Origin of the sequence: Streptomyces sp. NPDC004667, assembly GCF_040609475.1 — a bacterium.
Taxonomy (GTDB): Bacteria; Actinomycetota; Actinomycetes; order Streptomycetales; family Streptomycetaceae; genus Streptomyces.
Map to the genome: position 1 here is coordinate 53916 of NZ_JBEXKC010000021.1, position 56410 is coordinate 110325.

Genomic DNA, 56410 nt, shown 5'->3' on the forward strand with positions numbered 1-56410 from the left:
ACCGCACCGCGATCATCACCACCCACGCCAAGAAGATCACCGACACCAAGAACGGCTTCCTGCCCAAGGAACGCATCCTCGGCCTGCTGCGGACCCGCAACGCCGTCATCGCCGCCTACGGCCGCATGCTCGCCAACGAGCCCGGCTCCATCGTCGAGGCGTCCATCCAGACCGCGCACGCCCTGTCCACCCACGCGATCACCACCCAGATCGACAGCTTCACCGCCGTCGACGACATCCTCAACGAGCTCGGCGACGAGTCCGGCGCCGGCCACCTCGGCGAACAGCGCTACAACAGCGCCACCTTCTACCGCTACTCCACCCTCAACATCACCAAGCTCATCGGCAACCTCGACGGCGACCACGCCACCGCCCGCGACGTCATCGAGGCCTTCCTCCACGCCGCCACCGCACACCGCAACGTCGGCAAGGTCTCCGGAACCGCCCCCCACACCCTGCCCCACCTCCTGTACGCCGCCGTGCGCACCGACCGGCCCGTCAACCTCGCCGGCGCGTTCGAGGAGCCCGTACCCGCCACCGCCACCGGCGGGTACCTCACCGCCAGCCTCACCCGCCTCGACGCCCACGCCGGCGCCCACCACCGCTTCCTCGGCACCAACCGCATCGCCGGCCACACCCACGTCACCCTCGCCGACCAGGACCTCACCCACCTCGGCGACCGCGCCGACAGCTTCGACGAGTTCGTGACCACCACCCTCGCCACCATCGACAAGGCCCGCGGATGAACCCCGGCCTCCTCCTCCACCTGTCCGGCCCCCTCCAGGCCTGGGGCGCACCCGCACAAGCCAACGTCCGCCCCACCTACCGCACCCCCACCCGCTCCGCACTCACCGGCATGATCGCCTGCTGCGCCGGACGGGAACGCGACGCCGACAACACCGACCTCACCCAGCTCTCCTACACCATCCGCATCGACCGCCCCGGCAGCATCCTCACCGACTTCCACACCACCGGCGCCAACCACGACCCCTACTTCGGTCTCACCACCGCCGACGGCGGAACCCGCGACGCCCCGATCATCTCCACCCGCTACTACCTCACCGACGCCGCGTTCACCCTCGCCGTCACCGGCCCCACCTACACCCTCGACACCGCCGAACAAGCCCTCGCCAACCCCGTCTGGGCCCCCTACCTCGGCCGCCGCTCCTGCCCCCCGGACACCCCCCTGCTGCTCACCCGCAGTCAGAACGTCCTCGACGACCTCGACCACATCCCCCTCCACCGCCCCACCCACACCACCGGCCCCGTCACCTACCTCTACGACCGCCCCCCGACCCCCGACACCCCGAGCACCGGCCAGCACCACGACCAGCCCGTACCCGGCCGCCACCAGACCTGGACCAGCCGCCCCGTCTGGGAACAGCAGCGCACCATCCCCGCCCCCAGCGCCGGTCTCGGCACCAGATGGCTGAACGCCGTCGCCGACCACCTCAACATCCCGACCACCGCGGCAAAGGACCCCCAGTGACCACCACGACCACGCGGATCACCCTCGCCCGGATCGGCCTCAACCCCACGTCCCGCGAAGTCCACCGCGACCTCGCCAACCCGGCCGAGATGCACCGCACCACCATGAACCTCATCGACCGCGAAGACGGCAACCCCACCGCCCGCCGCGACGCGAGCCTCCTTCACCGCATCGACCACACCCCGGCCGGCGCGCACCTCCTCGTCCAGGCCGCCGTACCCATCTACCTCGACCGGCTCCCCGACGGCTACGCCCTCACCGCCGAACAGCGCGACGCCACCCCCGTCCTCGACTGGATCACCGAAGGCCGCACCGTCCGCTACCGCATCAACGCCAACCCCTCCACCTGCGTCCGAGACCCCGAAGCCCTCCAGCGCGAAGCCGACCGCCGCGCCGAGTCCGCCGTCAAGGCCGGCAAGTCCTACGCCGAAGCCACCCGCATCCGCGAAGCCTTCCTGGCCCTCGCCGCCGGCAACGCCACCAAGCGCCGCGGGGTGAACCTCCCCGCCACCCCCGAGAACATCACCGCCTGGTGGACCCGCACCGCCACCGCCAACGGCCTCCGCCCCGAACTCGTCATCGACACCCCCCTCGCCCGCATCAACGCCACCACCACCGGCAAGCCGACCGTCACCCTCCGCGCCACCGCCTTCGAAGGCATCGCCACCATCACCAACCCCGACGCCACTCGCGTGGCCGTCACCAACGGCATCGGCAAGGGCCAGGCGTACGGACTCGGCCTCCTCTCCCTCGCACCCCACCACAAGTAAAGAACTTGCAAAGCCCCCAGAAAGCGCCAGGTCACGAAGTGTCCGCTCCGCCCGCGCGGAGCTGAACCGTTGCCGGTATCTCCGGTGACGACCTGTCCTGAGTCCGCTCCGCCCGCGCGGAGCTGAACCGTCGCGCGCGTAGTACCCGCCCAGGTTCAGGTCGTCCGCTCCGCCCGCGCGGAGCTGAACCGCCGGCGTGGGAGGGGCTGCGCCTGGACGTGCAGTCCGCTCCGCCCGCGCGGAGCTGAACCGGCCACTGCAAGACGCGTTTCCGACCCGAGCAGGTCCGCTCCGCCCGCGCGGAGCTGAACCGATCCGCGACATGGGCCACACCGCGCCCGCCGAGTCCGCTCCGTCCGCGCGGAGCTGAACCGTTCCTGGCCAGGAAGTCTCCCAGCACGTAGGAGTCCGCTCCGCCCGCGCGGAGCTGAACCGGAGTGCCCGACCTTCGCGACGCGCTCTTTGAAGTCCGCTCCGCCCGCGCGGAGCTGCGCCGCCGTGCATCGAGGTGCCGTGCCCCACAGGTTGGTCCGCTCGGCCCACGCCGAGCCGTACAAGCCCAGAGCGGGCGAGTACACCACGCCACCGTTCTCGCCCCGCCGACGCGGAGCCGCGCTGCGCGGTACGGTGGCGTCCACCGCTTGCGCAGCGGCCCGCTCTGCCCGCGCAGAGCTGCACCATGGCGCGCTGCGATGCAGGTCTTACTTGCCCCGGACGCTCCGCCCACGCGGAGCTGCACCGTCGGAGACAGTGGCGGATACGGTGTGCGGCGCCTCTGCTCCGCCTGCGCGGAGCTGCACCGCGAGACGAGATGTGGCTGGCCACCCGGGCACTGCTCGTTCCGCCCGCGCGGAACTGCACCGAGGGACACGGTGGCGGATACGGTGTGCGGTGCTCCTGCTCTGCCTGCGCGGAGCCGCACCGGCACCCCCAGTGTGTCTGCCCCGCCTACGCCGGGCTGGACCGATCTGCTGCCGCCGGAGGGTGGTCAGGTTCAGGCACGCTCCGCCCACGCAGAGCTGGACCGCACCACAACGGCGTCATCAACCGCAACGGGGCACCCGCTCCACCCACGTGGAGCTGCACCATACGCCTAGAGCTACACCGGGCACTGCTTGTGGCCCGCTCTGCCCACGCAGAGCTGGACCGTACCTGTACGAGTTCCCGCTGTGCCCGAAAGGCCTGCTCCGCCTACGCGGAGCTGCACCGCAGAACGGCGTCTCCTTGAAGAGGTCGCCATAGACCGCTCCGCCCACGCGGAGCTGCGCCGACGGGGTACGTCGACGGCTGATGTCCGCCGGCTTCCGCTCTGCCCGCGCAGAGCTGCACCGTCGGGGGTGGCCGGCCAGATGACCCCGCCACGACCTGCTCCGCCTACGCGGAGCCCCCGCCATGTACTGAGTGATGATGAGGAGGAGTTCGGTGATGCGTCTCCATCCCCTGCTGTGGGGAAAGGACCGGGGCCTCAAGCGTCCGTACCCGGTCGGCTGCCACGCCGTGGACACGGCCGTGATGATGGAGGTGCTGTGGGAGCGGTACCTCACCGGCCGGCAGCGCGGGATGCTCGCCACCGGCTGGGGCCTGACCGAGTCGGAGACGCGACTGCTGCTGGTCTGGCTCGGGTTCCTCCACGACCTCGCGAAGATCAGCCCCGTCTTCCAGCGTCAGGCACCCCACGCGGACCTGCTGTCCGGCACCGACGGGTTTCCGACCAGCGGCGAGCCGACGCCGTACCACGACCACGGGGTGCACATGGCGCTCCCCGAGATGCTGCACCGCGTGTACGGGCTGCCGCTCGACGGCCGGCCTGCCCGGCTCGTCGCCGAGCAGCTGGGGCAGATCCTCGGCGGCCACCACGGCCGCTACGGTGAACCGCTCAGCCACCAGGACGGCTCCCTCACGTGTCCGATCGTCGCGGCCCCGGGGCTCGGCGCGGAACGCTGGGACGAGCAGCGCGAGGCGATGGTCCGCCTTGTGGGCGAGCTGTTCGGTGTGCCGGTGTGGCCGGCCCGCAGGGCGGCTGCGCCGATCGCCGCGGTGACCACCGGGCTCGTCTCGCTCGCGGACTGGCTGGCGTCCCAGATTTGGTGGCTGAAGGCCCGGCAGCGGCAGCACCGCAAGTCCCGCTGGACGGAAGGGGACTATGCGGCGCACCTTTCGATGGCGCGCCGGGCCGGGGCCCGGGTCCTGGCCCGTGCGCAGCTGATCCCGCCGTCGTGGAGGCAGGCCCGGACGTTCGGGGCGATGTTCCCGGACCTGGCCGGGGTCGAGCCGTACCCGTTGCAGGCCAGCATCGAGCAAGAGTTCCCGGCCCTGGTGGACGGGCCCGGGATGCTTCTGGTGACCGCCGCCCCGGGCGACGGGAAGACGGAGATCGCCCTGTTCGCCGAGCGGGTCCTCGGCCGGGCCGCGCAGACGAGCGGGCTGGCGATGCTCCTGCCGACGATGGCGACGACCGACGCCATGCACCGCCGCCTCGTACGGCACGCCGGACACAACTGCCGGGGCAAGACGCCCGTCGCCCGGCTCCACGCCCTGGCCTGGCTCGACGCCGAGTACACCCCGGAAGACCTGACCCCCAGCCTCGACCACCCCGCCCTGGTTGCCGACTGGCTCCGCGGCCCCCACCGCGGCCTTCTCACCGGCATCGCCGTCGGCACCTGGGACCAGGCCGTGCGTGCCGTGCTGCCCCACAAGTACATGACGATGCGCTGGCTCGGCCTGTCCGGGAAGACCGTGATCATCGACGAGGCCCACGCCTACGACGCCCACGGCCACCAGCTGACCGTCACGCTCCTGGAATGGCTCGGCCACCTCGGCGTTCCCGTCGTCGTCCTGTCCGCGACCCTGACCAGCACGATCGCGTCCAGCCTCCTCAACGCGTACCGGCGCGGCGCCGGACACGACGAACTCGACACCCTCACCCCCACCTACCCGGGCTGGACGTACACCGACCACGCGACCGGCACCACCACGACCCGTGGCCCGTTCCCCTCGCCGCGCGCCCATCGCCTCGACGTCCGCACCCATAGCTACACCCCCAGCCATCCCTCCGCCGGTTCCCCCGAGCGGACCCGCCACCTCCTGGACATCCTCCAGCCCCTCCACACCAACCCCGACACCCCCGGGGCCGCGCTGATTGTCTGCAACACCGTCGCCGACGCCCACGCCACCGAAACCGCGCTGAACGACGAGTACAAGGACACCGCCACCCTCGTACGGATCCTTCACGCTCGCATGCCCGTCCACCAACGCCACGGCGTCACCCGCCGCCTCGAACGCTGGACCGGCCCCACCCGCCCCGCCCGCCAGCACCACGACGGCACCTGGACCCCCGCAACCGGCAAACGCCCCGACCGGCCCCTGATCGTCATCACCACCCAAGTCGCCGAGCAATCCCTCGACGTCGACTTCGATCTCGTCATCAGCGACCTCGCCCCCCTCGCCCTCCTCGCCCAACGCGCCGGCCGCGGCCACCGCCACCGCCGGCCCCGCCCCCCGTACGCCACCCACCCCACTCTCCACGTCCTGACCCCCATCACCAGGAAGGGCGAGCCCACCGTCCCCCAGCACTGGGGCTCCGTCTACGACCCCAGCCTCCTACGCCGCACCCACGAGCACCTCGCCACCCTTACCGGCGCCGTCGCCATCCCCGAAGAACTCCAACACCACGTCGACGCCGTCTACAGCGACACCTACACCGCCCTCGACGACACCCGCCGCCAAGCCGACGAGAACGCCAAGCAAGCCCTCGCCGACCTCGTCGCCATCCGCCAGCACCGCACCAGCACCAACCTCCACCCGCTCACGAACTCCACCTACGGCAGCGAACTCCTCACCACCCGCCTCGGCGACCCCAGCATCCGTGTCCTCCCCGTCTGGACCGACACCAACGGCACTCACTGGCTCCACCCCACCCACCGCACGCCACGCACCCGCGTCCCACAACGGATCAAGCCCACCGACCGGCAGACAATCCGTCGACTCATGCGCCGCACCATCCCCATCAACCAGCGGTGGATCTCCACAGGCCAACCCGGCACCCTCACCCCCGACCCCGCCACCAGCATCCCGACGGGCTGGACCAAGACCCCAGCCCTCCGCGACACCGCTCTCTTGCCCCATCACCCCACCGCCAGCGCCTACACCAACAACAGCAGGACCACCTACCTCGACAGACGCACCGGACTCACCCGGGACTGACCAGCCATCAACCCGCCCCCGGCACAGTCAGCTCACCCGCGAGCCCACCCCAAGCAGTGCAAAGGATTTGCAAAGCCCTCAGGAAGTCCCAGATCGCGAAGGGTCCGCTCCGCCCGCGCGGAGCTGCACCGTCTCCACGTTCCTCCGGCGTCCTCTGCGGTCCGTCCGCTCCGCCCGCGCGGAGCTGCACCGCGGTTTGGGAGCGGACCAGGGACCTGGGCCAGGTCCGCTCCGCCCGCGCGGAGCTGCACCGGCAAGACCGCTGACCCCGACGGAACCGAGGAGGTCCGCTCCGCCCGCGCGGAGCTGCACCGCCAGGAGGGCCGAGTGATGGGCCTGTTCGGGCGTCCGCTCCGCCCGCGCGGAGCTGCACCGGCCGGGTTCACGCCCTGGAAGAGTCCAGGGCGCGGGCCCGGGCCGAGAAGGCTGGCCTCGCCCACCTCCCGCGCCAGGCCACGGCAGCCGCGCCCCAGCTCCTGGGCCGCACCGCCTGAACAGCACGGCCCAGGTTCCGCGCTGGCGGGTAGGCACGCGGCCAGCCGTACAAGCGCGTCAGGTGGTTGTCGGAGTTCGCGGGAAGGCCCGTGCCCGGCGCGGACCTCCCCGCGGGTATCTCAGTCCTCTTCGATACCGGCGTGGCCGAGTCGCGTCACCCTCACCCGGTCCCACTCGAGCAACCGCTCGACGCCGACCGATCCACTGCGTCGCACGCTGCCGGGATCCCTGTACGCCTCGTCCCGCCCGGCCTCGCCCGGGCGCCGACCGCCTGTCCGCCCTGCCCGCTCCTGCCAGCCCCATTAATGCGGGCCGGGGCCCGCGCTACCAGGATCCCCAGTACGTGAGGCCGCTCATCGGGACGACAGGCGTTCAGCTGCTGGACGTCGTGGACGAAGTGCTGCACAGCGGCCTCGCGACCCGTTCAGCAGTAGAGAGGCTCAGCGAGCTCCTCGACGACGCCGGGTCGGCTTACCGGGTCAACGAGGAGCAGGACGCGTTGGAGATACGGGTCGCCCCGGTCGTCCGTGACGCGGTACGCCAGACCCTCCATCAAAGCGGTGGAGTCCGCAGCCCACGCCGTCGTACAGCCGAACAACGCGAAGGCCACCCTCGGAACGATGCTGGGCGAGCTCAGGCAGGCGCGGCACAAATTCACCACCGCGATCCCCAGCCCTGCCGACGACTCGATCGCCCCGGTCGAGGTAATGATGCGGGCGCTCTGGGAGGGCCAGACCTCCCGCCACGGAGCCCAGAGCGGAACCATGCCGGAATCGCTTGAGGCCGCACGGGCCGGAGTCCACCTGTCCTCCGCCCTCGTCCAGTGGTTCGTATCCGGGGCGGTCGTCCGCAACCCCTAACAGGGATCCGGGCACACAATGCCTGGCCGGTCGACTGCTTTGTCTGGCACAGGCACCCCGTCGTGACGACCGAGCCGGTCTCGCGTTGTTCTGGGCATGGACGACGAGTTGCTGGATGTGCTCCTGGACGGGGTCACCGAGCCGCGCCTGAAGTTGATCAGTGAGGACGAAGCGAGGGCCTTGATGGTCCTCCTCGGAGTACTCGACGATGCCGAGCAGCCCGAGGAGGTACGTCATGCCGCCGGGGAGATGCGCTTTCGCATCGGGTCCCGCCTGGCCGTACCCGTGTAGGAGAGGTCTCCTTCGCCGTACCGAAAAGGACGGGATCGTAGGGCGGCGCCGAGGCAGCCCGCGGCGAGGCCCAGGAGCGCATCGTGGTCAGTCTGTGATCAGGGGGCCAGTGGCGTCGTCAATGACGGTGACCCTGGCCCTGCCCCGCTTCCGGCAGCGAGCTCTACTCGAAGGCGGATGGACCTTCGCTGGCGGCGCGGGCATCACGACCTATTTCATCGGCGCTCGCGGAGGCCGATCTCCTCGGGGGTGAGCGGGTCGTCGGGCCGGCGGATACGTACGGGCTTGGGCCGCAGCGGCAGGCCGTCGTGGGCCGCGGCTTCCTCGGCTTCCGCGAGGGCCCGGTACAGCGAGGCGACCGACGGGGACCTGCCCACGTTCTTCCCGGTCTTGATGGTCAGCTTCTTCGCGATCTCGGGGACGGGGACGCCCTTGTCCTTGAGCGCGACGGAGAAGGTGAGCATGTCGTCGTCGATGACCTTCGGGCGTCCGCCGTGGTTGCCCTTGGACGCGGCGATGACCTGGCCTTCGAGGGTCTTCTCCCGGATGTAGTTGCGCTCGATCTGCCCGGCGACGGCGAGGATGGCGAAGAACATGGCGCCCATGCCGTTGGGGTCGTAGATGCCGGTGAGGGGGCCGGTGAGGAGTTCGGGCCGCGAAGACGTGGAAGACGAGCCTGCCGCCGGACGTGGTGGAACTGGATTTTCCCGAGACTGGGTTCCGGGCCGCGTGGTGAGGAGCATGATGACCATATGCCTCTCACGAGCCACGCAGAGTTACCCGATCCTGAAGTCGCCCGCCAGGAGATCAGGGATGCATTTTCGGAGCTGGGCCCGGTCCTTGCGAAGCAGGCACGCGCCCATGCCGAGGCCGTACGCCGGTTCCTGGAGCGAAGAGAGCTCCGGGGTACCGAGGGGCGTGAGGAAGCGCTGCGCCTCCTCATGGACATCGCCGATCAGACCACCGGGTCCAGGTCGTCCTGGCAGCTGAGGGTGGGTCTCGCCCTCAGAGGGTCCTTTGACACTGTCACTGGCTCCGTCGGTATCTATGAAGCAATCAATCCGGTTGGTGGCGAGGTGTACACGCTGCGCCACTACATGGAGGGGGGACCGGCGTCCCGGCATCAGCAACAGGTATGGACCAACAAAATGAGGGCGCTCCTCGCCGACCTTCACCCACGGCTCATCACCCTGGCGAACAGCCTGGCGAGATCCTTTCCAGCGCCCCTGCTCCCGGTGCGGCATCCGCCCAAGTTCGCCCGCCTCCAGGAGGGCGCATTCGTGGAGGAAGTTACCGAGAAACTCGCCGCATGCATCGACGAGGGGCTCCGCCTTTACGCATCGGCTCGAAGGAGTGGCTGGCCAGGCCCACAACGAGAGAAGGGGCCCAATGGTCGATGGGATCTTGTGTTCGACGGGCGCTTCCCGACCGTACTGAGCTCCTTTCAGCAGTATGAGGTTTTTGGGGGCTACACCGATGCTATAGAGGGGTTCGAGAACATCGGCGCGCTGGAATTCCAAGAGGGCGGCTTGTGGGATCCGCAGGCATTCCCGGAGGATCGAGCGATCGCCGACAGGATCGTTCGACGGGTCTACTGCGGCTATGCCGCGATCGCGGTCAACTACCTTGCGGAGGTGCAGGAACTCATGCCCAGGTACTTGGGGCTGTCCGAGCAGGGGAAACGACGCGATGGGGTGACCATCTACGGCAATGTCGGCGCGCTCAACAGCGAAGTGAACAACAGCAACCTGTCCGTGGCCGACACGATCAACAGCATCGGCAGGACCATCGAGGCCGTCGCCGACCACGGGCACGCGGATATCGCAGCCGCCATCCGCGCCCTGACCGAGGCCGTCCAACAAGCCTCGGAGCTCGCCGAGGACCAGCGCGCCGCACTCCTCGACAGTGTCGCCGACGTTGCCGACGCGGCGGTCGCTCCGGACGAACCCCGCAGGCTCAACCGTGCCAGAAACGCCATGGCTGCGATCACCGCCGCCGCCGGGACGTCATCCCAACTCGCTCAGGCCGTCGACGCCTGGCACCAGATCGGCGGCCATCTCTTTTGAGTAACCGGCGGCGCCGCCCTGTGGCAGGAGTTCCTGGAGATCACCGATGTAGCCGCCCTGGAGGCCGATCCTTAGGCCGCCGCGGACGCGTACACGTTCACCGCGTTCCATACCGCGCAGCAGGCCATCGGCGAGTACCAGGACACCGCCCTGGCGCCCACGCCGGGGTCGGCCCGCGTCGAGGTCGGCGGCTAAGACGTGGCGGCGGGCTCCGCTTCATCGCCTGCGTCCCGCAGGGCGTCTTCCAGGTCGTCCAGGGTGGTCTCGGCGGGGGTGCCGATGGCCTGTAGGGCGAGGATGCTGGTTCCGCAGTAGGAGGTCAGGGCGAGCAGGAGGTCGAGGAAGCGGGCCTGGTCCTGCGCGAGGGTGCGCCCCATCACCTCCACGCCCTGGCCGTGGAGCATGCCCCGGATCGTCTCGGTCATGAGCTTGTGCACCTCGTCGTCGCCGGCCTGCTCCAGGCCGTCGAGGAACTCCTCAAGCGTCTTCTCTCCCCGTGAGGCGACCTCCGCGCTGAGGCCGAGCGCTGCTGATGGGGATCTTTGAAAACGGCTCTGACCGGAGTTCCGTGAATCTCATGGTCGGGTGAGGATGCGTGTGCGGAGGAGGGCGAAGGAGGCCCGCCCGTACATGGCTCTTTTGAGGGTTTTCACGCGGTTGACGTGGCCTTCGACGACGCCTGAGTTCCAGTGCAGGGTTAATCCGGCGGTGACGGCGTCGAGGTCGCCGCGGAGGAAGCCGGCGAAGCCGCTGACGGGCTTGGGTCCGTCCTGCTCGGCCTGGCGGATCCATTCGGTCAGCAGGAAGCCGCGCCGGTTGCGGAGAAGTTCGGCGAAGGCTCTGGCCAGGTCACAGGCTCGGGCGATGTCCGGGCAGGCGAGCCGGACGTCCAGCAGCCGGCGGGCGAGGTCGGGTGGGAGGGTGTCCTGCGGTCGCATGATCCAGCCGGTGATCTTGCGGGGGCTGGGGATGTCGGCTCGGACGGGTTCGGCGTTGCCGGCGCGGAGGGCGGCGAGGTGTTTGCGGACGACCTGGCGGCTTCCTTGGTAGCCGCGTTCGCGGATCTCCAGGAAGAGGCGGTTGCCGCTGACCTGGCCGAGGCTTTCGGTGAAGCGGGTGTTCAAGTACGGCTTGAAGGGTTCCAGCACTCCGGCGGGACGGCGCTCGTTGGCGGAGGCCAGGAGCTGGTCGAGGTCGGTGTCGCGGAACCGTCGGACGGTCTTGCGGTCGAGGTGGAGCCGACGGGCGATGGCGCTGATGGTCCAGCCCGCCGCGACGAGTTTGTGGACGTCGGCGTGGCGGTGGCGGGTCCGTTCGATGATCTGGGTCCTCGGCAGTTCGTGCAGCGGGAGCTGCATCAGCGGAGGCGCTTCGGATATGCGGGCGGTCTCCTCATCGGCGCGTTTACGCAGGCAGACGCGGTGCTGGTGGCAGGTCTTCTCCACTGCGGCAGCGAGGTTCTGCAGCAGGTGCCAACGGTCGGCTACTTCCACCGCACCCGGGGCGGCTTCCTTGATGGCCCGGGTGTAGGCCGTGGCCCGGTCCCGGCAGATGATCTCGGCGCCGGGGTGCTCTCGCAGCCAGGCGGCGAATGTCTCCGAGGTGCGGTCGGGCAGGACGTCCACCACGCGGCCAGCTTCGACGTCGACCAGGAGGGTTCCGTAGGTGCGGCCCTTGCGGAAGGCGAACTCGTCAACGCCCAAGACCCTCGGGGCTCGTTCCGGCACCGGAGGAGGGTCCAGGAGCTCCAGCAGACGCGTGCGTCCGCCGACGAGATGCATGCGGCGGCACAGCCGCTCGCCGGCCCGGCCGCCGAGCTCGACCGCTACCTGCCGCAGCCAGCCCTTCAGCCCGAGGCTGGAGCGGCGGTATCGCTCGCTCAGCCCACTGACCTGCTCGACGAACGTCCGTCGGCGGCACCTGGGCCGGTCGCAGAAGAATCGACGGACCCGCAGTCTGACCAGCAGCTCCTTCCCAGCCAGGGGCCGCTCGGCAAGGGTCCGTTCATAGGAGGAGTGGACCCTCCGCGCTCTGGCACGGCACCCCGGGCATCGGGGCGGCGGGCCGCATGCGGCCGCCACCACGACCAAGACCTCCGCGGTGAACTCCACCGCTTCCAGGCGAACATCGATGTCCGGGAACAGCACATCATCCAGCGAGCAGACCCCCATCAGCCAGACATGCCCAGCCGAAACGTTCCCGCACGCAGGCCCTGACCTGGGAAATCACGGAACTCCGGTCAGAGCCTGAAAACGGCCGCTGCCGCTCTTCGCCTCACTCTGTTGTTGGTTGAACAGTGTGAGGAGGGTGGGGATCGGCGAGCATGCGTGGGCCCCGCCGACCGTCAGGTCGGCGGGGCCCGGTGATCGTGAACCTCAGCTCGTGGTCAATTGATCAGATCGCACTTCGAACTCGACGCGTCCGTCGAGTGATTCGAGTCCCCAAGGCGCGACAGAGATCGTAAGTGTGTCTGTGGCGGTGTTCAGGATGTCGCAGAGGATGCCGACCTCGACGGGATAGGCGGAGTCGGGGGTCAGGTCCTCGCCGGTGAAGATGGGCCACTTGTCGACGAAGGCCCATTGCTGCTGGTGGGCGTCGGTGAAGCGGATTTCGACCAGGCCGGGCTGGGGTTCGTCATCGACCCATCGGACCGCTTTGCAACGAAGGAAAACCATGGGCAGAGCCTGCCATCACGGCCTGTGGTCGGCAGCTGGATTTCCGGACTGCCGACCCATCGGTCTGGCTGTCATGGAGCCCTGCGGAGTGGGACGGCATCGGGAAGGCCGGTCGGCATCGACGGTCGGGCGGCTTCCGGTGTCGCCAGGAGAGCGACGATGGTGACGGGCTGCTGGCAGTGCGGGCAGTTGCGGGTGGCGGTGGGTTCGAGCGGGTCCCTTTCGGGTCCCTGTCGCGAGGCTCGTGCCGCAGACTTGGCCGGTGGGAGATCAGCGAGGGGCGGGGTGGCAGCTGGAGCCGGCCGTGATGCTCCTCCGAGCCGACGGGCCCGGTCGTCATCCCTGGCTTGGTCCCGTTGGCGTTCGGCGTCCTTGCGGCAGGCGGGGGAACAGTAGATTTGGCGGACTGTCCTGAGCGAATCGAAGGTGCCGTCGCAGACGGGGCAGATGCGTGTCTCGCGGGCTTCCTTGCTGGTGCGGGAGGTGATGCGGCACTCCTCCGAGCAGTAGATCCGTCGGAGGGCGGCGGTCGATCCGGGCCCGAGGCCGCACCGCCTCGGCGGTCGGCTGCGCGTCCTGGTCGTCGACGGCGATGCCCAGGCGCCAGCGGGCACCACTGGTGGCGGCCGCCACGGCGGCGAGGGCCTGCGCCAGTTCCGGAACACGAGCGCGCCGCCGGGTAGCTGCCCGCCGCACGACTCAGCCCCGGTCGGACCCGTTGGGTCTAATGGGTCCGACCGGGTCTGATCTGCGCTTCCGTCAGGCGAGGCCAGCGGAGGCGTTGTCGTCCCAGCCATCGTCGCGCTGCATGTAGCCGAGCATCGAGCGGGAGTGGCGGGCCCAGCCGCCCTGGTCGGCGATGGCGATGCCGTCCTTGCCCTTGCGGCGGCCGACGGAGGCCAGGCCGATGCGCAGGGAGTGCCCGGTCCAGGCGATCGGCACCCCGGCCCGGGTGGAGATCCGCTTGATGGCGCGGGTGACGGAGTCGGGGACCATGCCGCCGGTGACGTGGCCCCACTGGTCGATACCGACGAACGCTGGCGTCGACGGGTCGACCCACCGAGGGCCGTGCTCGGCGACCAGACGGGTGCGGTACGCGGTGTACGCGCGCACCGGGCAGATCTCGACCTCGTCGGCGTAGCGGATCTTCGCGTTGCGCACCGAGTGCTTGGTCTTGCCGGTGAGCACGGCGACGACCAGGCCGCGCGGGTGCAGGGTGACGTCGCCGGTCAGCAGTCCGGCCGGGTCCTGGGAGCGGCTGGCGTAGTGGAAGCCGGTGAGGGTGAGCGCCTTGTCCCGGTCGCCCGCGAGGGTGTCGGGGCAGGCGCGGGCGATGGCCCGCAGGCCGTCGATGTCGCCGCCGACGGCCTGTCCGCGGCCGCGCCGCTCCCCGGCCTGCAGGAGCTTGACCGCCAGGCCCTCCAGCGCGGCGCGGGCCTCGGCCTGGTCGTCACCGGAGACCGTCACGCCGCGCTGGCGCAGCCCGACGACGGCGGCCGCCAGGTGGGTGCCGGCGGAGCTCGGGGCGTACCCCTTCCCGTTCTGCTGGCCTTCGCGCAGCATCCAGGTCACGAACGCGACCAGGGCGCCGCGCGAACCCTCCGATTCGGGCAGGCGGCTCACGGCGCAGAACCGCTTCCACACCCGCCAGCTCTTGGTGTAGGTATCGAGGGTGTTGTCCGGGGTGATTTCGGCGGCCACCGCGTCGGCCAGGTCCTCGGCCTCGGCCAGGCGGCGGGCAGCATCGACGCCGTGGCGTTCGGCCCACCGCTCGATGAGCGCCAGTCGTTCGGCCGGGGCTGGGGTCGGGAGTTCGATCTCGGTGGTCACCCGACCTCCCCGTTGAACCCGTAGTCCTCGGGGTCCTCGTAGTGCGGCTCGTCCTCGGGCTCCCACGAGTCTTCGCATGAACTGCACCATGGCGAGGCGCCCACGCCCGAGATGTCGATCTGTCGCCCGCAGCCCTCACAGGGTGCGACCTTCTGGATGATGCGTGAGCAGGCGAAGCAGAAGTAGACGGGCTCCGCTTCGCTGCGTACCCGAACGTCGGTACCGAGCGCCTGCTGGTCGCACTGGGGGCAGACGTTGGCATCCGACGGCCTGTCGTGCATGTCCCATGACCCGGGGACCCAGCGGTCGAGCAGGACATCGAGGGCGAAGACGCCGGAGCAGAATCGGCAGGTGGAAAAGACTCCCTCGTCGGCCGGCAGGGTTGGAGGATCCTCATCCAGGACCAGTGTCACCTTCTCGCAGGCGGGGCACTCGACGGTGACATTCTCAACGCGCTCGTCGCGCAGCTCGCCGCCGATCCGGTTCATCCGCTTCTCCACGTAGGAGTTGATGTTGCCCAGCCCCTCGCGGAGAGTCCCGAGACTGCGCTTCGTCTCGTGTTGCTCCTCGGGTCCGAGGTAGGGCATCAGCTGGGTATCGGCGAAGCGGATGAGGAAGTCGAGCACCTCGCCGGCACGCGCCTCGACCGCAAGGGCGTTCTGGGTGAGGCCGAAGTGCTGGAGTTTGTTGCGGTCTTCGGTCAGCTTCTTGAGGGCCTTCACCTCCTTGTCGGAGATGGGGACGCCGACGATGTTCCGAAGCCGGGTGACCGCCTGGTCGGGCGTGACGCTCTTGAGCGTGGCTTCGTCCAGCTCCTTGCGGGTGGCGTCGCCGGGGTTGGTGAAGACGAGGGTCCAGTGTTCGGCGAGCAGGCGGGCCTTGAACAGGAGCTCGACCGCGGCCTGAAGGTGGAGGACGGCGTACTTCACCTCCCGGGGCGTCACCTCGGACTCGGTCTCGTCCAGGTGCTCGACGACGCTGGCCAGGTAGTCGAGCCCGTTGCGGACCGGTGGGAAGTCGAGCTGCGGCGGGGCCGAGGTCCGCGGCCGGGCCGCCGTCCGTTCCATCCGCAGGTCCTGGACGCCCCAGACCGCCGTCGCGGCCACGCGCAACAGCTCGGCATCGTTCATCAGTGCGGTTCCCCCTCCAATTCAACCGACGTCCGTTTCACCCTTGTTGTCGCGTCGGATAAGGGGAGGTTATCCGACGCGACCCCGTCCGCCGCTACCGTTTCGCCATGACCACGACGCCCCGCCCGCGCTTCTCCGTCCGCACCGGCCTCGCTGCGGCGAACCACGACGGACCGTTCGAGGGAGTGCCCGAGCACCTTCTTGAATCGCTGCAGTTCTGGGTGCGCGACGAACTGACCTATACCGGCTCTCCGGATGTGGGCGCGGCACAGACCGTCTGCCTACGACTGCGTATCCGCCCGACCCCCGTCCACAGCAACTTCCGGGTGGTGCCGCCCAACTACATCGCTCCGCTGGCGGCCTCGACCGATACCCAACTGCTGGACGTTGTCGACGCACTCCTGGCCGTTCGAGTCGAGACCGAGGACGTCAACCCCGCGTCCATGGCCATACTCAGTCGCATGCTGGACGACGCCGGTTCCGCCTACCGGGTCACGGAGGCATTCGACGGGCTGGAGGAGCGGGTCACCCCGGCGGTGCGCGACGCCGTCCGGCACACCATCGCCGATGCAGCGGCTGCCCCTGGCGCAGGTTCTGCCGCCGACCACCTCGCAGCTGCATGGCAGGCGGCCTACGGGCGCAGCCCGGATCCAGTACGTGCGTACAGCGAGTCCATCAAGGCGGTGGAGTCCGCGGCGCACGCCGTCATCCAGCCGAACAACGCGAAGGCCACCCTCGGCACGATGCTGGGGGAGTTCAAGCAGGCGCGGCACAAGTTCACCACCGCGCTCCCCAGCCCGGCCGGCGACCCGGTCGCCCCGGTGGAGGCGATGATGCGCGCGCTGTGGGAGGGGCAGACCTCGCGGCACGGAGCCCAGAACGGCACCGTGCCCGAGCCCCTGGAAGCGGCCCGGGCCGGGGTACACCTGGCCGCCGCCCTGGTGCAGTGGTTCGTCTCGGGAGCAGTGATCCGCACACCCTGATCGCCTGACGGTGTTCCGTGAGACCACCATGTGCCGAGGAGGCCGTCCTTGAAGCGCCACCTACGGCCCCGGACTGTTTCAGGAGGGTGCTTCAGGTATCCCGGCATTTGCAACGCCTCATGAAACATGGGTGCCGCAGGTGGGCTGCCAGGCGGAGAGGTGTTCCAGGAGCGACCACGAAGGACGGAAGCTGACCGCGACCCAGGTGGCCGCCCGACAGCCCTGAAGAGCGACGCCCGGCGGCTGCAGCCGCCGGGCGTGGTGGGGCAGCAGCGTGCCGGTTTCAGCAGGAGCAGCCCCACTGCGGGGTGGGTGCGGTCTGGGGGGGGTCGGGAGGCCATGCCGGTGGGTGCGGCGGGCGGATGCACGGTGGTGCCGGCCTTGATGGTCTCGATCACCTTGATGTCGCGGATCTCCTCCGGGTCGACCGTCAGCGGGTTCGCGCTGAGGATGACCAGGTCCGCGACCTTGCCAACCTCGATACTGCCCTTGCGGTCCTGCTCGCCGTACTGGTGGGCGGCGTTGATGGTGATCGCGCGAACCGCCTCCAGGGCGGAGACCCGCTGGTCGGGGCCAAGGACGTGGCCGCTGCGGGTGCGGCGGGTCACCTGGCTGGACAGCACGGCGATCGCGTTCGGCAGCGCCACCGGCGCATCGTGGTGCGAGGTGTAGCGCAAGCCCCTGTCGATTGCCCACCGGGCAGGGGAGATGCTCTCCGCCCGCTGCTCGCCGAGGACGGTCTCGCGGTACCAGTCGCCCCAGTAGTAGGTGTGCATCGAGAAGAAGGACGGCAGGACTCCCAGCCGAGCAAACGCGTCGACCTGCTCCTCGCGGGCGGTCTGCGCGTGGATCGCCACGGTCGGCCGCCGGCCCGGCCCCGCGGCCTCGACCCCCTTGAGGAACTGGTCGATCGCCGCGTCGCCGTTGACGTGCGCCAGAACCTGCCAGCCCCGCTCGACCGCCGTACCGATCTGCTTGGCCACCACCGCGTCATCCGGCACCGCCGGGTACCCGCAGTAGTCCTCGGGCTTTCCGGGCGGCGGCGTCAGATACGGCTCGGTGAGCCACGCGGTGCGCCCCTGCGGCGAGCCGTCCAGGACCAGCTTCACGCCGGCCGCGCGGACACCGTCCACGTACTCGTCGCTCACCCCGATCGGGTCGTCGAGCGGGGACGAGGTCGCCTCGTCGGCCTTCACGTACGCGACCACGTCGACCGGGAGCGGCACGGCGGCGGCCGTGTCCCGCAGCGCCTTGAGGTTGGCGAGGGTGGTGCCGCCCTCCTGCACGGTGGTGAAGCCGAAGCTCGCCGCCGTGGCCGCGCCCGTCGCGAACAGCATCAGCAGCACCCGCTGCGGCAGCCCCACGAACGCCAGGTCCGAGGCCGGGGTGAACGCCTTCTCCTCCAGCACGCCGTCGGGTTCGCCGTACGAGGGCGGGACGGCGAGTTCCCGCCGCCGAATCACCCCTCCCTCAGGGTCGGGTGTGGCGGCCGAGTAGCGAAGCCGCTTCAGGCCGAGGCTGTTGACGGCGCCGAGGTGGAAGGACTGGTGGATGGCGAGCACCGGGCGGTCCGTGGACACCTCGTCGAGGTCGTCGCGGGTGGGGTGCCGGCCCTCGGCGAGCATCGCGTCGTCGTACCCGAAGCCGATGATCCAATCGGAGTCCGCACCCACCGGGCCCGCAGCCCAGGAGCGCAGCTTGTCCTTCAGAGAGGCCAGATCGGTGACGTCGCCGTCCGGGTCGGCAAGCAGGTTGGCGATAACGGCCTGCAAGCCGATGCCTCCGAGGTGTCCGTGCGCGTCGATGAACCCGGGCAGCAGGGCGCTCCCCCCGAGGTCCCGCACGACGGTTCGCGGGCCACGCCAGCCTTCCAGCACCTCCCGCTCGGGGCCGACGAAGGCGATGGTGCCGTCCTTGACGGCCACCGCTTCGCCCCGTTCGTCGCCATGCTCAGCGAGCCTGACGATGTCGCCGCCATGGAGGATGAGGTCGGCCTGCTCGGCCATGCTGCTCCCCGTTCGGTAGAAAGATGGTGAAACCGGCCCAGAGCCTAGAAGCAACGTGGGCAAACCATGCCGAGAACGGTCAGACTTCACCGGAACGGGGCAGCGCGGGTCCGAGAGACGGCCAGCGGAGGCTGCCCCGAATCTGGCCGCTCCCGCTACCCTGCGGGTCACCTCGATGCGTAGAGATGGACGGGCGCGGCTACAGGTGGGCCACGTGCTCGCGGACGGGGTCGGCGAGCTCGGCGTAGAAGTCGACGCGGTCCTGGGCCTGGAGGACCTGAGCGCAGACGGTGAGCAGGCCGGTGCGGGCCTCGGGCCGGTCCAGGACGGGGGCCAACTGGGCCCGGATGCGGGCGGCCGTCTCGGGGGTCAGCAGGGCGTAGACGTACAGGGTGGCCGCGTCGTATCCGTACGGGGCGCGGCCCCATCCTTCCCAGTCCAGGATGTGCGGGCCGCGGGTGATGTTGCCGTAGTGGAGGTCGCCGTGGGCGGTGCTCCAGGTGACTTCGTCGACCTGGTGGCCGGTGAACTGGGGGATGACGCGGCGCAGGTACTCCTCGCGTACGGCCTCGCGGTCCGCCGGAGGTGGCACGTCGGCGAGGGCGTCCAGGGCCGCCGTCATCTCCTTCCACCAGGTCTCGGGCAGGCCCGGGTCCGCGTCGAGGACGGGGCGCGGGGAGACCGTCGGGTCGGGGGCGAGGGCGTACAGCTCGGCCCGGTAGGCGTAGCCGTCGGTGGTCCAGTCCTGGATGCGGAACAGGTCGGGGCGCGGCACCGAGGCGGGGAGGGCGCGGGAGGTGGATGGGCCGTTCCACAGCGTGCCGCCCTCGGTGCCAGCCTCGGCGCAGACCACGCGCAGCCAGTGCGGGCCAGCGGCCGCCGAGAGGGTGCGGCCCCGGTACCCCCACACCCGGCGGCCGGTGGCGCGCAGGCCGAACTGGTCGGCAGCGTGCTGCTGGGCGGCCAGCATCCGGTCGACGGTGGCGGGGGCGGGGGCGTCGAACATGGCGGTCCTACCTGTGGGAGACGGCGGCCGCGTCCTTGGATACCAGCTCGGTGGCGAGCGCCGCGACCTGTTGAGGCCGGAGCGCTCGGCCAGATCACCGGAGGTGAGGCGGGCGCCGGAGGCAGTGGGCGGCCACAGCCATCTTTGCAAGGACGGGGACGGGCGAAGGCCTGGTCAAGGGGGCGTCTCCTGGAGGGGATGCTGTCCTCAGAGCGGGACCGGTGGGAGGTGGGCGACCGTACGCGAAGCCTGATCCCGCGCGCGGAAGCCGAAGCTGACGAGAATGACGCTCTCTCCGGCGCCGAGGGGCGTCCGGCCGTGCGGCGTGAGCGCTCCATCGAACACGACGCAGTCTCCTGGTGCGAGATCGCATTCGCGGTAGCCGTCGGCGTCGATGAAGACGGTGCAGCTCACAGCGGGGGCCGCGGCGAGGCGTTCGTGCTTGAGGCACAGGATCAGGTTGGCCTCCCCGAAGCCGAATTCGTCAACGTGGAAGTCGAGGAACTGCCCCTCCTCCAGGTAGGCGATGTAGACGCCGTTGTGAGGGTGCTCGACCTCCAGTCCGGTGGACCGCTCTACGACGGCGGCGAGATCGACTTGTCCCGCGAATCGGTTCGCCGCCTCGCCGACGGCCGCGTTCCACTTGCCGTTGTGCAGGTAGCCGTCAGCGGCCAGGGACTTCTCGGCCTCCTCCGCCATGCCGGCGAGCAGTTCGGCGGGGAACGACTGGTCACGCAGGTGGCGGGGTGGTACCCGCTCGTGCGCGGTGAGGTCGCGTACGGCGTCCCGGAGAGCGGGAAACCCTTCCTCCCACCCGGCCGACGTCCGGGCCGTGGTGCGGGACTGGAGCCAGGAAGTCCATTGCCTGCTCCACCGTGGCGGTCCTTTCCCGCCGTCCGCTGATGCGGGTGTGCCAGCGCTCGCGCGGCTCATCAGCAGTTCCACGCGGTCGACCGCGGCCTGGGTGGATTCGATCAGCCCGGCATCGCCCTTGGCGGTCCGCAGTCGCAGGGCTTCCTGTAGGTGGGCGCGGGCCGGGACGAGGCTGCCCTGCTCCATGAGGTGCTTGCCGAGGTGCTGGAGGGCGAAGTCGACAAGTTCCGGGTGCCGGCCTCGGGCGCCGTCCAAGGCACTGCGGTAGAGCACGTCAGCGTTCTCCGCCTCACCGGCGTAGCGGTACGCGTCGGCGAGGTTGAGTTCGGTGGCGATGACGGCCTGGGTGTTGCCGCTGGAGGTGGCCAGGTCGAGCGCTCGGCGCAGGTACACGCGTGCGTCGGGGTAATCACCCAGGCTTAGCAGGCCGATGCCGGTCCACCGGGCCAGGACGCGTGCCCGTGCGGCATCCGTGCCTTCGGGAAGCGCCTGGAGTTCTTCGCGGAGGTTCTGCACGGCGGTGGTCAACTGGTCGTGGTCGGTGGGGACCATGCGCAAGTCCTCACCGTGTGTGATGAGGTGCTGGAGCACTCGTCTCTCCCTCGTTCGGTTCCCGGTCTGGTCGCTGAGGCTAGAGCTGGTCGGTCTGGTTGCGCAGGTCGGCCAGCAGTTCCCTGCCGTGCACGGTGAAGTGCTCCCCCAGGAGTTCGAGCCGGCCCATGAGGTAGCGGACGGCCGGCATGCCCTCGTCGTAGGCAGCCTGGAAGTGCGCGCGCTCGCCCGCGGTCAGGTCGTCGCGGTCGAGTTCGGTCCGGCGGAACCGCAGGAGCTGGTTGTAGACGCACGTCGCGTGGAAGGCGCGGTCCACCTCCCAGAACTGGTTGCGGGCCACCCCCTGCGCAGCACGCCACGCGATCTCGATCTTGGGGGAGGTCTTGGAGGAGTACCCGTCGGCGAAGACCTGGTGCTGGAGGACGTGGAAGCTGACCGACTGGTGGACCGCCTCGTGCAGGAGGTTCTCCGCGAGGAAGAGGTGTGACGGCTCCGGGCTGACGGTGTTCGGCGGGATGTGGTGCCGCGCCTTCTCGGAGAACACGATGACGTACGGGAGCGCGGGGTCGCTGGAGCTGGTCAGGGACGGGGCGCGGACGCCGGGCTTGAGCCCCACCCACAGCAGCCCCCGGACAAACTCCGCGATGCGGGCGAAGCCCTCGGGGTGGGCTGTGGCCAGCCGCTCCAGCGCCTGGGTCAGCGCCACGCGACGCCCGTCCGTGTGCGGGGCGATCTCGTAGTCCGCCAGGCTGATCTCGCGGGCGATCTGTTCGGGCAGCTCGGCGTCGAACCAGGTGAAACGGGTTCCGGCCACGTCCACGCTGTCGCTGCTCAGGGTGCGGGCGTGCTCGGCGTACGGGATGCCGGACTTCACGAGGCGCTCCATCAGGGCGAACGGGAGAGCCTGCTCGGCGTCGTCCTCGCGCAGACGGGTCAGTGCCGGGTCGTTCCGGCTGAGGTCGAAGAAGGAGCCGGGCTCTACTCGGGTGGTGATGGTGGCGTGCACGGTGGGCCTCCTTGGCTGGAATATGGGTCTTCCGGATGAGAAGGCGGGCCAGCCCGGACACTCGTCCCGAGCCGACCCGCCATGCCGTCAACTAATCGGCGTCAGTGCAGCGCCAGGTCAGACCGCGGGCGTCTCCGATTCGAAGACGCCGTCGGGGACGGAGTGGTCCAGGCGGCGGGTCAGGGACTCGACGGCGGGCGTCTCCGGCTCGAAGACGCCGTCCGGAACCGAGTGGTCCAGTCGCCGCGTCAGGTTGTTGACCTGGGTGGTGTCGGACATGGTGGTGCTCCTCTCGATGGTGTGCGAGTGGTGCAGGGGGGGTGCATCCCGTCCCGGGCGGTGCTGCAGGTAGTGCGGGGCGGGAAGCTGTGTGGCCGCTCTAACGCTCCTCTGCGGGGCGGGCGACCTCCGGGGCGACGATCCATTCCCTGCCGCCGCCCTCGGGCCTGAGGAACACGGCGTTCTTGATGAAGCGGCGGGTGGCCGGGTCCTCGAAGTCGGCGATGGCCTGGACGACGGCTTCGCGGTCGCGGCCGGGGTCGTAGACGCGGGCGCCCTCGAACAGCCATGCGGGGAGTGCCTGGTGGGAGGCGGGGCGGGGGGCGTCGATCATGTCTCGTCCCCGGGCTGGCTCCCGCTGCTGCGCATGAATTTCTCCCAGCCGCCGGCGACCCGAAGGAGTAGGTCACGGCTCGGCAATCCGGGCAGCGGATCGGGGATCGCGGTCTTGCGTCCGCTGACGCCGGGGGTACGGCGCGGGAGGGGCTCGGTCATGGAGCGCTCCTCGCTCTGGAGGGGGAGCAGCCGGTCCCGAAGGGGGGACGACGGGGACCGGCTACCTGCTGGCTCTCCAGGGTGATCGCGTCGTCGCAGGGAGTGAAGAGCGCGGGCGTAGCACTACCGGGATCCGTGCAGGGATGGAGTGCGACGGGGCGTAGCAGTTACGCGAGGGTGGCCCCGATGATCTTTGCGATCTTCCGGGAGCGGGAGGTGGTGGCGTAGCCAGCGCGCTGGGCGATGACGCCGGGGAGGGTCTGGTGGCGCACCCATTCCGGGTGCTCCTTGCACACCGTCAGCAAGGTGTCCAGGCAGGTGTCGTACTGCTGGGTGTCGCACTGGGCGAGGGCGATGTCGAGCTGGAGGCGGTTCTGTGCGGCCTGGTGCAGTGAGGACCAGTCGTGCACCTGCGTGGCGAGGTTCAGGGCCTTTGCGGCCTTGCCGGTGGACACGGCGATACCGACGGCCTGGGCGGTGACGGCGGCGGGGCCGAACGCGGTGCCGTTGACCATGACGTCACGCCCCAGCCGGGTGGCTACGGCGAAGCCCTGGGACAGCAGATCCTCGGCGGCGACGGTATCTCCCTGACGGGCTGCGACGACGGCCGCGAAGGTGACGTGCCACCCGTAGGTTGCAAGGAGTACGGGATCGCGGTCGCTGTAGGCCGGTTCGATGCTGGTGTAGGAGATGTCCGCGGTGCGCTCGGCGTCATCGAGTCGGGCATCTCGCAGGTAGACCCACGAGCGCCCCGAAGCCACGGAGGCTTCCCGCACCGGATCGCCTCCCTGCCGGGCCTGGTCGGCGGCGTGGCCGATGGCGGCGTACGCGAGATCGCGGACTCCGAACTGGTTGGCGACGTAGGCGGCCAGGCGGTAGGCGTCGGCGAGAGCTCCGCGTGCGGTCATGCGGCGGTCTTCGGCGGCGTCCGCGAGGGCCGTTGCCGCTTCCCTGACGCAGGATGCGGCGAACTGCCCGGCCACCCCGATACGCCCGGCCCGGTAGGCGTCCCATCCCGCCGCGAGATCACCCGTGAAGTCGACGGGTTCCCTGTCGGTGCCGATCCCCGCCGCGGTGTCGTGGACCGTGCGCGACAGCTCGCGCAGGGTGGTCCGGTCGTCCGCGAGCATCGCCCTGCGGGGGGCCTGCTGGCCGACGATCACGGAGATGTCGGCGCCCAGGGCGTGGGCGAGCCGCAGGAGGGTGGGCAGGGAGATCTGCCCCCGGTCCTGCTCGGCCTTTCGGACCGTGGCGATGGACAGGCCCGCGTTCTCGGCGAGTTCTTCCTGAGTGACGGCTCCGCGCAGCAGCTTGATTCGCTGACCGGTGGTGTGCTCGTTCCACTTCATGGCGTCCCCTTCGTCTATCTGGGACGGTACCGCTCGCTCGGGAGCCATCGGAATCTCCAGCGGGTACGCCCGGATCCGTGGCTGCCCGGCGCAGCCTCGGAGCCGGTCCCGGGGCCCAACCGCTTCCCCGGACATCGCCGTTCAGCAGTGGTTGGCCCTGTTGGGTCCAACAGGGCCAACGGACGGGCTGGAGGAGCGGGTCGCCCCGGCCGTACGCGACGCCGTACGCCAGACCCTCGCCGATGCAGTGGCCAGTAGCCGCGAAGGTGCGGAGCGTTCGCAGGAGAGGGGTTACGGGAGGAACGCTCCCAGAACCCGCCGAACGCCGCCGCGAACGCCGTCACCACGTCCGGGTCCGGCACCGATCCCAGCAGCGGGGCAATGACTTCCTCGGCGGAAGCAGGATCATGCCCGGCAAGGATCAGGTGCGGCACCAGCGACACCGCATCGCACCAGCCGGCCGCCTGACTCAGGTACGACCAGTCGACGACGACAGCCTCGCCACCCCTCATCACCATGTTGTCCGGGCGCAGATCGCCATGCGTCAGGGTGGACCCCCGCGCCGCGTCCAGCCACCCCTTCTCGATCGCCGACAACCGGCCCAGGTTCCTTCGTGCCCACGAGTCCAGGTCAGCGGGCGCATCCTCAGCGAGCTGCGCCCAGCCGGACGGGGCACCGGTCGGCTCGCTGGTGGACATCACCTTGCGGCACCGCCGGCTGCGCGTGCACCTGGACCAGGTGGTGGAGCCGGTGTGGGACGACGACGGCATCGAGCCGGTGCTGGGGATGTCGGTGCCGGTCGACCGGGACACCCTGATCCGCCGCTGGTACGTGCACCGGATCCGCCTTCACAGCGAAGGCACCGCCCGCCGGGTACAGATCGGCACCGAGGCGTTCGCACGGCCCGTCGAGTGGTTCGCGCTGGACACGTGCACGCTGAACGAGCGCGGCCTGTCGACACCGGCGGTAGAGAAGATCATCCACTCCCGTAGCAGTCGGCCCGCCCCGGCTTGGACTGCTGGCAGGGCGCGCAAAGCCCCGGACGCCGAGTCTCGGGTGCAGGTTCTGCTGCGCCAGCTCGCCGACGCCCGCAAGGTGGGGGCCGTCGTCGTGGTGTCCCGGCTGTGCGGTCAGATCGCCGACGTCACCGGCGCCACGGAGGAGACGCAGGCACAGCTGGCGGCCGCCGTCGCGGACGCCAGGCACTGGCAGGGGTTGGTCCGGCGGGGAGACGGTGGCCAGGAGGGATGGCAGCCGTCGCTGGCTGGGGGAGCTGCCATCCGTGGCCCGCTCGGCAGTGGGGTCAGTGGATCAGTGCGCGGAGATCTGCGAGGGTGTATTCGCCCTGGTGGTCGATGGTTTTGTCGCGGGCCCACGCGGCGAGGGCCGCGTTCGGCTTGGGCCGGTGTAGGGGCGGCACGGCAGTGGCGCCGTCGGATTCGACGAGTTGCTCGATCATCTGGCAGAGGGTGTAGGGGCCTCCGCCGGCGTAGCCGATGCCGTAGCCGGAGTTGTCGGTACGGGGAAGGAATTGGAGGGTGCCATCGTCGTCCCGCAACCAGAACTGGTGCCGGTCGATGATGATGCTGACGGCCTTGGAGGCGGGCGGGAGCCCGCGGCCGGTGATTGAGCGGTAGGTCCAGGTCTCGATGTTCCCACTGACCGTACGGTAGTGCTCGCGCACCACGGGGAGGCCGGTCAGCGGATCGGTCAGGGCCTTTTTGCAGAGGCATCCACTGCCGATGACGGCGGAGGGGCTGTTCTTGTCGTCGTAGACACAGGGGTGGAACAGGTCGCCGATCTTGTCTTCGGTGACGAGCAGGACATGGAGTGCGGTGACCTTGGCATCGTTGAGCCTGCTGATCCACTCGTTCGTGAGGGGGGAGTCGTCCTTCCTCGCGGAGACGTGACCGTTGCGCATGAACATGGCAATGCCGTTCTCGGGCTCGACGTAGACCTCCAAACGCAGCCAGCCCTTCCGCGGGTCGTAGACGTCGCCGTCGTTGTCCGTCATGCAGTCCCCTCCGAATGCCGGTCGTTCGGGTCTAGGGTGCCCGGACACGGCGGGGCTTGCCCGGTCCTTACCGGAATCGATCCTGCCTTGGTCAGGGGCTGTCCGGGCTGGGCTGTTCTGCGAAGGATCCTTCGCAGAAGGCATCGTCCCGGGCCCACGCGCGGTAGGCCACGCCGGTCCAGTGGTTGAGGTCTGCGGCGAGGTGGCTGTCGGCCAGTTCATTCAGGTAAGCCTGGACGCCCGCCGGGCCGATGGCGTCGAGCTGTCGGGTGAGGTGGTGCCGCATGCCTCGGAGGGTTCCGTTGGCGCGGGTGCTGTAGCGCTTGCCGAGTTCGAGGAATTCGAAGTGGTGCTGGACGCGGGCTGTGAGCACGCTGTCCCAGGTGGGGGGCGCGGCGACGAAGTACTTCAACAGGCCATAGCTGCCAGGAGTGATTGCCGCATCCAGCCAGGTCTCGTGGTCGACGTGGTCGTAGTACGGGTGCAGGAGCACCTTGTCGGCATCTTCCGGGGTGCCGTCGCTCTTGGTGTGGTTGCAGATTCCGCAGACTGGTACGAGGTTCTGCGGCGCGACACACAGGGCGGGGTGGACTGCCTTGGGCATCACGTGGTCGAGCTGGGTGGCCTCGCTGTGCTTGCACAGCGGGCAGAGGCCGTCCTCAGGCGCGTCCATCAACGCGTCGTAGATCTCGCGGCCTGGAGTGCCGACGCGCACCATGCCGTTCTCGTAGACGATCGTCGTGATCGTCTTGTTCTCTATGCCGTCGCCGAGCCCGAGCGCTGTCGGTTCGAGGTGGTGAAGGGTGGATGCCCGGGCGGCGGTCACGAACGCGTCTGCCGCCGTCTGTGCTGTGCCGACGGCCTTCCGCAGCTTCTCGCCGAAGCCCTTGGTGCCCTTGGGGCCCCGAGACTTGAGGGTGCACCGCTCCCAGCTGTCACGGGCGCTGAGCTCAGGCGGATCCAGGTGCCACATCAGAGGCTCTCGTCTTCCCTGTCCGCCAGCAGGATACGGACGAGACCCTTAGCCTCGTCGCCGAGCTGTCCGCCGAAGTGGTTGAGCACCTGGTCGTAGGTGTTGTGTTCCTCGACTGCCTTCTCGATCTCGGCATAGAAGCCGGACTTCATCACTTCAAGGCCGAAGATCTCGTGGGTGAGCACCCCGACGTTCTCTCCGTAGGTCTCGATCCTGGGGCGCCGTGCGCGGAGCCGGCCAGCGCGGCTGATCTTGTAGACGCAGGACTTGGGGACTTCTTGGAGCACGACGGGAGAGTGCGTTGCGGTGATGGCGACACCGTTGCGCTCCGTCAGCAGGTCGGACAGTGCACGGACGAAGGAGGAAAGCAGTGGGGGGTGGAGGTGGGATTCGGGTTCGTCGAGTAGTACGAGTGTTTGTTCGGCGACCAAGTCCACGAGCCGGGTGAGGGTGAGCAGAACGAGGGCGTGTCCGGAGCTGAGGCTGGTGAAGATCTCGTGCCAGCCCCGCCCCGTGCTCGACAGCACGTCGGAGCGGCTTTCGTTGATGAGGAAACTCGTGGGCGGGTCGTCGGTGCTGGTGTAGGCGAGGGGCGCGGTGGTTTCGCTGAGGACGGCGGCGTCGAACTGGGCGTCGCTGGCCAGGGTCGTCAGGGCTTCGACCCAGCGGTCGTAGTGCCCGGAGGTCAGAATTGAGTGGAGGCTGTCGATGAATTCGTCGGCCAGCTCCCCCCTGTCCTTGAGGCGGGCGGGCATGGCGTCGTTGATGTCGATGGTGAGCGTCTGTCTGGTCAGGCCGATGTGTTTGTACCTGGTCGGGGTATGGGAGGGGGAGATCCCGGTGAAGGGGTCGAACGCGCTGAAGGTGACCAGGAGGACGTTGGTGAATCCTGTCTCTTCGAGGTAGGTGAGGTGTCCGGCGGTCTCGGGCTGGTCGAGGGGGCGCACGGCGGCTATCGCCAGGGACCGCAGGAGCGTGGTCTTTCCCACCCCGTTGCGTCCGATGAGCACGTGAATGTTGCTGGACGGTACCGACTTGGGCCTGACCTCGAATTCCAGCGCGAGGGGTGGTGGGGCATCGGGGGCGTGCGGGGGGTGGAAGCGGAAGTTGTAGCTCGTCAGCCGCTGCCCGCCGGCGAGGATGCGGCTGAACTGCTGGGTGACCGTTTCCGGGGTGACACTTCGCAGGAGGGAGGTCTTGACGACGTCGGCATCCTGCGCGCTCTCGAACGCGTGCAAGTCGGAGGCGAGGTCGTTCAGGCCGGTCAGGATCTCGCGGCACAGCTCCGGTCCGAGATCCTCGATCTTCTCGTAGTACAGGTCGTCCTGGCCGAGGGAGACCCAGTCGCCGATCCCGCGCGGCAAGCCGCCCTCGTGGACGCCCGCGGGTAGCGGGCTGGGGCCGGGTTCCTGGTCGAGGAGGGCGATTTTCACGCGCCCGATCTCGATGGGGAGGCTGCCGTCGCCGAGGCGGATCCAGAGGTCGTAGCTGGTCCGGTAGTTGTGGTCGTCCCAGTCGTTCGGGACGAGGACGGCGGCCCGCGGGCCAGCGGGGGAGGGGAAGGTTCGGCCGGGTTGGACGATGAACCGCACAGGGCTTCTCCAGGCTGGTGAGAGCACTCGAACCCTGAACCCTATCCGGGCTTCAAGTTACTTGTAACAGAACACCCCACCACCCACTCACCGGCACGCCCCGGCCCCGCCCCGCGCCGTGCCCGTAGGCACAGGACCTTGGTACACCCGCGGGCAGGAGAGGGGTGGCTACTGTCTGTTACAAGTAACTTCCTTCTTCGTCTTATGCCTGTCCGCCTGCTGTCTCGTGAGGGATCGGCTCACGTTCCACGAGGTGTGCGGGGGCTTGGTACTCGAAGGAGTCGTGGAAGCTCGGGTCGAGCGGAGGCCTCGACGGTGACGGCACCCGGTGCAGGCGGCCTGTCTCTTCGCGGTTCCAGTGCCGGCCGTCTGCGTCGGCGAAGCCGATCGCGACGATCGTCGACCCCTCTGGTGCCCCGGACGGCGTGCGCACCGTGAGGACCTCATTCGGGCCGAGCCGACGAACAGAACACCTCGCCCAGGAGTACGTGATCCGCATCTTCCACAGACCGTGAAGGTACGCCGGGTCCTCCTCCGGGCCACGCTTGAGGAGGAGGATCAGTTCGAAGATGGGCAAGTCGGAATCGTTCTCGTCCTGGCGTCGGCCGCTGGGGGAAGGGCCCCGCAGCTGACGGCTGGCGCCCTTGAGGTCGGCGCGGGTCTCGGCCGAGTGCAGCACCGCCTCGGCGAGACGGCGCCCGGCTCGACGTCGTGTTCGTCCTCGCTCTCGGCGAGGCAGCCGAGCAGCCGGAGCGCGTCGACGCTCTGCCGGCCGGAGGCGGCGATGCGGGCGAGGTACGGGGCGGCGTCGGCGCTGGCCGCGTACACGGTGCCCTGGTGCACGATCGAGCTGTACAGCTCCTCCAGTGCCTCCTCGGCGTCCTGCCCGCCCTCGGCGAAGACGCGCAGCAAGTCCGGCAGGTCTTCGGCGGGACCGTAGCCGTGGTTGACGACGGCCCAGGGGTGCGCGTCGAGCCCGGCGAGGGCGGTGGGAAGCTCCATGGCCGTGATCTTCGCAGGGCCCTCCGACATCGCTGAGACCGAGCGGATCCGTCCATCGCGGAGGGGTGGATCAGCAGGCTGCTGCGGTGTGCGAGCCGAGCCGCCGTGCCTGCCCGAGTCCGGCCCGCCCCGCGGGCCCTCGCAACCATCGGAGTACCAGGGGCCGACGACGTCCGACTCAGCCGCCCTTCAGCGGCGGTGACACGTCCGACTACCTCCGGGAGGCCGTAATGAAGGCGGCGATGACCCCGGCGATGGTAAGGATGACGGTGACGCCGCCGACCGCGACCGTGAGCGGCACCGCGAGGCCGGGGTGCGCGACGGTCAGGTAGAGGAGGCCGGCGCCGATGATGAGGACGACGAGGACGAAGAGCAGGACCAGGAGCGGCAGGACGGCGATCCCCGCGGGTGTGGGCGGAGCCGGCTGCTGCTGTGGGGCGGGGGAGGGGTCCGGCTGCTGAGTCGAGGACGTCTGAGACATGAGGGTCCCTTGGATCTGGGCATGCGTGATCGCACGAACTGGTGGGGAAGGCGAGCTGACGCCCTGTTGGCGCCGGGGCGGAGCGGGCCCGGGAGGCCGTCTGCGCGACGGGTTCGGGGCGGGCTCCATGTTGTGCCACCGCGGCTTCGCTGTTCACGGCGTCTCACCGGTGCGGGTGGCAAATTCCGTTCAGGTCTTCTGTGGGGACCTCTGCCGGTGCTAGGCGCGCTGGGCTGAGGCGCTGGTGCACCCGGCTACTCGGTGGAGCCGGGTGCACCAGCGCTTTCAGCGACCCTTTTCAGGAAGGGGGTCAGTGGGTGGCGAGGTCGCGGGGGAGGCCGCGGAAGAAGGACTGCCGCTCCTGGTCCCACGGGACGCGGACCGCGAAGTGCTCGGCGAGCACGGTCTCGGTGTGCACGGGCTTGGGCACGTGGTCGTTGGTGAAGCCGAGCATCTGGGCGAAGGCCCGCCACACCCTGGCGTCCGGAGTCCGCCCGACTGCGGCGTGGTGGGCGGCCAGGAGATGGGCGGCGAGCGCGTCGCCCGCGCCGGCCGCGAACCGCCACCAGTACAGCGCGGCGCCGAGCTGGCCGAGCGTGTAGAGCAGGCACGCGTACGTCCGCGCACCGGCCTGGTCGTAGTCCTTGTCGAAGCTGTGCAGCCGGTCGACGTCCTTGGAGGCCAGGACCACCTCGCAGAGCCTGCGGACGTAGTCGATGACCGCGGACGGGCTGACGCTGGGGTCGGGCGGCGCAATCGGTGTCGGCCGCCGCCGCAGCGGCCGCCGCACCCGCGGCCGGACCGAGCCCTGCGTCCTGGTCCGCGCGTCCGGAACCTGAGCGGGAGCCATCACCTGCGTCCTCACCGCCACAGCCGCCGCCGGCACCTCCTGCTCGGCCGGCGCGTCGTAGAGCTGGCCCGCGACCCGTACCCGCGGCGGACGCTGTGCCTCCTCTGCAATGTGATCGGACAGCCGGCGAAGGAACCCGGCGGTGTCCTGGTCGTCATATTCCTCATGGAGAGCCCGGGCCTGCGCCTTGAGCATCTCTTCCAGCATCATCAATCCCCTTTCCCCGCGTCAGGGATGTTCATGAGTTCCTTCAGCTTCGCCAAGCCGAGGGACACGTTCGCCTTCGCCGCACCCGGCGTGATGTCCAGACACAGCGCGACGTCTTCGTAGGAGAGGTCGGCGAGGTGACGCAGCCGCACGCTGTTGGCCTGCATCGGCGCGCTCTTCTCCAGCGTCTCCAAGACCTCATCGAGCTTCACGAACGCGCTCAGGCCCGTGAAGTCGGTGGCGACGGGGGCGTGCTGGCGAGCGGCTTCGTCGCGCCCGGCCATCCGGGCCCGGCGCCGGTAGAAGTCGACGAGGTGGTCGTGCAGGATCCGGTACGCCATCGCCCGCGGGTTCTCGTGGGCCATGATCCGCTCCCACTTCCGATACATCTTGTAGGCCGCCTCCATGACCGCGTCCTCCGCGTCCTGGCGGTTGCGCAGCCGGGATCCGGCAAGCCTGAGGAAGCCGTTCCTGTACTGGGCGAAGAAGCCTTCGAAGGCAGCGGGAAACTCGGGTGCCGGGTCGGGCTTGGTCAGCTCGTACTCCCACGACGAATCGTTCACCGCTCCCCCTCCTGGTCGTTCGGCGGCCCGGCGGCCGGCTTCTGGATTCCCAGGCGCTGCTGGGAGATGACGTGCCGCAGCTCGGTGCGCGCGGTCGTGCGTTCTGCCTTGGCCTGCGAGGCGGTGCGGGTTATCGGACGCGGCTGGGCGTCCGGTCCCGCGGCGGTCATCCGGTAGGCGCCGTGCTTCGGCGTGTACCGGGACATCTCGTGCCCCACTGACCCTCCTTACCTGTTCCGGTGAGACCCCGGGCCGCGCCATCGCAGCCCAGAGGAGAACGCTGTGTGCTCTCACATGTACTCACCGACACGAACGGGCGCTCGGGTTAACCGACGGACACGCGTTCTTGGCGGAACATTCGCGTCCGCTTGTGCCATGGGGGCCGACCAGCGTTAACCGCAGTTCACGTGACCCGGATCACAGAGTGCGCCCGTTTGAGAGCCAGGGCGCATGACCGGCGCACACAGGGCGCACTAACCTACCCCCGACCGTTTCCTCGCGTCCGAGACGAGAGCGTCCACGAGCTGATCGTGCGTCACGCCGGAGCGGTCGGAACCTGAGCCGGGAGTCCTTCCACCCCAAGACCGCCGGAACCACGGGCTACGCGAAGGTGATGGAGCAGAAGCTGCGCGACATCGGATACGGTGCCATCTGATGGCCATTCAGCCCGGGGGCAGTGCCCCGAGGACGGGGCGGTACCTGTTCCTGGGGTGCGTCCTCCCCGTCCTGGTCTTTCTCGGCCTCGTCGGCGTGTTCCTCTGGCAGGTCGCCGAGCACGCCGGTCCGCAGTTCGGCAGCCCGAAGCCGGAACCCGGGCGGGAGTCGCTCACTCCGGCCGAACGTAAGGCCGCCGAGCCCCGCAGGGCAGCCATGGAAGCGCTGGCCAAGGAGCTCCAGGGAGAGTCCAGTCTGACCGAGGAACGACTCCTCGACCGTACGAGGGCAGCACTCGCGCCGCCCTTGTCGGCGCGGATCGACGTCCGGGCCGCGAGCGGGGACCGTCCCACCGGGATAGGCCTGGGCGAAGGCCGCATCTGCATCACCGCCACGATCCGCCCGGGAGACGTGGACGTCAGGGCCGAAGGACGCAACCCCGACGGTTCCTGCCTCCCGCAGGGCGGGTGATCGTCCGCCGGGCAGGGCAGAACGACAGAGCCTCCTGGCAGCCATGCCAGGAGGCTCTGTCGTCTCTGCCGCTCCGGCCCACGAGGGCGCGACTCAGGCCTCCGTGACCCCGCCGACGAACGCGGCCCAGGACCGGCCATCACGGCCGACTCGCAGCCACCGTCCACCTTCGAGTGGACCGGGCCGGCCCGGACGGCGAGAATCGCCGACCTCAACCGCTGTTGCGCCCGTGTCCGCGGCGAACAGGTCGTCGCCGCTCTCCTGCAGCCGCTTCAACAGCTTGCCGAGGTCGTGCCTGTCCCTGACTCCCGGCCCGACGAACGCCTTGAGTGACAGCTCGGCCAGCTGGCGGGCGAGGAAGAAGGCCAGCTGCGGGATCCCGGCGTCGATCAGCGCGATGGCGCCCTCGTAGAACTCGCCGGTCGGTGTCAACGAGTGTGTTGGCGTCAGAGGCGATCCTCGGCCCAGGCGTGGTGTGCCGTTTCTTCGGTGAATCAGCACGCCCGTCTGGGTGTCGGGACCGTGGGTTCCCTCCCAGCCGAACCCGACGAGCGGCTACAACCCGGGGCGTGATCAAAAACCTGCTGCGCCGCGGCCTGCCCGCGCTTGCCCTCACGGCCCTGCCCTTGCTCGCCACCGCCGCGCCGGCCACCGCCGCCGACGGCCCGGCCACAGCCGTCACCCTGCCGTCCGCGGTCGAGACGGCGTCCCTGTTCGAAGGCATCGACCGCATCCCGGCCGCCCCCGAATCCCGCGACGGTTACGTCCGCACCGCCTTCAAGCACTGGAACGCGGGCGCGATCGCGAACGACGGCTGCAACACCCGCGCCGAGGTCATCCTCGAAGAGGCCGTCGAACGGCCTGAGGTCGCCCCCGGCTGCAAGCTCACCGGCGGCCGCTGGTTCTCCCCCTACGACAACACCTGGGTCACCGCCGCCTCCGGCCTCGACGTCGACCACCTCGTCCCCCTCGCCGAGAGCTGGGACTCCGGAGCCTCAGCCTGGACCGCGAAGCGCCGCGAGGCCTACGCCAACGACCTGGCCAGCCCGACCTCGCTGATCGCGGTCACCGCGAAGTCCAACCGCGCCAAGGCCGACAAGGACCCGGCCGAATGGCTGCCCCCGACCGCCACCTACCACTGCGCGTACGTCACGGGCTGGGTCGAGACCAAGCTGCGCTGGTCCCTGACTGCCGACGACCGCGAGCGCGACGCACTCCTGGGCCTCGCCGAGGACTGCCCCGGCGCGACCGTCTCCTACGAGACCGTCCCCTTGGACACCACCCAGTAGACGCCCTCCCTTCTACAGGGGCAGCGCCAGACGGGACCCGATGCGAAAGCGCATCTCCCCGGCCGCATGACGAACATCCTCGGGCTGCTCCACGTCGTCGAGCAGCCCGAGCAGGACCATCAGTGCCCTCGCCTCATCCTCGCTGATCAATTTCAGGCGCGGCTCGGTCACCCCATCAAGGAGCACGTCCAGCAGATCGTCATCCATGCCCGGAACAACGCCAGAGGGAACCAGTCGTCACGATATGGCGCATCCGCGCTGGCTGTGCTCACGCCCTGGCCCTCGGCGCCACGGCTGCATTCGTCAGAAAGCCTCCGCCCCGACAACCGGGGCTGCGCCCAAGACACTGGTGAATAGCGGGGACATGGCCTACCACCACTGCACCCGCATTCCCCGACGACCTTCTCCAGTTGCAGGAGCGCCTCCACCGTGCCCACGCCGAGCATCGCGCCTACCTGGCCGGACTGCCCTGGAGCGTGGAACCGATGGCCGGCTGGGCGCGCGGTGAGCGCTTCTCCCACCGCGGAGACGTCCCCGACAGCCCCGGCTGGAGCGACGAACAGAAAGAGACCGTCGACCGGATGCGGGCCGGGCTCTGGGAGCTGTCGACCACCGTCGTCGATCACCCCCACTGGGCGACCGTTCCGCGTGAAAGCCTGGTGGACGCCCGGATGCAGCTCAAGAAGCAGACCCGCCCGGTGGAACCCGATGACGCAACCGAGGCGGCGTAGCCCGTCATGCCCGAACCCCTCCTGCCCCTGCCACCGGCCCTGGACCAGCTCCTGGTGATACGCCGCTGGCTGGACCTCACCCTCGCCCGGGTCGACGAGAGGATCAGTGTCGTTCGGGCAGCCGACGAAGAGCGGGCACGCCGTCGGCCGTCGGCGGAGCCGCCCCGCTGGTGGATCGAGTACGACATCGGAGTCTCCCGCAGGCCCGACCGCGTCCACACCGGTGCCTGCAAGGTCACCAGCCGCGGGCGGGCGGCCACCCGGCAGTCGGTCCTGGAAGTCCTGCGGACCGTGCCGTCAGCCATCGCCTGCCCCCTATGCCGCCCTGACAGCGAACTCGGCCTCCTCGACCGCTGATCCAGAGCAGTGGTCGCCCCGGCCGCCGGGGCAGCGTCCTCGCCCGGTTCGACATCATCCTCGCCGCGGCCGCGCCCGAGCTCGCCGGGCGCGTGCAGGCCGTGGCGTTCGACGCGGACACCGGCCGCCTGGACGTCGTCCCTGACGCTCCGGTCGTCGGCACGAAACTGCGCTGGAGCGCGCCGAAGCTGATCGCGGCGGCCAACGAGACGGTGACCCAGGCGAACGTCCGCGCCCTGCACGTCCTGACGCCCTCGCGCGTGCAGGCCGGCCCGGGCCCGCGGCAGGCTGCACCCGTCGTACCGGTGCAGCGGCCTGCTCCGCCAGAGGGCTACCGGCTCGCCATCGAAGCGCACCGTGCCGCCGCGGGGCTGTCCGGAGCGGACCCAGGTATCGCCAGGGCCACCAAGGTCCTGATCGACCGTGCGCCGGGCCCGGGAAGTCGGCGGCCCCTGCTATGCAACCGGGTTCTCAAGGAGGATGCCTCGCGGAGGCCCTTGTTCGTATGCGATCATGCAACGTCTAGTAAATCGCTGCGAGGGAATATGTGGTTCGAAAAGCCGTTGTCTCAGAGTCGACAAAGCTGGTCACTGAATCCGCTGATATCCGTGGGACCGCTGCGATTCGGTATGCATGCCCGTGAAGTTACTTCGATCCTAGGCTCAGATGCCGGGCTCCTTTCGAACGGGTCTGCTATTTTCGCAGACTTTCAAGATCAGGGGATTACTGCGTATTATTCTGAGCGCAATGATCTCAGGCTGGTTGCCGTGGCAGTGGATCCGCTCTCTGGCCCGCAGGTTAGTTTTGGTGATGAGGGCCTCACGGGGCGGCTGCCGTCTGAGCTCGATCCATGGATCGATCGCATGGCAGATCTCGGGCACGAGCTTCTTTTTACTTCGAATGGCCAGCCGAGTCTTCGCGATCTAGGTATTCTTTTGCTACTTCGCCCGAACGGGGATCGATCTATTAGCCTGCCGGTTTTCCTTGGCGGGCAATGGCTCGATTCGGATTGGGAAGACCTCCCTATCATGCAGTAAGCAGTCTCGCCAAGATGAGAGCGCCTATAGGGCCTGCTAGCTGAATAGAAGCGCCGCTCTGCACGTGCAGAGCGGCGCTTGGGTTATTTAATGACTACCTGTCGCAATCCTTGCCAGTTGCCAGCCCTGCCAACTCAACAGTCTCGGGCATGCCTGGGTAGTGGACGATCAGCGTCTGCCCCTTGCACAGGATGGCTGGCACAGCCTGGCGACATCCCTGCTTTCCTCCAACTTTCGGGCAGACGTAGTTGGTGTTGATCACGACATCCATCTTGTCTGGAGCCTTGCCTTTCCGCATGAAAAGCGCGAGCTTCGTCTCTACATGTTCGGCCGCCCAAACTCCACCCTTTTCGAGATCGAAATCCGGCGACTTTCTGAGAATCTCATTTATTTCATCAGAGAGGGAGCTCTTGCCGCTCCAGATAGGTTCCTTCCAAAACCTCTTACCTTCGGAGAAGGCGTATCCTACGGTTTTTTGTGTCTTCGGCAGGTCCCACCATGCTTCGAGAACCCACATCGAGCAGGGAACGCCGTCTGTATTGTGAACGAGGACGTCGGTGGTGCCGGTGTTGACGTAGTAGGTGTGGGTGCTGTCGATGGTGAGGTCGTAGGCGGGCTGAAGCCCCTTCCAGTGGCTGGTTTGGCCAACCTGGACTGTGATGCCGACCGGGGTGCGAAGTGAGTCGTTGCTCCGGAGATCGACGGCGTCGACCCACCGCTTACGATTCTCCGCCCAGTACGGGTGGTGGTCCGTGGACGTGAGGCTGGAGCCGTCAGTCAGGGTGACATTGGTGAAGTCCCGGTCGTCGGGGGTGGTGATGGTCTGGGTGACCTGCCGGGCTGCAGTGGTGCCATTGGTGGGGTCGGTTGCGGTGACAAGGTCGCCGACCTGGACTTGCTCGATATTCCGGCGGGTGCCGTCGGCCATCAGCACCTTCGTCCCCGCGGGGAAGCTATGCGGTGGCTTTACCTTGGGACAATCGATGGTCCGGCGGAGCGCGCGCATGAGCCGGATGTCGTCGATGGCGTCGGCGGCCTTGCTAGCGAGCTTGAGTTTGCCGATGGGCAGGACACCGGCGGCAGCCATCGTGCATCCGGCGAGCGTCGGTGCTTTGATGCAGGCCTTGACGTCGTTCAGGCCGGTGAGTTCCCACACGATTGCGCGCAGGGTGGGGTCGATTTCCGGCATGCGGATCTCGGAGTTTTCCGGGTCCCTCACGCAGGCCATGATCGGGGCCATGGTTTCGCGAGTGGGGTGCGGGACGCAGATCCGCTTCGGCTTTGCATCCTGTCGCCGCTTGCGGTCTTCTTCGGCCTGGCGGCGTGCTTCGGCTTCTTCCCGTTCCCGAACCAGCATCACCGCGGTCCAGGCCTGCTTGGCCTCGTCCTCAGCTGCGTCCTTACTCTTGCCCGCGGCGGTGGCGGAGGCACGCGCCTCGTCCGCCGACCTGTTCGCTTCGTGGGCGGACTGGCGGGCGTAGCTGGCGGAGAACTCGGCCTGGGAGGCGGAATTTTCTGCTGCTGAGGCGTCGGCTTCGGCTCGGCTGGCGGCGCCGCGCGCTGTGGCGGCGGAGTTCGCGGCTGCGGTGGCGCTTGCGGCGGCCTTGTCAGCCGAGGCTTTCGCCGAGGCGGCGTATCCGGCTGCTTGGTCGGCGGACTGCTGTGCTCGGACTGCTGCGTCGTTGGCGTCAGCGGCGGCTTGCTTGGCCTTGAAGGCTGCTTCGGCTGCCTTCCAGCTGTTCTCTCGTGCCTTGGCGGCTACCGCGTCGCCTTCGGCGAGGAGGCTTTCAATCTGGTTCTTGTGGTGGTCGGCGAGGTCGTCCTTGCGCTGGGCCATGTACTGGCCGGTGGCGACGAACTCGTGGAGCTGGTTGGCCGGGCCGGCCAGGGCGATCTTGGCTGCGGCCTTGAGCTCGTCTCCGCCCGTGGTGGTGAGGCGGGCGGTGATGACCTTCTCGTCATCGAGGCGCGCGGTGTACTGGGTGATCTGGAGGAAGGTCGCGAAGGCCTTGCCGGTGCCGTCGGCGAGGGCGGCCTTGGCCGCATCCTTGACACCGGGGCCGCCGGTGGTGGCCAGCCGGGCGACGTCGACCTTCATGTCGTCGGCGCCAGCGGTGTACTGGCCGGTGGTGTAAAACCCCTGGATCTGCTCGAATGCGCCTTTGAGCGCCTCCGCGGCCGTGTTACGGACGGAGGCGTAGGGGCTCTGGGTGCTCAGGCCCACGACGCGCTGGCGCACGTCGTGCTGATCGGCTTCCTTCCAGCGGATGCGCAGGTAGTCCAGGACGTCCTGGTCGGTGCCGGCGAGCGCGCGGGCTGCGGCTTCCTGGTGCCAGGGGCCCAGGAGTTTCATCGCCCGCAGCGCCAGCTCGCGCCCCTTCTTGGCGGTGGAGGCGACGTCGGCGTCGGGCCGCCCCGCTTCCTGGGCCGCGAGATTGGCGGTGTCCTGCAGTTCCAGGGTGGCGGCCTGGGAGGCTGCGGAGGCGGAGATTGCCTGGTCACTGGCGGCCTTGGCCGAGCGTGCCCGCTCGATGGCAGCCTCGGTGCGGGTGGTCAGGTCGGCGGCTTCGGTCTCGTTGGCGAGGTCGAAGATCTCCCGGGCCTTCTTCATGGCGGCCGTGGCGGTCTCCGCCGCGGTCTTGGCGGCGTCGGCGTTCTTCTTGGCCTTGTCGGCGTACGTGGCGGCGTTGCCGGCCTGGCGGGCGGCTTCCTCGGCGAAGTCCGCAGCGTTTTCGGCGTGTGTGGCTGCTGAGTTCGCTGCGTCCCTCGCGCTGTACGCCGCGTTGGCCGAGCGGTTCGCCAGCGAGGTTGAGCGGTCGGCGGCGGCACGGGCTGCGGTGGCGTGGCGACGTGCCTCGGCCGCAGCCTGCCGGGCCTCGTCTGAGTGGACGCCTGCCTCGTCGGCGTATCCATTCGCCTCTTCAGCGGCGGCCGCGGCGGCATCAGCGTTTGCCGCCGCGCTCTTGGCGGCGTTGGACGCCACACCAGCGGCTGCAGAGGCCCGGCCTGCGGAGTCCGCTGCGGCGGCGGACTGCCTTGCGAACTGTGCGGCGGCCCGCGCGGTCGCTGCTGAAGCCCGGGCGTTCTCTGCCTGACCGGCGTCTCCGGCTGCGGCGATCGCTGCGTTGTAGGCCCTGTTCGCCGCGTCGGCGGCAGCGGCGGCGGCCGAGGCGGTCTGGGCGGCGGCGAGCGCTGCGCGGCGGGCGGCGCGGTTGGCGGCGTTGGCCGAACCGATCGCCTCTTGCGATGCGGACGCTGCAGCCCGGGCGGCGTCGGCGGCCTGCTTTGCCTTGACGGCGGCGCGCTGCGAGTCGGTCTTGGCTGCCTGGGTCTCCCTGGCTGCGTTCTGGGCGGCGGTCTTGGACAGCTCTGCTGCCGTGACGGCCTTGGCGGAGGCTTCCTCAGCCAGCTTGGTGGCGTCCTCGGCCTGCTTGCCGGCCTGCTTGGCTTGTTCGGTCAGCTCCTCGATCGAGGCGTGGACCTGGTCGCGGCTGCGGGCGGTGAACTGCCCGACCTCAAGAAATTCGACAATGTCCTCGGGCGTGCCCTTCAGCGCGGCCTTGGCCGCTGCCTTGACGTTCGGGCCGCCGGTGTTTGTCATCCGGGCCACATCTACCCGGTTGTCGTCCTGCTGGGCCGCGTACTGGCCGGAGTTCAAGAACTCCTCGCGGTCGGCGAAACTGCCCTGCAACGCAGCCTTGCCGGCCTCGCGGACGCCGGGACCGCCATAGGTGACAATCCGCGCGATGTCGACCTTGCGGTCGTCGTCCAGCGGATCCTCGTACCCGTACAGCAGGAACGTCTGGAGGTCGGCGGGTGAGCCGAGCATGGCGTTCTTGGCCGCCTGCCGTACCCCGGGACCGCCGGCCATGGCCATCCGGGCGGCATCGACCCGGTTGTCGTCGTGCTCGATGGACCTGGCTTCGTCCAGGAACTTCTTGATTGCCTCCGGCCCGCCCAGCAGGGCCTGCTCGGCGGCCTCCTTGATGCCCGGTCCGCCGGTCTCCCAGAAGGTGACGATCTGCTTCCGTACCTCCTGCGGCGACGGGGGCGGGGCTTCTGCGGCCGCTGCCGCGGGCGTACCCAGTAGTCCCGATAGCAGGCCGGCCGCAAGAAGTCCCCTCAGACCGCGGCTACGCGCGGAAAACCTTCTCAATTCTCCCGAACCAGGTGGCCGGGAGGATATTCGCCGCCTCATGCGGCTCCCCCTCTGTAAAAATGAACTCCGATAGCCTCGAACGGTATGGAATTAGCCCAAGAAAAGGGATTGCGCAGGGACTTGGCTATGACTCGGGCTGGCAATAGCAGCCTGCCGCGCCGTTCGAGGAGGGCTTGGTCCGGAAGATCGTACAGCTGCGGTAACCCTCCCCTGGACTCTGGCGTGTCGACACCGCAACGTCGTGACCTGCACTTTCAGCCACTTAGATCCAGCCATGAGCGGGCGTCTCGCTGGATGGAGCCGATGCTGCCCGGGAGGGAAACCTGACTGCATGTCAGCAAGGGCGACGGTTGTACTCGAGCCTAAGGTTTTTTTGAGACGTTGATCATCGCCCATTTAAAAGGAAGTCGATCTTGACTATGGTTTACTTGCAGGGCGAATTTAATGGGGTCTCGAGTGTCCCTTCTCCTGCTTTCCTGGAAGGCCTGTGATGGCTATATCCCGCGCGCGCAGATATCTGATGGCGAATGTCCCGTCAGCGCTCGCACTGACCGCCCTGTCCCTCGCTGGCGCACCCACGGCCAGCGCTGACCCCGTTCTGCCGGGGGTAGAAGCGATGTCGTATGCGGTGGAGGACTACGCCTACCCCGGCGCGGCAGCCATCCAGGCGGAGAAGGGCGTCACTCTCAAACGCGGTGACGGCAACCTGATGCTGCAGGCGTGTGACGGTACTCAGGACATGACGGTCAACACCCGGGGTCTGAAGGACTACTGCTTCGACGTCAAGGCGAAGCCCGCCTACCTCTCCCTTGAGCTGCCGTCCGCGTACGGGATCTGGACCGGGGCCTTCCCGGTCAAGACGACCATCGAGGCCAACGGCACCAGGACCGTCATCGACGCCCCCGCCAACGACTTCACCGGCTACGGCGAGGCGACCTCGGACCGGGTCAAGTCCACTCTGATCGAGCTCCGCGTCACGGGCGAGAACACCAACCCGCCCGCGCCCACCGGGGATGCCACCCTCGCCTTCGCCGGCAAGATCACCGTCGGTGAGGGCAAGCGGTCCTGCACCGCAACCCTGATTGACCCGCGCTGGGTCCTCACCGCGAAGCACTGCCTCGCGGACAACCCGGCGGACACCAGCACCGTGACGGCGGGCGCGCCGAAGGAGAAGACGACCGTCACCGTCGGCCGCACCGACCTGACCACATCCGGCGGCCACACCACGGACATCGTCGCGCTCGTTCCCCACCCGGACCGCGATCTCGTCCTGGCCCGCCTGGACAAGCCCGCCGCCGCTGTCACCCCGGTCGCGCTGGCCACCTCGCCTCCGGCAGCCGCTCAGGATCTCACCGTTGCGGGCTTCGGCCGTACGAAGACGGACTGGGTGCCCTCCAAGCTCCACTCCGCGACTTTCACGACGGGCAGCTCCGACGCGACCGGCATTCTCGTCACGCCCAAGTCCCCGGCTGACGCGACCGTCTGCCAGGGCGACGCAGGCGGCCCGGCCGTCGGTCTGCAGGACGGCAAACTGGTCCTCCTCGGCATCACGGCCCGGTCCGGCCAGGCCGGCTGCCTTGACGCGGCCAACACCACCGCCGGCGCCTATACCGTGCGTGTCGATGACCTGGGACAGTGGATCAAGGGCAACGTCACCGAGCCGGGCCCCGACACCAGCAACCTGACCGACCATCGTGTCCTGGCGGACTTCAACGGGGACGGGAAGGCCGACCTGGCCGCCGTCGACAAGAACGGCACCCTCCAGGTCTACCGCGGCCGCGCCGAGGGCACCTTCGAGCCGACCCCGACGGCTGTCGGGACCCCGGGGGTGTGGAAGACGGTCCAGCGGATCTTCGCCGGTGACTTCAACGGCGACGGCAAGCGCGACATCGCCGCCGTCTGGGAGAGCGACCGCATCCTCCTGCACGCCGGCAAGGGCGACGGCACCTTCGCCACCACGGTCACCCTGAGCCCCCAGAACGCCACCTGGGCCCAGCTCAAGCACCTCACCCGCTACAAGGTCGACCCCTCCAGCCCCAAGGACGGCGTCCTCGCGACCCGCCCCAACGGCGATCTGTACGCGTACAAGGTCGGTACGAACGGTCAGCTCGACTTCAACGGCGGCAAGAAGATCTGGCCCGACACCTCCTTCAACAGCGTCATCATCCTCGGCACCGGCGACTTCAACGGCGACGGCCGTGACGACGTCGTGGGCGTCTGGGAGAACGGCGCGCTGGTCCGCTGGACCGGCAACGCCTCCGGGACCCTGGACGCCGGCGGTCTGGCCGCGGCCGGCACCTGGACCGAGCTGAAGATCGTCACCGGTGACGTCGACGGCGACGGCAAGATCGACATCGTCAGCTGGAAGGGCAACAAGATGTCCTTCCACCGCGGCCGGGGCAACGGCACCTTCGAGGGCGTCCAGCCCTGACCACCGACCCTCCGCCGCACGTGACCGGGACGCTTCCCGGCAGTGCGGCACTGGGGTGTGCGAACAGGACCACCGTCCTGTTCACACAGCCCTCACCCACCCAATTCCGGCCACTCCTGCTGACAACGACGGCGGAATCCGGTCATGCGACCTCCTGGGTGGGAGCCGCTACCGCGCCTCCCACCCAGGGTTCTTCAACACGATCAAGGACTGAAGTGATCTCCACCCTGATGCGGCGCGCCCGGGGCACGCTCGCAGTGACCATCGCCGCCGGCGCCCTGCTTGCGGCCACGTCTCCCGCCCAGGCCGCACCCGTCCCGACGCTCACCGCGGCCGGCGCCATAGTGATCGACGGCACCAACGGGTCCACGCTCGCCGCCAAGGACGCCGACACCAAGCGCCCGATGGCGAGCACCACGAAGATCATGACCGCCCTGGTGGTCACCTCCCTGCCGAACCTCAACCTCGACCAGAAGGTCACGGTCAAGCAGGAGTACCTGGACTACGTCTACGTCCAGGGAGCGAGCTCGGCCCAGCTCAAAGCCGGGGCGACCCCGACGGTGCGTCAGCTGCTGTACGGGATGATGCTGCCGTCGGGCTGCGACGCCGCGTACGCCCTCGCGGACACCTTCGGCACGGGTACGACCATGGCAGCCCGTACGGCGGACTTCATCGCGAAGATGAACGCCAAGGCCAAGGAACTCGGCATGGCGAACACCGTCTTCGACTCCTTCGACGGCATCTCGCCGACCGGCAACAACCTCTCCAGCCCGCGCGACCTGGCCACGCTCACCCGTCAGGCGATGGCCGACCCGCTGTTCCAGACGCTGGTGAAGACCACCACGTACAGCACCGGCGGCACCGCCGCGGTCGCCGCCTGGAGCAACACCAACCTGCTGATCCAGCCTCGGCCGACCGGCTACGGGGTCCCGGGCGCGCTCGGCGTCAAGACCGGCACGACCACGGCCGCCGGCAAGTGCCTCGTCTTCTCCGTCACCCGCAACGGCAAAACCATCATCGGTGTCCTGCTGAATGACGAGGAGCGCTACATGGACTCCATGGCCCTCACCGACTGGGCCCTCGGCCCGGCAGCCGGCTCCAAGACCGCCCTCCAGCGCAGCAACACCGCCCCGATCCCCGACATTCTCGACTGACCTGACCACGAGGCAGACACTCTCGTGTCCGCCTGGCCCCTTGCTGCCAGCGCCCTCTTGCGTCGGCAGCAAGGCGTTCCAGAGTTACCGCCCAGGCATTTCTCGCGGACAGCCGCCTGAGGCCAGCCGAACAGTCACCTCCCGCTCGGCTGAGCAGGATCGTCTTCGAGAGCCTGCGAACGTGGGTAAGAACACCGGCAACCAGCGACCTCACCGCCCAGCAGCTGAACAGCCAGCCAGGGTGAAATCGGGGCCCGGACCACATGTGGTCCGGGCCCCCATCCGTGTTCGGTCCGTGCATAGGAACCTCCGCCACGGCGTCGTGGTGCGGCTGGGTGCGGCTGCGGCTATCGGCCGGTACGGGTCCGTCGGGCTGGACGAGGTGCTGCCAGCGGGCGCGGACGGCGTCGGGGCTGTCGATCCACTGCGTGGTGGTGGGAGCGGGCAGGGGCAGGTCGCCCATGAAGTGGGCGATGTCGGTGAAGTAGACGAAGTCGCCGGTCGCGGTGGGGCGGCGCAGGCGGCCGATGGTGGCGGCCAGCTCCTGGTTCTCCTGGCGTACGGCGTGGTGGAAGGCGATGGCGAGTTCGACGAACTGGTGGAGGAAGGGCAGCCCCGCGCTGGTGATGTCGGTGTTCAGGTTCCGGACGCGGTCGATGATGCCGTCGGTTCCGGCGTCCTTGTTCAGGGCGACGACCTGGGCCAGGAGAGTGTTGGACCGCTGGTCGAGTGTTTCAAGGAGCTGGTGGGCGAGGAAAAGCTCGGCGCCGGCCCGGTCGGGGTTGGCGAAGGACAGTGCGAGGGCGAGGCGGACCTGCATCATGACGCGCTCGCCAGGGGCGGCGTGTTCTTCGGCTTCGGTGCGGCCGGCTTCGAAGGCGGCGACGGCCTGGTCGGTGTGGGCGTGGGACCAGTGAATGTCGCCGAGGACGCGGTGGTGGCGGCCTTTCCAGCCTAGGGCGGCCACGGTCAGCAGGCCGGTGCGGGCCTCTGGCCGGTCCAGGACGGGGGCGAGCTCGTTGCGGACGGGGATCAGCAGCGCGTACAGGTACAGGGTGGCGGCGTCGTAGCCGTACGGGGCGCGGCCCCAGCCTTCCCAGTCCAGGATGTGCGGGCTGCGGGTGATGTTGCCGTAGTGGAGGTCGCCGTGGGCGGTGCTCCAGGTGATGGCGGCGTCGGCCTGGTGGCCGGTGAGCTGGGGGATGACGCGACGCAGGTACTCCTCGCGTACGGCTTCGCGGTCCGTCGGCGGCGGGACGTCGGCGAGGACGTCCAGGGCGGCAGCCATCTCCTTCCACCATGCCTCGGGAAGGCCGGGGTCCTCGTCGAGGACGGGGCGCGGGGAGACCATCGGGTCCGGGGCGAAGGCGTACAGCTCGGCTCGGTAGGCGTGTGCGTCGACAGTCCAGTCCCGGATGCGGAACAGGCCGGGGCGCGGCACCGAGGCGGGCAGAACGCGGGAGGCAGAAGGGCCGTCCCACGGCGTTCCACCCTCGGTGCCGGCCTCGGCACAGACCACTCGGAGCCAGTGCGGGCCGGCTGCCGCCGACACGGTCCGACCCTGGTACCGCCACACCCGGCGTCCGGTGGCGCGCAGGCCGAACTGGTCGGCGGCGTGCTGCTGGGCGGCCAGCATCCGATCGACGGGGGCAGGGGCGGGGGCCTCGGACATGACGGGTCCTACCTGCGGGAGGCGGCGGCCGCATCCTTGGATACCAGCTCCGTGGCAAGGGCCGCGACCTGTTCTGCGGTCAGGCCGGAGCGCTCGGCGAAGTCCCCGAAGGTAGGGCGGGCGCCGGAGACCAGGGCCTCCAACACGGGGCGCACGGACAGGTGCAACTCCCATTCGTGTCCGGCGGCGCGCAGTACGACGGCCGCGTCGGTTCCCTCCAGCGCGGCCTGGGCGGTGATGAGGGCCACGACCAGGCCGGTTCGGCGTGGACGTCGCGCTTCTTCCACCGCCCGTGGCTCCGTCGCCGGGTGCGCCTGACAACTGATCACGTTCGAGCCAGGTAGGGAGTTTCAGACAACGCCATCAAGGCGGCCGTCAAGGCGGCCGTCAAGGGGATCCGAACCCTGCTGAACGTTCGAGGAAGCGGACTTTGCCGGGGCACAGGCCGGTAAGCGCGGCGGTGGCCTGGGTGTTGTAGCCGAGGGCTGCAAGGGTGCGGATGTCGTCGCGGTCGGTGCGTGGGCTATGGCGGTGGACATGGGTGCGTAGGTGTTCCCAGGCGCGCTGGGCGGGGGCGTGGTCGGTGATGATGTCGCGCCAGGCGGCGAGGATGGCGGTGAAGGTGTCTCGTACGGCGTGGTCGGCGTCGCGAGGGCCGAGGTGGGCGCGGGCGTAGGCGGTGTAGTGCGTCTGCTGGAGGGTCTGGAAGGCTTCGAAGGCCAGGCGCTGGGTGTCCGGGGTGTGGTGGTTCATGGTTCGGGCTCCGGTTCGGTCCTGGCGGGAACGGGTTGTTCGTCGGATGCGTCCTGTGTCTGGGGTGCGGGCTGGGTGGCCTGCCAGAGGGCTCGGAGTTCGGCCGGGCGGCCGCGCAGGGCGAGGATGATGCGGGCGGTGGTCTCCCAGTCGGGGACGTGATCGCCCTTGAGGATGCGGGCGATTTCGCCAGCGTTCAGGGGGCGGCCGGCGCCGAGGCTGCAGACCTTCCGGATGGTTCCCAGGTCTGGGCTGTCCGCGGCCAGGTGGAGGCTCTTGAGGGAGAGCCAGAGCTGGCGGGCTGCGGCCGTGGGGTCGGCGGGTGGTGGGGCGGGGGCATGGCTGGGTGGCCGCTGGGCGTCTTCCCACAGGACCCGTAAAACGGTCAGGTCCGCTTCGCAGACGGCAGCGAACTGCCGGACAACGTCCCAGGACGGTCCGCGGCTGCCGGCCAGCAGACGCGACAGGTGGGAGGGGGAGATGCCCATGTCGAGGGCGGTCTCCTTGATGGAGCGCGCGGTCTTGCGCTGCAGGAAGGACAGAGCGCAGGCGAGCTGCTGGCGCGGGGTCTGGGTCGGCTTAAGAGGAATGTGGTCAGGGCCGTCGTCGGTGTGGTCGCCGGCAGGGTGTCCGGTGTGGGTGGCGGTGCGCTGGGCGGGGATGCAGGGGGTTGGGCGGGCGGCGCGGGCGGTGCGCACGCGGGCCAGGCGCCGGGTGACGCGGTCGGGTGTCCACCGTTTGCGGAGGTGGTCGGGGCTGGAGCCGGTTCCGGTGGCCATGTCCTTCCAGGATTCACCGCGGGCGCGGCCGCGGGCGACGGCAGCAGCCTTGGCGTCCTCGACCAGGTTCTCGATGGTGAGGAGCTGCTGAAGGATCTGGTGGGTGGGGGGTTCGGAGAGCTGCTGGGAGATCAGGCGGGTGACCTCCAGCTGGAGGTCGTGGGTGGCGGTCTGGAGGTCCTGGTCCTGCTCGACGTGGTCGGGCGGGCCTGAGGTCCGGGATGCGTAGCGGCACTTGTCCGAGCAGTGGGCTCGCGGGCGGCCGGGTCCGATGGGCACGGAGTAGGGGTTGCCGCACTGCGTGCATTTGCGGAAGTGCTGGCGTGGGGCGGGGATGGGCATCAGGTGCCCCTTTCGGGGGAAAGCGTCAGGGAATTTGGTGGCCCGCTGCGGTCCCGTACGGCCGCTGGGCAGGGAAAACCCCTGGGTAACGGCCTGATCGGGCATGTTGGGCTGGCATAGGCCACCGGCCCTGATAGGCGGGCCGGTGGCCAGGGGTGGCGAATTTCAGAATCGGCGAACCCGCTTGTAGACGAGCCGACTGCCCGCCGCCAGCACCGAAATAGCCATGGCCAAAGCCGTGAGGACCGCAGGGTCGGAGACCCCTGTGATGAGGATGATGGGCAGCACGGGCAGGGCGATGAACAGTCCACCGCCCGCCGTGACCGCCAAGTCATCGGCCGTGCAAGTTTCCCCTGATGCAAAAGGGGCCATGATACCTTCGGCACCTGATTCCGGCGCCCGTAACGGGCGTTGGCGGCGATTGCGATTGTTCGGCACGAAGTGCTCCCTCAGGGCATAGGTGTAGACGCAGTCAAAGTCGCACGGTTGAACAAGGCCCTGGCTGTGGTTTGGACCCCCCTGCCAGGGCACTTGCCGTTTCCGGCATATACCGGTGAGCGGGACGATAACCCCCGAGCAGTGTGCAGCGCCACGCGCACAGAGGGTTATGGCCGCATGTGCCCAGCCGGGCACACAAACCTCTGTTCACCCCGGGCATCGCTTCAGTTCACGCCCATGCATATTTATGGTCGCACTCGACCAAGAACGATCCGATGATGCATCAGAACGACAATCGGTGCGGAAGTTGTCATGGATCGTGGCGGGGACGAGTTCCGATATGCCGTCTTCTGTGGCGGCAAGCTCCATCCTCGAAGGCATCCACGAGTGCCCAGCGCCATGGCCAGCCACCCCGCCGCCAGAGCGTGAAGGCCGGAGCACACGCCCCTGGCGCCGGCAACAGCGCCCGCGCACCCCTGTCTCTGAGCGCGGCCAGGCGCCACGGCCTCGCCGGGAAGCTCTACCAGCGTTGCCAGGGCGGCATCGGGGACCAGACCGGCGCCCCGCAGCGCTGGCGGAAGCCTGGTGCGCCGCCTGACCCAGGTTCAGCACCGCGGGGGCCGCCGACCAAGATTTTTTGAGGTTTTCCTCTCCGGGCCCGTCCAAAGCCGGGTCTGCTTGCCTCATGTGCAGCGGCCGACCCACCTGCGGCGGTCGTGAGGAGAACCGAGATGACCGACCTGATCCCCCTGGCCACACCCTGCCTGGGGTGCGCCACCCCCGTCGACCTGCTGGAGTCTCAGGGTCCCGCCGAAGGTGCCATCACGGAGTACCTCGACCCATCCCGGTGGTGCGACCGGTGTCTGCGCCACTACGACGACTGGGACCGCTTCTTCCTGCTCTACCAGCCGCGGGTGCGCAGGTTCTGTCTGGACAGGCTGGAGGGGCTGCTGCCCAGGCATGAGGACTTCCGGCAGGCCGCCGAAGACATCGCTCAGGAGACGATGACCGTCGCTCTCCGGCGCTTCGGGGACTGGGACCAGCCCGAGCGTGCGATCTGGACCACCGCCCGCCGCAAGATCTACAAGATGTGCGCGGCCTACCGCTTCGTGACCGAGGACGGCTTCACCATCACGGTCAGGCACACCTCCTCTGCCGTCCCGGAGGACCTCAGCCGCAGCGGTACCCCCGATCCCGCCCAGGCGGTCGTCGACAAGATCGCGCTGTACTCGGCGCTCTCCCGGATTCCCCGCCCCCAGCAGGAGGCCCTCCTGACCCACCTGGCCTTCCAGATTCCGGCGGCAGAAGCCGGCCAGCGGCTGGACCGGCCGGCGTCAACGGTCAAGACCCAGGCGGGCAGCGGACTCACCCGTATGCGACGAGCAGCCGCCAAGGGTGCCTTCATCGCCCTGCCGGGAGCCGGCCTCGTAGGCCTGTATGAGATCTTCCAGCAGATTCCCCTGGACGCCCTCACGGACAGCGTCGTTGATGCACTCAACCACCCCGCCCCCTACCCCGTGCTGATCAGCTTCGCCCTCCAGCGCGCCATCCCCTACCTCCGCGACCGTTACCGAGCCCACCGCCGGGCCCGCGCCAACGGCAAGACCGCCTCGACGGACCGCTACGACCGGTACGACCGGTACAACCGTTCGACTGGCAAGGGCCGCCGCCGCTTCCATCGCGAGGTCTGACACCCAGAACCGCAGCTCCTCCCATCCTGCTGCCCGCGCATGAACACCGGTGGGTGCCTTCACGAGGCGTGCGGCACCCACCAGCCGGCACCCCGACGCGGCAGTCCCGCCCTCGTCAGCGGTCCAGGAGACCCAGCTCGCTGTCGGGCCGGCACAGCGGGCACGCCAGCACGTCCGGAGCCGTGAGAAGTAGTTCGCGGACGCTCTGGGCGGTGGAGGGTCTGCCGCGGCTGGTCATGGGGCACAGGCCGGTGTGGGCGCGCTCGGGGGTGCGGCGGGCTCCGATGCCGTACTCGATCCACCACTGAGGCGGCTCCTGCGGCGGCCGGCGCCGGGCCTTCTCCGCCTCGACGGTGCGGACCGCGGTGATCCTCTCGTCGACGCGGGCGAGGACCAGCTCCAGCCAGCGGCGTATCAGCAGGAGTTGGGCCAGTTCCGGAGGCAGGGGCAGGAGTGGGTCGGAGCCGAACACGGTCTACGCCGCCTTGGCCTCTGCGGGCTCGTCGTTCGGTTCGTCCGCGGGGCGGGTCCGCTTCTTCAGGTCCATGCGGGCGGAGACCCGGGTCTCCGCCGGGACGGTCGCCCAGTGGGGGTGGTCCCCTACGGCGATGGCCAGTTCGCGGAGCTCACGCTGCAGCCGGGCCGCTGTCTCCTTCTCCTCCTCGCTCCAGCCGGGGCTGTCGGGGACGTCGCCCCGGTGGGAGTAGCGCTCGCCGCGGGCCCAGCCCTTCATGGGCTCCACGCTCCACGGCAGGCTGGCGAGGAAGGCGCGGTGCTCGGCGTGGGCACGGTGGAGCTGTTCTTGCAGCTTGATCAGATCGTCCGGGAAGCATCCGGCGGAGGCAGTCACCTCATTATCGTAAACCTGTTCGATTTAATAGCGGAAGTCGACGCTCCGCCTGATCCCCCGGACGGCCCCGCCCGGCTGCCAGCCCGACGCACCGCAGCAGCCTCGGTGGGAGGCTGGAAGAGGGGCACGAGCGGAGGTGACAGTGCGCCCCATCTGGTCCGGTGCGATCTCCTTCGGCCTGGTCACCATCCCCATCAAGGTGGTCCCGGCGACCGAGTCGCACGACATCAGCTTCCGGCAGATCCACACCTCCGACGGCGGCCGGGTCCGCTACCGCAAGGTGTGCGAGCTCGACGGCCAGGAGCTCGGCCAGGACGACATCGTCCGCGGCTACGAGACCGCCACCGGCACCCTCATCCCGGTCACCGACCAGGACCTCGACAACCTGCCCCTGCCGACCGCCAAGGCCATCGAGATCGTGTCCTTCGTGCCGGCCGCGAGTATCGACCCCATCCAGATCGGCGCCTCCTACTACCTCGCCGCAACCGAAAGCGTCGCCGCGAAGCCGTACGAGCTGTTGCGCCGAGCTCTGGAGCGCAGCAGCAAGGTGGCGGTGGCGAAGTTCGCGATGCGCGACCGCGAGCGGCTGGGGCTCCTGCGGGTCAAGGAGAACGCGATCATGCTGCACGCCCTGCGGTGGCCCGACGAGATCCGCTCCACTTCCCAGGTCCCGGTCCCCGACACGGCTGTCTCCGAGCAGGAGGTGGATGCCGCCGTCCGGCTCGCAGAGACCCTCGCCGGGACCGGCCTGGAGGAAATGCGCGACGACTACCGGGCCGCCCTGGAGGAGGTCATCGCGGCGAAGGCCGGCACCGGCATTCCACCCGCGACGGCTGAGGAGAGCCTGCCCGCCTCGGCTGGGGTCGTTGACCTCATGGCCATGCTGGAGAAGTCGGTCCAGGATGCCAAGGCCACCCGGCGTGAGCCCGCGACGGTTCACGACCTCCCCGCCAGGAAGACGGCCCCGAAGAGGACCGCCGCCAAGAAGTCCACGGCAAAGGGGAAGCCGAGCCGCAGCGCCTGATCCACCGCGACCTCAGGTTTCACCCCGTCCGGCAGCTGGAGCTGGCCTGATCCTTTGGAGTGTTGGTCCGGCGGCGGAGCCGCTCCTGCCCTAGCGTGCGCTCATGCCCGAAGCCCTGCCGCCCCGCAAACGGTCGGCTCTCCTGGCCCGCCTGCGAACCGGCCAGGACCTTTCCGACGCCGCGCAGCTGATCGGCATCGCGATCAGGGCGGTTTTCACGGCAGCCCGCACCGACACGGCACTGACCCTGGCGCTGGCCGGAGTGGATCCCGACGAGCAGGGCGCGGCGGGGATCACCGGCCGTGCCGACTACCTGCGCCTGCTCGCTCTCGGCTGCACGCCGACCCTGGCGTCGCAGATTCTCTTCGGCGGCGGCGGCCAGGCAGGGAAATGGCGCAGCGAGGATTTGGCCTTCGGGGCTGCCTGCGACGCGGCTGCGGCGGCCTCTCCGGGTCGGGCCGGGGTCCGGGCGCCCCGCTTCACCCCCGAACGCCGCCAGGCGTTCCTCGTCCACCTCGATGCCGGCCTGACCGTCACCGCCGCGGCCGCCGAGATCGGCATCACCACCGCCGTCGTATATCAGCGCCGGCGGCGCGATCCCGCCTTCGCCGCCGCCATGACCGAAGCCCTCCGCACCCCGCGCCCGAGCAGCACAACCGCTGCCGTCGGCGAAGAACAGTGGAAGGAGTTCTACCGGCAGCTGCGCAGGACCGGCGTCATGCGCCAAGCCGCCCTCGCTGCGGGTATCCAGCCAGAAGCGGTCTACCACCGGCGCCGCTCGGATCCCGGCTTCGCCGAGAAGACCGACCGGCTGCGGGACAAGGCCGGCACAACGAGTTGATACACGCACCCGCAGGGAGAAACGGCAGTGGTTGAGCCCAGTCCGGGGCAGCCGTAGGGCACCTGTGGCTGCTGGGTGTGGCCCACGCGTCGGGAGCTGAGTGAGAGGCCTGCGGAACCGGAGGTCGTACGGGGGTGCGGGCGCGATATCGTGGAGTCTTCTTATCTGCGGTTTTGTGATCTGGCAGGAGTGCCCGCGTGCCTGAGGACCCCATCGCCCACAGCGAGCTCGCTGCCCTGACCCGGCGCCACGAGCAGGCTCAGGATCAGAACGTCCGCGAGTTTGGGATCATCAAGAGCGAGCTGACCACCCTCCAGCTCAAGGTCAGCAACCTCGACCAGAAGGTCGACACCCTGATGAGCACGGTCAGCGGCCTGGAGCAGAAGATCGACCGGAACCAGGCCCAGATCGTAGAGCTGCTCTCTCAGCTCGTCGGCCGGCGCCCCGACGCGGGCTGACTTCCCCGGGCCTGGTGCCCGGCCCGTACACGACGGCGGCCCCGACCAGTCACCTCTGGTCGGGGCCGTGATGCGTCCTGGGTCAGGTTCCGGCGAGCAGGTGTTCCTGCCGGGTCTGGACGAGGCCCCGCCATGCGGAGCGGACGTCGTCTTCGCTCGTGGTCCAGCGGGTGGTCGACGGCCGCGTCAGGGGCAGGGCGCCCATGAAGTGGGCGATGTCGGTGAAGTAGGCGAAGTCGCCGGTGGTGGTCAGTGTGCGCAGCCGGTCGATGGTGTCGGCCAGGTGCTGGTCCTCGCCGCGGACGGCGTGGTGGAAGGCGAGGGCGAGCTCCACGAACCGGTGGAGGAAGGGGAGGCCCGCGGCCTCGATCTCGGCGTTCAGGCTTTGGGCGCGGTCGGTGACGCCGCTGGTTCCGGCGTCCTTGATCAGGGCGACGACCTTGGTGAGGAGGGTGTTGGAGCGCTGGTCGATGCCCTCGAGGAGCTGGTGGGCGAGGGCGAGCTCGTCGTCGGCTCGGTCGGGGTTGGCGAAGGAGACGGCGAGGGCGAGGCGGACCTGCATCATGGCGCGCTCGCCGGTGGCGCCGTGCTGCTCGGCTTCGGTACGGCCGGCTTCGATGGCGGCGACAGCGGCTGCGGTGTCGGCTTGGGACCAGCGGATGTCGCCGAGGACGCGGTGGTGGCGGCCTTTCCAGCCCAGGGTGGGGACGGCGGCCAGGGCGGTGGGGAAGTCTCCGGCGAGGCGGGCCAGGTTGGCCAGTCCGCGGCGGGCCTTTGGTGCGAGGCGCCCGTGGGCGTCGGCGACCTGCCGCATCCCGGCGCGGGCGGCGGCGCCCTGGTCGAGGTCCTTGTATGCCTTGGCCCGGTAGTACAGGGCCAGTTCGGTGACCTCGGTGGACAGCAGGGCGGAGTCGAGGACCTCGGTCAGCCGGTCCACCGTGCGCTGGCGGTGTTCGTGCTGGCGGCGGGTGATCGCGGTGAGGAGCTCGGCCAGGGCGTCCGCGGGCGTGTCCGGGGCGCCGGCGGTGTCGGTCGGGAGGGTGAGCGGCTCCCAGACGGAGTCGTCGGTGTAGGTGTAGGCGGCGTCCGTGAGCCAGCCGAGGTCGGCGAGATTGTGGTCGCGGGCCAGCCGCAGGCCCTGGCGCAGGCAGGCGACCAGGAGCAGGCGGCTGGGGCCGAGCGTGGTGGCTGCTGTCCACTGCTCGCCGAGGGCGGTCAGGGCGCGGGTGGCGGCCTGCTGCCAGTCGGCGTCCGTCCAGCGGTCCTCGCTGTGGGTGTCCTCGCGTACGGCGGTGCGGATCGCCCGGTGCAGGTGGTACGGCCACAGCGCGTACGGGTTCTCGGAGATCAGGGGGCGTTCGGTGAGGCGTCGGGCGCCAGCCTGCTGGGTGAGGCCGGCGGCCCGGGTGGCCAGCTCCAGGTCCCAGGCGTCGAGGAGGGAGACGCTGCGCAGGAGGTGGCGTTCCTCCGCGGTGAGGTCGGAGAGGGTGCGGGCGAGCAGGGCGGGGAAGGAGCAGTCGAAGTCCGCCGGGGTGGGTGTGCGGCCGGTGCGGCGGATCTCCAGGAACCGGGAGACGGCGAGGTCGAGGTGGAGAGGCAGACCGTGGGAGCGGCGGGTGATCGCGGCCCTGATGTCGGCGTCGATGAGGGGCCCGCCCTCGATGGTGAGCCGCTGGGCGAGATGGGTTTCGCAGTCCTCGGCGGACAGGTCCCCGATCAGGTGCTGGCGCCCGGTCGGTGCGTCGGTCCGGGGCCCGGGAACGCTCCGGGTGGTGGACAGGCCGGGCCAGGCGGTGGGGCCGGTCCAGTCGAGCTGGCCGTGGAGGGCCGGGTCGGCCCACAGCAGGCGGCTGCGCCCGGCGAGGACGAAGAAGACGTTCGGCATGAGCCAGACCAGGCGCTGCAGGAGGCGTTCAAGGTCGCGGTGGCGGTCCGTGGTGTCCTCGAAGGTGTCCAGCAGGACCACCGGGGTCACCGTCTTCTTCGCGGGCAGCCGGCTCAGGTCCCAGGCCAGCAGGTGCGGGTAGTACGACAGGGCTTCCAGGTCCGGGGTGGCTTCCAGCAGGGCCGCGGTCCGTGCGGCGCCGGCGAGGGCCTGGGCGCGTTCCTGGCGTTCACGCAGTGCGGTGACCAGGGCGGAGGTGAGCTGGCCTGCGGCCGAGCCGACCAGGCCGGGCAGTTGGAGGGCGGCCGCGAGTTCTCCGACGCCGGCCTGGAGCTGGCTGGGCAGCATGCTGGTGACCTTGCCCGCGATCCCGGTACGCCGGATGTATTCGTCGAGGGGCTCGCCGGGGTGGACCGTCTCCCAGTAGTTGCGCAGGGCCACGTCGAAGGACGGCAGGGTCCGGCCGAGTCCGCCGGCGAGCGCGAGGCGGATCGTCAGCAGGACGCGCTCGTAGTCCGATCCGGCCTGCGCGGAGCGGGACAGGTCGATCCGGATCGGCAGGAGCCGCTGCGTCCAGGCTGGTTCACCCCACTGAGCGGGGCGGTCATCGGCCGTGGTCAGGGCGGCCTCGATCTTGCGGAGCAGGGTGGACTTCCCGGCCCCGCCCACCCCGTGGAACATCACCACGTTCGTACGGGGGGACTCGAGGTCTTCGACGTCGAAGCCGGGCCGAGCCACGTGCTGCAGGTGCTCGCCGAGCGCGGCCGCGACCACCGCCCACTGGTGCTGACGGTCGGTGAACGCCTCCACCACGTCGTACTCCGACGGGTTGTTGGAGCTGAACAGCGCACGCAGGTCGGCCATGGTCCCCCCACAGGTGGTCGTCTCAACTGCCCAATCTATGCCGCATTGAGACCTGGTGCCGGAGCGGCTCCCTTGGCGGACGGCGCCGGGCCGCCAAGGGAGCCGGGCGCTTAGTTGGTTCCGGTCGCGCCGGTCTTCCGGATGATCAGCACCATGATGGCGCGAGCGTGGTTGGCCACGGCGCGCAGGTGCTCCCGGATGGTCTCCGCCTGCTTCTTGGCCTCGGGGCCGCACGGGGCGAGCGGGTTGGAGGCGAGGGCGACGAAGGAGATGCTGCCCATCACGAGCGGGACGGTCTGGTTGATCAGTTCGAGCACGGGTTTCCCCCCGGTGAGTTGTGAGTGTCGGTGTGTGCCGGGCGCCTCGGCACCACCTCAGAATCACGGCGGGGAAATCAAGATCGCAAACGGCCGGTTGGGCCTCGCGGAAAGTCTCGGAGGGGGTGTGGTGTGTTGTTCTCCCTACTCCGTACGGAGTAGGGAGAACAACA

54 protein-coding genes and 2 CRISPR repeat arrays (1 of these 56 running past the window's edge) are annotated in these 56410 nt (G+C 69.4%); of the genes, 18 read left to right on the forward strand and 36 right to left on the reverse strand.

The genetic code is table 11. The features are described from left to right. From ABZW32_RS14820 to ABZW32_RS14845, 6 genes are all read left to right on the forward strand, one after another. On the forward strand, positions 1-746 hold the 3' portion of the coding sequence (locus tag ABZW32_RS14820; RefSeq protein WP_356215474.1) for a type I-E CRISPR-associated protein Cas7/Cse4/CasC. The gene continues 547 nt to the left of window position 1, outside the view; the window shows 746 of its 1293 coding nt (coding positions 548-1293); its start codon lies beyond the left edge, outside the window; its stop codon occupies positions 744-746. After that, the gene (gene cas5e / locus ABZW32_RS14825; RefSeq protein ID WP_356215476.1) at positions 743-1489 is read left to right on the forward strand and encodes a type I-E CRISPR-associated protein Cas5/CasD; all 747 of its coding nucleotides are present in this window, start codon (positions 743-745) and stop codon (positions 1487-1489) included. The genes ABZW32_RS14820 and cas5e overlap by 4 nt, the downstream gene beginning before the upstream one ends. After that, positions 1486-2259 (forward strand): type I-E CRISPR-associated protein Cas6/Cse3/CasE, encoded by a 774-nt coding sequence (locus ABZW32_RS14830; RefSeq protein WP_356215478.1) that lies wholly within the window; start codon positions 1486-1488, stop codon positions 2257-2259. The genes cas5e and ABZW32_RS14830 overlap by 4 nt, the downstream gene beginning before the upstream one ends. Positions 2260-2299: 40 nt before the next feature. Beyond that, positions 2300-2816: a CRISPR direct-repeat array (repeat unit 29 nt; unit sequence GTCCGCTCCGCCCGCGCGGAGCTGAACCG). 868 nt (positions 2817-3684) lie between these two features. After that, positions 3685-6462, forward strand: a complete 2778-nt coding sequence (cas3, locus tag ABZW32_RS14835; RefSeq protein ID WP_356215480.1) for a CRISPR-associated helicase Cas3' — start codon at positions 3685-3687, stop codon at positions 6460-6462. 102 nt (positions 6463-6564) lie between these two features. Beyond that, a CRISPR array of direct repeats spans positions 6565-6837; the repeat unit is 29 nt; unit sequence GTCCGCTCCGCCCGCGCGGAGCTGCACCG. 680 nt (positions 6838-7517) lie between these two features. Further along, positions 7518-7817: a hypothetical protein gene (locus tag ABZW32_RS14840; protein WP_356215482.1), complete on the forward strand. Its 300-nt coding sequence runs from the start codon at positions 7518-7520 to the stop codon at positions 7815-7817. A 96-nt stretch (positions 7818-7913) separates the two neighbouring features. Then, entirely contained in the window at positions 7914-8108 is a 195-nt protein-coding gene (locus ABZW32_RS14845; protein WP_356215484.1) for a hypothetical protein, read from the forward strand. A 215-nt stretch (positions 8109-8323) separates the two neighbouring features. On the opposite strand, the gene ABZW32_RS14850 is transcribed toward ABZW32_RS14845, so the two are convergent. After that, the gene (locus ABZW32_RS14850) at positions 8324-8713 is read right to left on the reverse strand and encodes a hypothetical protein (RefSeq protein WP_356215486.1); all 390 of its coding nucleotides are present in this window, start codon (positions 8711-8713) and stop codon (positions 8324-8326) included. 147 nt (positions 8714-8860) lie between these two features. On the opposite strand from ABZW32_RS14850, the gene ABZW32_RS14855 reads away from it, so the two are divergent. Then, entirely contained in the window at positions 8861-10174 is a 1314-nt protein-coding gene (locus ABZW32_RS14855) for a hypothetical protein (RefSeq protein ID WP_356215487.1), read from the forward strand. Between the two features lie 191 nt (positions 10175-10365). Here ABZW32_RS14855 and ABZW32_RS14860 read toward each other — a convergent pair whose 3' ends face one another. The 23 genes from ABZW32_RS14860 to ABZW32_RS14970 form a co-directional block, all read right to left on the reverse strand. Continuing rightward, positions 10366-10599 (reverse strand): hypothetical protein, encoded by a 234-nt coding sequence (locus ABZW32_RS14860; protein ID WP_356215489.1) that lies wholly within the window; start codon positions 10597-10599, stop codon positions 10366-10368. 150 nt (positions 10600-10749) lie between these two features. Then, entirely contained in the window at positions 10750-12345 is a 1596-nt protein-coding gene (locus ABZW32_RS14865) for an ISL3 family transposase (protein ID WP_356215491.1), read from the reverse strand. A 204-nt stretch (positions 12346-12549) separates the two neighbouring features. Beyond that, positions 12550-12849: a hypothetical protein gene (locus ABZW32_RS14870; RefSeq protein WP_356215493.1), complete on the reverse strand. Its 300-nt coding sequence runs from the start codon at positions 12847-12849 to the stop codon at positions 12550-12552. 759 nt (positions 12850-13608) lie between these two features. Next, positions 13609-14679, reverse strand: a complete 1071-nt coding sequence (locus ABZW32_RS14875) for an integrase (RefSeq protein ID WP_356215495.1) — start codon at positions 14677-14679, stop codon at positions 13609-13611. Further along, on the reverse strand, positions 14676-15809 hold the full coding sequence (locus tag ABZW32_RS14880) for a serine/arginine repetitive matrix protein 1 (RefSeq protein ID WP_356215496.1): 1134 nt from the start codon (positions 15807-15809) through the stop codon (positions 14676-14678). The genes ABZW32_RS14875 and ABZW32_RS14880 overlap by 4 nt, the downstream gene beginning before the upstream one ends. Before the next feature lie 631 nt (positions 15810-16440). Further along, complete coding sequence (locus ABZW32_RS14885; RefSeq protein ID WP_356215498.1) at positions 16441-18798, reverse strand: amidohydrolase family protein; 2358 nt, start codon at positions 18796-18798, stop codon at positions 16441-16443. 199 nt (positions 18799-18997) lie between these two features. Further along, positions 18998-19804 carry a phosphotransferase gene (locus ABZW32_RS14890; RefSeq protein WP_356215500.1) on the reverse strand — a complete coding sequence of 269 codons (807 nt, stop codon included), beginning with the start codon at positions 19802-19804 and terminating at the stop codon, positions 18998-19000. 207 nt (positions 19805-20011) lie between these two features. Beyond that, entirely contained in the window at positions 20012-21229 is a 1218-nt protein-coding gene (locus tag ABZW32_RS14895) for a tetratricopeptide repeat protein (protein ID WP_356215501.1), read from the reverse strand. A 79-nt stretch (positions 21230-21308) separates the two neighbouring features. Then, positions 21309-22235 (reverse strand): hypothetical protein, encoded by a 927-nt coding sequence (locus tag ABZW32_RS14900; protein ID WP_356215503.1) that lies wholly within the window; start codon positions 22233-22235, stop codon positions 21309-21311. 117 nt (positions 22236-22352) lie between these two features. Next, positions 22353-22514, reverse strand: a complete 162-nt coding sequence (locus ABZW32_RS14905; protein ID WP_356215505.1) for a hypothetical protein — start codon at positions 22512-22514, stop codon at positions 22353-22355. A gap of 100 nt (positions 22515-22614) precedes the next feature. Further along, positions 22615-22848: a hypothetical protein gene (locus tag ABZW32_RS14910; RefSeq protein ID WP_356215507.1), complete on the reverse strand. Its 234-nt coding sequence runs from the start codon at positions 22846-22848 to the stop codon at positions 22615-22617. After that, positions 22845-23009 carry a hypothetical protein gene (locus ABZW32_RS14915; RefSeq protein WP_356215509.1) on the reverse strand — a complete coding sequence of 55 codons (165 nt, stop codon included), beginning with the start codon at positions 23007-23009 and terminating at the stop codon, positions 22845-22847. The genes ABZW32_RS14910 and ABZW32_RS14915 overlap by 4 nt, the downstream gene beginning before the upstream one ends. Before the next feature lie 167 nt (positions 23010-23176). Continuing rightward, the gene (locus ABZW32_RS14920; protein WP_356215511.1) at positions 23177-24358 is read right to left on the reverse strand and encodes a helix-turn-helix transcriptional regulator; all 1182 of its coding nucleotides are present in this window, start codon (positions 24356-24358) and stop codon (positions 23177-23179) included. Between the two features lie 14 nt (positions 24359-24372). Beyond that, positions 24373-25128: a phosphotransferase gene (locus ABZW32_RS14925; protein ID WP_356215578.1), complete on the reverse strand. Its 756-nt coding sequence runs from the start codon at positions 25126-25128 to the stop codon at positions 24373-24375. A gap of 533 nt (positions 25129-25661) precedes the next feature. Next, the gene (locus ABZW32_RS14930) at positions 25662-26372 is read right to left on the reverse strand and encodes a hypothetical protein (protein ID WP_356215513.1); all 711 of its coding nucleotides are present in this window, start codon (positions 26370-26372) and stop codon (positions 25662-25664) included. Positions 26373-26463: 91 nt separating this feature from the next. Then, positions 26464-27345: a hypothetical protein gene (locus ABZW32_RS14935; RefSeq protein ID WP_356215515.1), complete on the reverse strand. Its 882-nt coding sequence runs from the start codon at positions 27343-27345 to the stop codon at positions 26464-26466. Next, positions 27345-28937, reverse strand: a complete 1593-nt coding sequence (locus ABZW32_RS14940) for an AAA family ATPase (RefSeq protein ID WP_356215517.1) — start codon at positions 28935-28937, stop codon at positions 27345-27347. The genes ABZW32_RS14935 and ABZW32_RS14940 overlap by 1 nt, the downstream gene beginning before the upstream one ends. Before the next feature lie 202 nt (positions 28938-29139). Further along, a complete protein-coding gene (locus tag ABZW32_RS14945) occupies positions 29140-29514 on the reverse strand; it encodes a hypothetical protein (RefSeq protein ID WP_356215519.1) in 375 nt (124 codons plus the stop codon). Beyond that, positions 29496-29939 carry a hypothetical protein gene (locus ABZW32_RS14950; protein ID WP_356215521.1) on the reverse strand — a complete coding sequence of 148 codons (444 nt, stop codon included), beginning with the start codon at positions 29937-29939 and terminating at the stop codon, positions 29496-29498. The genes ABZW32_RS14945 and ABZW32_RS14950 overlap by 19 nt, the downstream gene beginning before the upstream one ends. 211 nt (positions 29940-30150) lie before the next feature. Then, positions 30151-30420: a hypothetical protein gene (locus ABZW32_RS14955; RefSeq protein ID WP_356215523.1), complete on the reverse strand. Its 270-nt coding sequence runs from the start codon at positions 30418-30420 to the stop codon at positions 30151-30153. 310 nt (positions 30421-30730) lie between these two features. Next, complete coding sequence (locus tag ABZW32_RS14960; RefSeq protein ID WP_356215525.1) at positions 30731-31480, reverse strand: hypothetical protein; 750 nt, start codon at positions 31478-31480, stop codon at positions 30731-30733. Continuing rightward, a complete protein-coding gene (locus tag ABZW32_RS14965) occupies positions 31480-32040 on the reverse strand; it encodes a sigma-70 family RNA polymerase sigma factor (protein ID WP_356215527.1) in 561 nt (186 codons plus the stop codon). Before ABZW32_RS14965 ends, ABZW32_RS14960 begins: the two co-directional genes overlap by 1 nt. Continuing rightward, positions 32037-32258: a hypothetical protein gene (locus tag ABZW32_RS14970; protein WP_356215529.1), complete on the reverse strand. Its 222-nt coding sequence runs from the start codon at positions 32256-32258 to the stop codon at positions 32037-32039. Before ABZW32_RS14970 ends, ABZW32_RS14965 begins: the two co-directional genes overlap by 4 nt. A gap of 436 nt (positions 32259-32694) precedes the next feature. On the opposite strand from ABZW32_RS14970, the gene ABZW32_RS14975 reads away from it, so the two are divergent. Further along, complete coding sequence (locus tag ABZW32_RS14975) at positions 32695-33165, forward strand: hypothetical protein (protein WP_356215531.1); 471 nt, start codon at positions 32695-32697, stop codon at positions 33163-33165. A gap of 93 nt (positions 33166-33258) precedes the next feature. Here ABZW32_RS14975 and ABZW32_RS14980 read toward each other — a convergent pair whose 3' ends face one another. Beyond that, positions 33259-33597 carry a hypothetical protein gene (locus ABZW32_RS14980; RefSeq protein ID WP_356215532.1) on the reverse strand — a complete coding sequence of 113 codons (339 nt, stop codon included), beginning with the start codon at positions 33595-33597 and terminating at the stop codon, positions 33259-33261. A gap of 137 nt (positions 33598-33734) precedes the next feature. Between ABZW32_RS14980 and ABZW32_RS14985 the strand changes: the two genes are divergently transcribed. Then, on the forward strand, positions 33735-34454 hold the full coding sequence (locus ABZW32_RS14985) for an HNH endonuclease family protein (RefSeq protein ID WP_356215534.1): 720 nt from the start codon (positions 33735-33737) through the stop codon (positions 34452-34454). 12 nt (positions 34455-34466) lie between these two features. Here ABZW32_RS14985 and ABZW32_RS14990 read toward each other — a convergent pair whose 3' ends face one another. Then, positions 34467-34661, reverse strand: coding sequence for a hypothetical protein (locus ABZW32_RS14990; RefSeq protein ID WP_356215536.1), 195 nt, complete (start codon positions 34659-34661; stop codon positions 34467-34469). Positions 34662-34864: 203 nt separating this feature from the next. On the opposite strand from ABZW32_RS14990, the gene ABZW32_RS14995 reads away from it, so the two are divergent. The 3 genes from ABZW32_RS14995 (at position 34865) to ABZW32_RS15005 (ending at position 36579) form a co-directional block, all read left to right on the forward strand. Then, positions 34865-35185: a hypothetical protein gene (locus ABZW32_RS14995; protein ID WP_356215537.1), complete on the forward strand. Its 321-nt coding sequence runs from the start codon at positions 34865-34867 to the stop codon at positions 35183-35185. A 6-nt stretch (positions 35186-35191) separates the two neighbouring features. After that, positions 35192-35542, forward strand: coding sequence for a DUF6233 domain-containing protein (locus ABZW32_RS15000; RefSeq protein WP_356215539.1), 351 nt, complete (start codon positions 35192-35194; stop codon positions 35540-35542). Positions 35543-35643: 101 nt separating this feature from the next. Then, a complete protein-coding gene (locus tag ABZW32_RS15005; protein WP_356215541.1) occupies positions 35644-36579 on the forward strand; it encodes a hypothetical protein in 936 nt (311 codons plus the stop codon). Between the two features lie 94 nt (positions 36580-36673). Here ABZW32_RS15005 and ABZW32_RS15010 read toward each other — a convergent pair whose 3' ends face one another. Next, positions 36674-40735: a DddA-like double-stranded DNA deaminase toxin gene (locus tag ABZW32_RS15010; RefSeq protein ID WP_356215543.1), complete on the reverse strand. Its 4062-nt coding sequence runs from the start codon at positions 40733-40735 to the stop codon at positions 36674-36676. 619 nt (positions 40736-41354) lie between these two features. Between ABZW32_RS15010 and ABZW32_RS15015 the strand changes: the two genes are divergently transcribed. Together ABZW32_RS15015 and ABZW32_RS15020 are read left to right on the forward strand one after the other, a co-directional pair. Beyond that, positions 41355-43169 (forward strand): FG-GAP-like repeat-containing protein, encoded by a 1815-nt coding sequence (locus ABZW32_RS15015; RefSeq protein ID WP_356215545.1) that lies wholly within the window; start codon positions 41355-41357, stop codon positions 43167-43169. A gap of 215 nt (positions 43170-43384) precedes the next feature. Beyond that, positions 43385-44323, forward strand: a complete 939-nt coding sequence (locus tag ABZW32_RS15020) for a serine hydrolase (RefSeq protein ID WP_356215547.1) — start codon at positions 43385-43387, stop codon at positions 44321-44323. On the opposite strand, the gene ABZW32_RS15025 is transcribed toward ABZW32_RS15020, so the two are convergent. The 5 genes from ABZW32_RS15025 to ABZW32_RS15045 form a co-directional block, all read right to left on the reverse strand. Continuing rightward, positions 44235-45995, reverse strand: a complete 1761-nt coding sequence (locus ABZW32_RS15025) for a hypothetical protein (RefSeq protein WP_356215549.1) — start codon at positions 45993-45995, stop codon at positions 44235-44237. The genes ABZW32_RS15020 and ABZW32_RS15025 overlap by 89 nt on opposite strands. A gap of 8 nt (positions 45996-46003) precedes the next feature. After that, positions 46004-46282 (reverse strand): hypothetical protein, encoded by a 279-nt coding sequence (locus tag ABZW32_RS15030; RefSeq protein ID WP_356215551.1) that lies wholly within the window; start codon positions 46280-46282, stop codon positions 46004-46006. A 100-nt stretch (positions 46283-46382) separates the two neighbouring features. Then, positions 46383-46748 carry a hypothetical protein gene (locus ABZW32_RS15035; RefSeq protein WP_356215553.1) on the reverse strand — a complete coding sequence of 122 codons (366 nt, stop codon included), beginning with the start codon at positions 46746-46748 and terminating at the stop codon, positions 46383-46385. Further along, positions 46745-47869, reverse strand: a complete 1125-nt coding sequence (locus ABZW32_RS15040; protein ID WP_356215555.1) for a helix-turn-helix transcriptional regulator — start codon at positions 47867-47869, stop codon at positions 46745-46747. The genes ABZW32_RS15035 and ABZW32_RS15040 overlap by 4 nt, the downstream gene beginning before the upstream one ends. Positions 47870-48034: 165 nt before the next feature. Then, positions 48035-48307 carry a hypothetical protein gene (locus ABZW32_RS15045; RefSeq protein WP_356215557.1) on the reverse strand — a complete coding sequence of 91 codons (273 nt, stop codon included), beginning with the start codon at positions 48305-48307 and terminating at the stop codon, positions 48035-48037. A 731-nt stretch (positions 48308-49038) separates the two neighbouring features. Between ABZW32_RS15045 and ABZW32_RS15050 the strand changes: the two genes are divergently transcribed. Beyond that, complete coding sequence (locus ABZW32_RS15050) at positions 49039-49998, forward strand: sigma-70 family RNA polymerase sigma factor (RefSeq protein WP_356215559.1); 960 nt, start codon at positions 49039-49041, stop codon at positions 49996-49998. Positions 49999-50113: 115 nt separating this feature from the next. Here the strand turns inward: ABZW32_RS15050 and ABZW32_RS15055 are convergent, their stop codons facing one another. Together ABZW32_RS15055 and ABZW32_RS15060 are read right to left on the reverse strand one after the other, a co-directional pair. Next, on the reverse strand, positions 50114-50470 hold the full coding sequence (locus ABZW32_RS15055; RefSeq protein ID WP_356215561.1) for a DUF6233 domain-containing protein: 357 nt from the start codon (positions 50468-50470) through the stop codon (positions 50114-50116). Between the two features lie 3 nt (positions 50471-50473). Continuing rightward, entirely contained in the window at positions 50474-50848 is a 375-nt protein-coding gene (locus ABZW32_RS15060; protein ID WP_356215563.1) for a hypothetical protein, read from the reverse strand. A gap of 142 nt (positions 50849-50990) precedes the next feature. On the opposite strand from ABZW32_RS15060, the gene ABZW32_RS15065 reads away from it, so the two are divergent. The 3 genes from ABZW32_RS15065 (at position 50991) to ABZW32_RS15075 (ending at position 53171) form a co-directional block, all read left to right on the forward strand. Continuing rightward, positions 50991-51872 (forward strand): Ku protein, encoded by an 882-nt coding sequence (locus ABZW32_RS15065; protein ID WP_356215580.1) that lies wholly within the window; start codon positions 50991-50993, stop codon positions 51870-51872. A gap of 103 nt (positions 51873-51975) precedes the next feature. Further along, a complete protein-coding gene (locus ABZW32_RS15070) occupies positions 51976-52713 on the forward strand; it encodes a hypothetical protein (protein WP_356215564.1) in 738 nt (245 codons plus the stop codon). A 197-nt stretch (positions 52714-52910) separates the two neighbouring features. Beyond that, positions 52911-53171 (forward strand): hypothetical protein, encoded by a 261-nt coding sequence (locus ABZW32_RS15075; RefSeq protein ID WP_356215566.1) that lies wholly within the window; start codon positions 52911-52913, stop codon positions 53169-53171. 82 nt (positions 53172-53253) lie between these two features. Here ABZW32_RS15075 and ABZW32_RS15080 read toward each other — a convergent pair whose 3' ends face one another. Next, positions 53254-55920: an ATP/GTP-binding protein gene (locus ABZW32_RS15080; protein ID WP_356215568.1), complete on the reverse strand. Its 2667-nt coding sequence runs from the start codon at positions 55918-55920 to the stop codon at positions 53254-53256. A 110-nt stretch (positions 55921-56030) separates the two neighbouring features. Next, a complete protein-coding gene (locus tag ABZW32_RS15085; RefSeq protein ID WP_356215570.1) occupies positions 56031-56237 on the reverse strand; it encodes a hypothetical protein in 207 nt (68 codons plus the stop codon). Positions 56238-56410: the final 173 nt, after the last annotated feature.

Coding starts and splice junctions, on each gene's coding strand:
- cas5e (WP_356215476.1), top strand. CDS start 743: ATGAACCCCGGCCTCCTCCTCCACCTGTCCGGCCCCCTCCAGGCCTGG.
- cas3 (WP_356215480.1), top strand. CDS start 3,685: ATGCGTCTCCATCCCCTGCTGTGGGGAAAGGACCGGGGCCTCAAGCGT.
- ABZW32_RS14845 (WP_356215484.1), top strand. CDS start 7,914: ATGGACGACGAGTTGCTGGATGTGCTCCTGGACGGGGTCACCGAGCCG.
- ABZW32_RS14850 (WP_356215486.1), bottom strand. CDS start 8,713: ATGGGCGCCATGTTCTTCGCCATCCTCGCCGTCGCCGGGCAGATCGAG.
- ABZW32_RS14855 (WP_356215487.1), top strand. CDS start 8,861: ATGCCTCTCACGAGCCACGCAGAGTTACCCGATCCTGAAGTCGCCCGC.
- ABZW32_RS14860 (WP_356215489.1), bottom strand. CDS start 10,599: ATGACCGAGACGATCCGGGGCATGCTCCACGGCCAGGGCGTGGAGGTG.
- ABZW32_RS14865 (WP_356215491.1), bottom strand. CDS start 12,345: ATGGGGGTCTGCTCGCTGGATGATGTGCTGTTCCCGGACATCGATGTT.
- ABZW32_RS14870 (WP_356215493.1), bottom strand. CDS start 12,849: ATGGTTTTCCTTCGTTGCAAAGCGGTCCGATGGGTCGATGACGAACCC.
- ABZW32_RS14880 (WP_356215496.1), bottom strand. CDS start 15,809: ATGAACGATGCCGAGCTGTTGCGCGTGGCCGCGACGGCGGTCTGGGGC.
- ABZW32_RS14885 (WP_356215498.1), bottom strand. CDS start 18,798: ATGGCCGAGCAGGCCGACCTCATCCTCCATGGCGGCGACATCGTCAGG.
- ABZW32_RS14890 (WP_356215500.1), bottom strand. CDS start 19,804: ATGTTCGACGCCCCCGCCCCCGCCACCGTCGACCGGATGCTGGCCGCC.
- ABZW32_RS14895 (WP_356215501.1), bottom strand. CDS start 21,229: ATGGTCCCCACCGACCACGACCAGTTGACCACCGCCGTGCAGAACCTC.
- ABZW32_RS14905 (WP_356215505.1), bottom strand. CDS start 22,514: ATGTCCGACACCACCCAGGTCAACAACCTGACGCGGCGACTGGACCAC.
- ABZW32_RS14910 (WP_356215507.1), bottom strand. CDS start 22,848: ATGATCGACGCCCCCCGCCCCGCCTCCCACCAGGCACTCCCCGCATGG.
- ABZW32_RS14915 (WP_356215509.1), bottom strand. CDS start 23,009: ATGACCGAGCCCCTCCCGCGCCGTACCCCCGGCGTCAGCGGACGCAAG.
- ABZW32_RS14920 (WP_356215511.1), bottom strand. CDS start 24,358: ATGAAGTGGAACGAGCACACCACCGGTCAGCGAATCAAGCTGCTGCGC.
- ABZW32_RS14925 (WP_356215578.1), bottom strand. CDS start 25,128: ATGCCGTCGTCGTCCCACACCGGCTCCACCACCTGGTCCAGGTGCACG.
- ABZW32_RS14930 (WP_356215513.1), bottom strand. CDS start 26,372: ATGACGGACAACGACGGCGACGTCTACGACCCGCGGAAGGGCTGGCTG.
- ABZW32_RS14935 (WP_356215515.1), bottom strand. CDS start 27,345: ATGTGGCACCTGGATCCGCCTGAGCTCAGCGCCCGTGACAGCTGGGAG.
- ABZW32_RS14950 (WP_356215521.1), bottom strand. CDS start 29,939: ATGGAGCTTCCCACCGCCCTCGCCGGGCTCGACGCGCACCCCTGGGCC.
- ABZW32_RS14955 (WP_356215523.1), bottom strand. CDS start 30,420: ATGTCTCAGACGTCCTCGACTCAGCAGCCGGACCCCTCCCCCGCCCCA.
- ABZW32_RS14960 (WP_356215525.1), bottom strand. CDS start 31,480: ATGATGCTGGAAGAGATGCTCAAGGCGCAGGCCCGGGCTCTCCATGAG.
- ABZW32_RS14975 (WP_356215531.1), top strand. CDS start 32,695: ATGGCCATTCAGCCCGGGGGCAGTGCCCCGAGGACGGGGCGGTACCTG.
- ABZW32_RS14990 (WP_356215536.1), bottom strand. CDS start 34,661: ATGGATGACGATCTGCTGGACGTGCTCCTTGATGGGGTGACCGAGCCG.
- ABZW32_RS15000 (WP_356215539.1), top strand. CDS start 35,192: ATGCCCGAACCCCTCCTGCCCCTGCCACCGGCCCTGGACCAGCTCCTG.
- ABZW32_RS15015 (WP_356215545.1), top strand. CDS start 41,355: ATGTCGTATGCGGTGGAGGACTACGCCTACCCCGGCGCGGCAGCCATC.
- ABZW32_RS15025 (WP_356215549.1), bottom strand. CDS start 45,995: ATGTCCGAGGCCCCCGCCCCTGCCCCCGTCGATCGGATGCTGGCCGCC.
- ABZW32_RS15035 (WP_356215553.1), bottom strand. CDS start 46,748: ATGAACCACCACACCCCGGACACCCAGCGCCTGGCCTTCGAAGCCTTC.
- ABZW32_RS15040 (WP_356215555.1), bottom strand. CDS start 47,869: ATGCCCATCCCCGCCCCACGCCAGCACTTCCGCAAATGCACGCAGTGC.
- ABZW32_RS15050 (WP_356215559.1), top strand. CDS start 49,039: ATGACCGACCTGATCCCCCTGGCCACACCCTGCCTGGGGTGCGCCACC.
- ABZW32_RS15070 (WP_356215564.1), top strand. CDS start 51,976: ATGCCCGAAGCCCTGCCGCCCCGCAAACGGTCGGCTCTCCTGGCCCGC.
- ABZW32_RS15080 (WP_356215568.1), bottom strand. CDS start 55,920: ATGGCCGACCTGCGTGCGCTGTTCAGCTCCAACAACCCGTCGGAGTAC.